Below are 45,679 nucleotides of genomic sequence, written 5' to 3'. Positions count from 1 at the left end.
TCGTCGTGCGGTATCGCGTCGGCTGCGGCTTGCTCATCTCGCCCAGCTACCAGAATGGATTCACCCCGTGAATCCCTCGCCACTATTTGCGCAACAAAGCCAACAAAATGCACAAATTCTATTTCCGTCTAGAATGACTAAGGGTATAGTCCATGACCATGGTGGGCATTTGTAAGTATTTTCTTGTCACCACTTTAGTGGTGACAATGTGCAAGGCTACTTCCTATAGCGCCCATGCACAAAACAAAGAAAAACTCCCTCAAGATGTTAAACGCTTTTTACACGATGCCGAGATTTGCCAGTATCTTTCTGGGGAATGGGATGAAAGCCTTCCGCGTGAAAGAAAAACCATACTATCCAAGAAAATGGATAAGACGTGCTCAGAGATATCCCTCCGGCAAAACCGGATAAAGAAAAAATATTACGATAATAAAATTATTATGGAACAAATAACCCCTTACGATTTTTGAAATTTTTTCATGCGCTCGTGATGATTTGTATATAAGAAATATAGTTGATATCAAAAACTCATACCCCATGAAATTCCACAATAAATCAATATCTCGTTAACTTTGTTCGGGACTATAAACTATAAACTATAATTAAATATAAATTTTATGTGCATTTTGTATAATTAGGCACATAAAGATATTTTATGAAAATACGCTATTGAAAGCAGTCTATATTTTATTGCTAATAAGCATTCCTACCGACACGAATACGTAGAGGAAGTGCCATGCCTTTTAAAATTCATGCAAAATCGATTTCTGGCGCTGTATGTGCCGGGCTGTTGCTGCTGAGTAGCTGCGCAACCAGCGCGCAGCGTATTGAAAGCAAGGAAGACCATCTGGCTGCGGCAGGTTTTGCCTTCCATCTGGCGGATACATCACAAAGGCAGACAATGCTGAACAAGCTGCCTGCTCATCGGTTTGTACGCCGTATTCATGACGGTAAGGTATTCTATGTCTATGCCGATCCCACCGTTTGTGATTGCCTGTATGTAGGCGATCAGAAAGCCTTTAGTGCCTACCAGCAGTACCGCCAGCAAAAAACATTGGCGAACGAGCAGCAGGAAACGGCTATTGATTATGACGATGCCGCATGGAACTGGGGTGATTGGGGCATGGGGCCAGGATGGGTCGGCTGGGATCCCGCATGGGGTAACTGGAACCCAGGCATGGGGCCTTACGGCTGGTAATAACGTTAAGTTAAGGTCAATATGAAACGCTTTTATTTTCTTCTGCTGGCCATTCTGTGGGCCACCCCTCTGATGAATCAGGCCTTTGCTGAAGGACATCAGGGAGAGAAAATCATTGCGGATGCCGGGGCGGTTGTATGGCAACCAGCCCCGGCCATTTTCCCCTCTGGAATCAAGATAGCCTATTTATATGGCGATCTTGCCAAGCACGAGCCATTCACCCTTCGGGTGATGATGCCGCCACACAGCTTTATTCCCCTGCACACCCATAATCTTGATGAAATGCTGACAGTCATATCTGGCGAGCTTGATCACTATACAGGCACCAGCATGAAAAACGCGACCATACATCATATGGCGTCTGGTGGCTTCGTACATCTCCCTGTCAATATGGCGCATGCTCTCAAAGCAGGCGATCATCCGGTTATTTTGCAGGTTTCGGGAGTTGGCCCGTTTGAAATGACCTATGTCGCCCCCAGAGATGACCCCAGGCATCAGCATTAATCCCCCGGATTGCACCCGACTTTGAGCCCGCAGCAGTCCAGCAAGGCAGAGTACTGAATTGCTCATGGACTGCGCGGGGCAGCCCCTCGGCAAAGGCGCAGACCTTGCCAGAAAGGACTGAAACAGGAGAAATCACCTATGCAGCCACGCTTTCAACTGTCTCGCCGTGCTCTTGTTCTGGGCGCTGTTGCCGTAACCACAGGTATCAACATACGCACAGCCATAGCGGCGGATGACCCGGCCACCCCGCGCCATATCGGTATTATCGGAGCAGGACAGGTTGGCGGCACACTCGGGCGGCTTTGGGCGCGAGCTGGTTATCCGGTCATGTTTTCTTCCCGCCATCCTGACCAGTTACAGATAACTCTGGCGGAAGCGGGGCCAAATGCCCATGCAGGCAGCGTGGCACAAGCCATTGCCTTCGCAAATGTGATCGTGCTTGCCGTACCTTACAAAGCCGAGCCAGAAATTGCCGCACAATACGGAGCCGCACTGTCTGGAAAAATCCTGATCGATGCAGATAATGCCTATGCCTTCCGCGATGGCGCGCTCGCGAACGAAGCCCATGCTGAAGGTGTAGCCCGCTACTCCGCCCATCTTTTTCCGCAGACACATTTTGTGCGGGCGTTTAATTCCGTCAATGCCAGCAGTCTGGCCAATGGGGGTGGCGGCAATACCCAGATTCTCTACAGCTACACGGACAACGCTGCCGGGGCTGTTGCATCCGAGCTTATCAAAGCCACTGGCAGCGTGCCTGTTCGGGGTCATGAACTCTGAACAGGCACGTTTTCAAAAAAATCCGTCATGTTGCACAGCAGGCGACTCATGCGCGCGCAGATGAATTTGGTGCAACATTGTGGGGTTTCGGGCTCTTTTTCTTTCTTTTCACCAGCTATGCAATCCTGCGGCCCGTGCGTGACTCCATGGGCATTGCCAGTGGCGTCCATCATCTCCAGTGGCTATTCAGCGCGACGTTCATCACCATGCTGGTCGCGGTTCCTATTCATGGCTGGCTGAACGCCCATGTTCCACGAACGCGTTTTGTCGACTGGATTTACGGTTTTTTCGCCCTCAATATGCTGTCTTTCGCGCTCGGCATGTTTTTCTGGCCAAGCAGCCCATGGCTTGCGCGTGTCTTTTTTGTCTGGCTATCCGTTTTCAACCTGTTTGTAGTCTCCGTATCATGGAGCCTGATGGCAGATGTGTTTGATCTGGCGCAGGCGCGCCGTCTCTTCGGATTTATTGCAGGTGGCGCCAGCGCTGGAGGCATAGCCGGGCCGGTTTTTGGCGCGCTGATGGTTAATATCCTGTCGGTGTCTGGCCTGCTCGTTGCATCCGCGTTGATGCTGGGCTGTGCGGCATTTGCCAAATCCCGCCTGATGCGCTGGCGCCTTACACGCGATACCGCCGCGGAACAGGAATCCCGCCAACAGCCGGTTTCAGGTAATCCTTTCTCAGGGTTTACGCTGGTCATCGGCTCACCTTACCTGCTTTGTCTTGCAGGGTTTGTTATGCTGCTGACCACCGCCTCCACTTTTCTTTATTTTGAACAGGCGCGCCTGGTTGCGGAAAATTTCCCCACGCGCGGTGCTCAGATCCGTGTTTTTTCGGCGATAGACGGAATCGTTCAGGCGCTATCGCTCATCTGCCAGCTTTTTATAACCGGCTCTTTTGCTCGCCGGTTTGGGTTGCTGGGCCTTTTGACCGTCGTTCCGCTCTTGATTGTAGCAGGGTTTCTGGTTCTGGCTGCATGCCCGACTTTTGGTGTGGTTGCTGTGGTCATGGGAATTCGGCGGATAGGGGAATATGCCTTTATCCGCCCCGGCCGGGAGATGCTGTTCACACGCATGCCGGTTGCTGTGAAGTATCGCGCCAAGAATTTTTTGGATACGGTGGTATACAGGGCAGGGGATGCCGTCAGCGGCTGGGTTAGTTCAACCCTGATGCTGCTGGCACATAGTCCGCTTTATATTTCTTTTGCAGGCGCGTTTCTGGCTCTCATATGGGCAGGCTGTGGCTATCTGCTCGCACAGCATAAAAATGAAGCTCCTGAACGCGCCTGATTCACCTGAACGTGGAAAGTAGTGTCTTTTGTCGAGAGCAGAGTATTCATCCGGTTTCGCCTTATTGTCTCTGGCCTGTGGTGCATTTGCCATCGGGGTAACGGAATTTACGCCCATGGGCTTGCTGCCCGTGCTGGCCGATGGCGTGCATGTCAGCGTTCCCAAGGCAGGCAGCCTGATCAGCGCCTACGCTTTTGGGGTGATGGGGGGAGCGCCCGTCATTACGCTGTTTCTGGCGCGCTATCCGCGCAAATACGCGCTGATCGGCCTGATGATCCTTTACACGATCGGCAATCTGACATCGGCTGCCAGCAGCAGTTACCAGCAACTGCTGCTAGCCCGGATTCTAACCAGTCTGGCCCATGGAGCCTTCTTTGGTCTGGGGGCAGTGGAAGCGGCCAGCCTTGTAGCGGCCAACCGCCGGGCCAGTGCGGTGGCCAGCATGTTCATGGGCCTAACTGTCGCTAATATCTTTGGTGTGCCCGCAGCAACATGGCTGGGCGACACGCTAGGCTGGCGTAGCGCTTTTGCCTGTATTTCCCTGCTCGGTCTTGTTGCCGTTGCCGCCCTGTCCTTTGCCCTGCCACTGGCCGAAGCCGGGCCAAGACCGGATGCAGCGGCAGAACTCAAAGCCATTCTGAGGCCCAACGCACTGATGGCGCTGGGTGTGACGGTTATCGGCGCGGGCGCCATGTTTGAGTTGTATACGTATATCGTACCGATGCTTGAACATATTACCAAAGCAAGCCCGACCCTGACGACAATTGCCTTGATGCTCATTGGTGTTGGCTTCAGCATCGGCAATGCCATTGGTGGGCGGGCGGCAGATCGCTCCACGGCCGGAACGCTGCTGATCTGTTTCCCGCTTCTCGGCCTGATCATGCTGCTCTTTCCCTTTGCTGCCACGGCACCCGCAGGGGCTCTGGTTGGCGTGCTGCTCTGGGGTATTGCCAGTTTTTCCATCATGCCCGCCTTGCAGATGCGCACCATGCAGGCTGCTCATGCTGCACCGGGCCTTGCCTCATCCGTTAATATAGGTGCGTTCAACCTCGGCAATGCATTAGGAGCGGCTCTTGGTGGCGCCGTGCTTTCGCTTGGGTTCGGGTATTCCATGGTGTCTATCGCAGGGCTGGCTATCAGCCTACTGGGCGTTCTGCTCGTTCTGCTGTCCCGCACTGGCGCGCTGTCTCCGCAGGCTGAGTAAGGAACCCGTCTCAACGGGGCTGCTTGTTCAGTCGTGTGGAAATCCATGAACATTCTGTTTGTATGGAGTATTGTCCTCTCCAGACAGACAGAATGTATGGAATTTCGATCATGGCTGATTACGCCTATCTGGCGCAGTGGAAAGAAGAAATAAACCGCAGCCCAAATGCCATTTACCTGACACTGGCCGATGCCCTTGCCCTGTCCATTCGCAAAGGGGTGTTGCAGGAAGGGGATAAACTGCCTCCGCAGAGAACAATAGCGGAGTATCTCGAAACCAACCTGACAACCGTCACCAGGGCCTTTACCGAGGCCCGGCGGCGAGGGCTGATTGATGCCACGGTCGGGCGGGGAACGTTTATCCGCATCGGTGCGGGGGAAAGCCACTGGCGGCATACCGGCCCAGCCGTGGTGGACCTGACTATGAATCTGCCACCCATTCCGCAGGACCCACCGCTCCAGCGTATTATTCAGAACGACCTTGCCACCATTCTGAAGCAGCAGGACCTCAACAGCCTGATGTCCTACCGGGTGACGGGGGGCACCGTTGCGGAGCGGCAGCTTGGAGCAAAGTGGATCGAACCGGTTATCGGTCAGAGACGGACGGACGAAATCCTTGTCTCTCCGGGAGCGCAGAGTGCGCTGGCCGCGATTGTCAGCACGCATACCCAGCCGGGAGATATCATCGTAACCGACCGTATTGCCTATCCCGGCATACGGACAATAGCAGCTCAGTTCGGCCTTATGCTGGTGGGGGTGGACAGTGATGCGGAAGGCATGATGCCCGACCAGCTTGACCGGGTCTGCTCGGAACACCACCCCCGGCTACTTTATTGTATCCCGACCATTCACAACCCCACAACAGCCACCATGTCGCTCCAGCGCCGCAAGGATATTCTGGCGGTTGCCCAGCACCATCACCTCACCATTGCCGAGGATGATCCTTACAGCCTGCTGATGGAAAACCCACTTCCTGCACTGGCCGCTCTTGATCATGGCCGGGTAAGCTATATCGCCACTCTGGCCAAGACCTTAAGTCCCGGTCTGCGCACGGCCTATGTCGCTCTGCCCAACCCGGACATGACCCGGCGGGTTACGGCGGCAATCCGGGCTCTGGCCCTTACGAATGCGGGTCTGCTCAGCGCGCTGGCTGCACGCTGGATGCAGACAGGGCAAGCACAGGCCATACTACATGGAATTCAGAAAGAATTACGCCTGAGACAATCGGTCGCCCGCCGGATTCTGGGCGATGGACATTGCCAGAACCCCGATGGCCCGCATGTATGGCTGAAGCTGCCAGACTGGTGGGGGAGTGCGGATTTTGTGGCTTATGCCCGCCGCCGGGGTCTGGCGCTTGTGCCCAGTACGGTTTTTACCATCAGCGGAGAACCACCACAAAGAGCGCGTATCGCGCTCGGTAGCGCACCAGATGTAGCCAGTCTGGAGGAATCTCTGCATGGCGTCCTGTCCGTGCTGCGACACAAACGCTCACCCGGCTTTACCGATATTGTCTGACGACTTGCCCCACCTGGAATCGGCCACACATGCCGATTTCAGGCACTGCTTCTGGCGGGCAGAAAAACAAGACAGCATGATATTCACGAATACGTGATAATAAAACCATTTTAAAACAATGTGTTAGCTATGAGAACTCTGATTGTATGAGTGATTGAGAATTTTTGTATGCTCCTGTCTTTTTCCGATGGGAGCTTTTTCATTTATTTGTTCGTTTTTGTACCCACAAAGTAAGTCATACAAAATTTTACGCGTCTCCCATCCCGTGCCACGGTCGCCACAGCACCACGGTCCGTTGCGGCCTTCCGCCGCAACCCGTGGCACACGGGAGAGATGCACATGCCCAAAATTGAACATGCGCCCCATCAGGATGGCGACTGCTTCGTTGATTACGAAAACAAGGTCTTTGAAGACGTACAGGCCAAACCGGGCGAGAAAGCCCTGATTACCTTCCATACGGTTGCGTTTGAAGGCTCCATCGGTTTTGTCAATCTGCTGCAGGCCACGCGTCTGATCCGCAAGGGGTTCGAGACATCGGTGCTGCTCTATGGCCCCGGTGTAACCCTTGGCGTGCAGCGCGGTTTCCCCCGCCTTGGCGATGAAGCTTTCCCCGGCCACATGAACTGCAACAAGCAGATCATGAAAATCCTTGAAGAAGGCGGCAAGGTTTATGCCTGTCGTTTTGCGTTGCAGGCTCTTTACGGCCACGGCGAAAAATCCCTGATCCCGGGCATTACCCCCATCAACCCGCAGGATGTGCTGGACCTGATCCTGCTCGCCCGCCGGGATAATGCCTTTATCCTCGATACCTGGACCGTCTGAAAAACCTTCGGGAAGGACCGCCCGCATGTCCCGTATAGTCCGCGCCGCAGCCATCCAGATCAGCCCTGTCCTTGGTGACGATGGTCTGGGTACTGCCCGGAAAGTCTGCCAGACCATCCGTGACGCCGCTGAAAAAGGCGTGCAACTGGCGGTCTTTCCTGAAACCTTTGTGCCGTATTACCCATATTTTTCATTCATCCAGCCTGCTTTTCGCTTCGGTGGTGAACATCTCGAGCTTTACGAACGTGCCGTTGTCATACCCGGTCCGGTTACGGATATGGTGGCAGAGGCCGCACGTGAGACCGGAATGGTTGTTGTGCTGGGAGTGAACGAACGGGATTTCGGAACTCTCTACAATACACAGATCATTTTCGACGCTACGGGAGACATTCTGCTCCGCCGCCGCAAGATTACACCCACCTATCATGAACGCATGGTCTGGGGGCAGGGCGATGGGGCAGGGCTGCGGGTAGTCGATAGCGCCGCAGGCCGTATCGGGGCGTTAGCCTGCTGGGAGCACTACAATCCGCTCGCCCGCTATGCACTGATGACCCAGCATGAGGAAATTCATTGCGCGCAGTTTCCCGGCTCACTGGTTGGGCAGATTTTTGCCGATCAGATGGAAGTCACAATCCGCCATCATGCGCTGGAATCCGGTTGCTTTGTCGTGAACGCAACCGGTTGGCTTACGGAAGAGCAGATTAGCGAAATCGCGCGTGACCCGGCTCTTGAAGGCCCCCTGCGTGGCGGCTGCTTTACGGCCATTGTCTCGCCCGAAGGCAAGCTGCTCGGCACACCGCTTACTGAAGGTGAGGGCATGGTGATTGCGGATCTCGATTTCGCGCTCATTACCAAACGCAAGCGCATGATGGATTCCGTGGGGCACTATGCACGCCCTGAACTCCTGAGCCTGCTGCATGACCGACGTCCGGCCCGCACCGTGCGTTATGAGGGTGAAGCGGTGCTCAACACGGATGAGGCCGGGTCATGACCATTCCAACGCTTGGCACCTATACAGGCCGTAAGCTCGTAACCGACCTCCAATCGTTCGGGCTCCAGCTTGGCGACGATACCAGCGGTATTGGCCGCAAAGGCGGCGCAGGCCCATCGGACCATAAGACCATCACCATCGCAGGTCATACGGTTATGGTGCCAGTCTATACATCCGGGGCACGGCATTCGCCCTTTCAGGCTAGCCCGCCGGATCAGAGTGGTGCCAGCACGCTGCTGCGTGACGGGCAGAGGCTTGGCACCATCCATTTCCCCGCCGCGCCGCGCTTTTATGGGCGGAGCACGGCAGATGGCATTCCTTACTGGAAAATTGCCCTGCTGCATGGCCGCGATACGCTGGCTACCACGGTTCACCAGACCTGTATCCGCTATGCCGACCGCCGGACATCCTGCCAGTTCTGCGCCATTGGCCAGTCGCTTGAAGCCGAGCGCACCATTGCCTACAAAACCCCAGCACAACTTGCCGAGGTCGCAAAGGCCGCAGTGGAACTCGACGGCGTGCGTGACATGGTGCTGACAACCGGCACTCCCAACGTCATTGACCGTGGTGCCGCCGTGCTGGCGGAATCAGCCCGCGCCATCAAGGCAGCGATAGACCTGCCATTACAGGTGCAGTGCGAGCCTCCGCGTGACCATAACTGGTTCGAGCGCCTACGTGACTCCGGGGCCGATAGTCTTGGCATGCACCTTGAGGCCGCCACACAGGCCGTGCGCGAAAAAATCATGCCCGGCAAAGCAACCGTCAGTGTTGAGCGGTATATGCAGGCCTTTGCCAGCGCGGTACCGGTTTTCGGTCGTGGGCAGGTCAATACCTACATTCTGGCGGGGCTAGGCGACAGTGCCGAGGAAATCCTGAATCTGGCCGAGCGACTGATTACACTGGGCGTTTATCCCTTTGTGGTGCCGTTCGTGCCTATTTCCGGCACCCCGCTTGAGCAGCACACCCCGCCTTCAGCCGATTTCATGAAATCCGTTCTGGCCCCTCTGGGGCAGATGCTACGCAACGCAAACATGAAATCCACCGATATCCGTGCTGGATGCGGCCGGTGCGGCGCCTGTTCCTCCCTCTCGGCCTATGAGGCCTGAGCCATGATGTTTGAAGGCGTGGAAAACCGGTCGTTCATTCCCATGGAATATGTCATCCGCCTCGCGCGCACTCCGTGGGAACGCGCAGGCTATCATGCCCTGCGGCGTGAGGTCTTCTGCACGGAGCAGGGGGTGTTTTCCGGCCATGACCGTGATGTGATTGACGAAACCGCCATCCCCATCATCGCAGCATGCTGCGTAGCCGGCATGCCGGACAGGGTTGTAGGGGCCGTGCGTATTCATGAACCCGAGCCGGGGCTATGGCGCGGCTCCCGTCTGGCGGTTCATGCCGAACACCGCAAACTCGGGCGAATTGGAGCGGAACTGATCCGCATGGCGGTCTGCACGGCGCATGGGCTAGGGGCAACCCGGTTTCTTGCGCAGGTGCAGGAGCAGAACGTGCTGTTCTTCCGCCGCCTTTACTGGACAAGCCTTGGAGCCATTACCCTGCATGGTCGCCCCCACCATGACATGCAGGCCGACCTGTCACGCTATCCAGCCCATGGACGTGACCAGACATGGCTGCTCCGGCCACAGCCGCGCAACCGGGAGGCAGCATAATGGCCAGCACTCTGGCAAACCTGCTCCACACCCTGCGCGAAGGGCGAGCGCTGGCGGCCAAGCAGGATATTGCAAAGGCCATGAGCATTCTTGGCTCTGACGTGCGCGGTCCCGCCCGACTGGGAGATGACTGCGCCGCCATTCCCGATGGCGATGGCTACCTGCTTTTTGCCAGCGAAGGCTTTCAGGACAGTTTCGTGCGCGCCATGCCGTGGTTTGCCGGGTATTGCGGCGTTATGGTCAATGCCAGCGATATTGCTGCCATGGGGGGCAGGCCCGTTGCCGTAACTGATGCCCTGTGGAGCGATGAGAGCGATATCGCCGCCGCCATTCTCACCGGCCTGCATGATGGCGCACGCGCCTATAACGTGCCGGTGGTGGGTGGGCACACCAATATGCGCAGCACCCATAACTCGCTTTCCGTAGCCATTCTCGGGCGGGCAAATGCCCTACTGAGTAGCTTTGATGCCCGTGCGGGTGAGGTGCTGATTGCCGCTATTGACCTGCGGGGCCGGTGGCATGACCCGCATCCTTTCTGGGATGCCAGTTCGGCTCTTTACACCGCCGGAGAAGCCGAACGGCTAAGGGATGATCTGGAACTGCTGCCAGATATTGCCGAAGCAGGACTAAGCCGCGCCGCCAAAGATATCAGCATGGCGGGGTTACTGGGCACGGCCCTCATGCTGGCAGAATGTTCTGCAATCGGCATGCGCATCACGCTTGAGGACATTCCCCGGCCGGATAACGCCCCCATGGAGCGCTGGCTCTCGGCTTTTCCCAGCTATGGCTATCTGCTGACCGCCCGACCGGACGATGCACAGGCCATACTCACCCGTTTTCAGGCCCGTGGCATAGCAGCATCCATAATCGGCCAGTGCGATGATACAAAACGGCTCGATGTCCTCTGGAACGGAACACAGGAAACCTTCTGGGACCTCGCTACAACACCGCTCATGGGATGTGCGCCATGAGTATATCCATTGGCATTCTGACGCATTCCACCAATCCGCGCGGTGGGGTGGTGCATGCCATGGCACTGGCCGAAACCCTGTGTGCAGAAGGGTACAACGCAACCCTGATTGCCCCGGATGAAACCGGGGCGGGGTTTTTCCGCACACCACGCTGCCCGGTATGGTGCATTCCAGCGCGTGGCGCGCAGAGCCTGCCGGCTCTGGTTACGCAGCGTGTGGGCGAGATACAGCAGGCCCTGCGCTCCCATTCCTTTGATGTGCTCCACGCACAGGACCCCATCAGCGCCAATGCCCTGGCAGATCTGGTGCAAGAAGGCAGGATAACGGGCTTTGCCCGTACTGTGCACCATCTCGACAGCTTTGATCACCCCGAACTGGCGGCAAGGCAGGAACGTGGCTTCATGACCGCCACCGAACTGCTGAGCGTCAGTTCCCTGTGGAAAAACATTCTACAGGACAGGCATGGGCGGACGGCCCCGGTTGTCGGCAATGGCGTCGATCCGGCAAAGTTTTCTCCCCACCCCGATAAGCAGGATTCCGCCTTACGGGCGCGCTATCATCTGCCCGCTGACAGACGCCTGATCCTGTCCGTAGGGGGGATCGAGCACCGCAAGAATACCCTGCTGCTGCTGGAGATGTTTCTGGCTCTCTGTCAGGAGCAGCCGGACCTTCATCTGGTCGTGGCGGGTGGGGCCTCGCTTCTCGATCATTCCGCTTGCCGGACCGCATTCGATGCCCGCCTGCGGGCCAGCGGGCTGGCTGATCATGTGAGCGTAACCGGCCCCGTAGCGGATGAGGACATGCCGGCTTTTTACCGGCAGGCAGCCGTACTGGCCTATCCATCCGCCGTTGAAGGGTTCGGATTATGCCCGCTGGAGGCTCTGGCCTGTGGTACGCCCGTTATCGTACCCAATGCGCCGCCTTTCACCGAGCATCTGTCCGGCTCTGATGTGCTGTGGTGCAACCCGGATCAGCCGCACAGCCTGTTGCAGGCACTCCGTGAAGCCCTGAGCCCGGAAAGCCGCACACATTTTCTGGCGGCAGGCCCCATTACGGCCCGCCGCTTCGACTGGCGCAGTGTCGCCCGTCGCCACCTTCCTGCTTACCGGCGTCTGGCGGCCCTGTCCGGCATTGACGCCCGTGCTTTCGGAGATTTGCACTCATGCCCGAAATGATCTTTCGCGTGCGCTGGCCAGACGGCACGGAGGCGGATTGTTACTCCCCCTCGCTGGTTATTCAGGAGCACTTTGTTCCGGGGCAGGCTTACCCGGTCAGCACCTTCCTGAATAAAGCGGAAACCGCCCTGAACGAAGCCAGCGAGCGGGTGCGTGCCCGTTACGGCTTCCCCTGCAGTCGGGCTCTTGGCCAGTTACAGAGCATACGCCAGAGCTGCGCCCCCTTTCTTGAGCGACCCGACGCCACAGTAAGCGTCCTGTCTTTCAGATCCTGAAAAACGGAATAGTACCATGACATCGAACGAAAAAAGCATTCCCGTTATTATCGTCGGCGGTGGTCAGGCTGGCCTTTCCATGAGCTGGTATCTCTGCCGCGAAAATATCGAGCATATTGTTTTTGAAGCCAGCACAGCCTGCCATTCATGGGATGATGAACGCTGGGACAATTTCTGCCTTGTTACCCCTAACTGGCAATGCGCACTGCCCGGGCACCCCTATAAGGGCAAAGACCCGCACGGCTTTATGGTGAAGCAGGAAATCATTGATTATGTAAAAGGCTTTGTGGATTCCTTTACTCCCCCCTTGCGCGAGCACACACCGGTTACATCCATTACACGGCATGAAAACGGTGGGTATCGGGTGGTAGCCAATAATGAAATCTGGCATGCGCGCCATGTGGTTATCGCATCTGGTGCATATCATGACGCTGTCATTCCCGGTTACGCCAGCGCAATCGATCCCTCCATTATGCAGGTGCATTCGCAGGATTACCGTAACGCAGCACAGTTGCCTGAAGGCGCCGTTCTGGTCGTGGGAAGCGGCCAGTCAGGCGCCCAGATTGTCGAAGACCTGTTTATTGAAAAGCGTCAAACCCATCTATGCGTTGGCTCAGCCCCCCGTGTTTCGCGCTTCTACCGTGGGCGGGATGTTGTGGACTGGCTGGCGGACATGCATTTCTATGATCTCACAGTCGATAATCACCCGCTACGCGATGGTGCACGTGACAAAACCAACCATTACGTCACAGGCCGTAATGGCGGGCATGACCTTGACCTGCGCCTTTTCGCCAGTGAAGGCGTCGGGCTGCACGGCACGCTTGAGACCATCCGCGATGACGTGGCGCATTTCCTGCCCGATTTAAAAGAAAACCTTGATGATGCGGACAAAACCAATGCCGACATCAAGCAGTCTATCGATGCCTATATCGCCCGAGAAGGAATCAGCGCGCCTACGGAAGCCCCTTACACACCCGTATGGACACCTGATGGACAGAACACACCGCTCGACCTGAAAGCCGCCGGTATTACCTCCATTGTCTGGTGCATTGGGTTCCGGCCCAATTATCGCTGGATTGACGTGCCGGTTTTCAACGGTGCGGGCAAACCGCTGTGGCAGCGTGGCGTTACGAATGCGCCGGGCTTTTACTTCCTTGGCCTGCCATGGCTGCACACATGGGGGTCTGGTCGGTTTTCCGGCATCTCGCGTGATGCCGCGTGGCTGACCAGCCAGATCACAGGCCACAATATCCCTGTAGCCTGAAACCAGACGGAGCAAAAACCATGCTTCCATGGACAACATACGAGGCAATGACCGCGGCAGCCCTAACCCAGCCTGAGACATTCTGGCTGGAAGCCGCACAGCGCATTACATGGAAGCAGCCCCCCGCCACGGCGTGCCGCGTGCGGGAGGATGGATGGTACGACTGGTTTGCCGGCGCCACTCTCAACACCTGTCATAATGCGCTAGACCGCCATGTTGAAAATGGCCGCGCAGACCAGACCGCTCTTGTCTGGCATTCCTGCGCCACAAAGGAACAGCAAAGCATAACTTACGAGGCGTTGCAGGGCAGGGTGGCCGGATTTGCCGGGGGCCTGCGCGCTCTGGGGGTAGGGAAGGGAGATCGTGTCCTGATTTCCATGCCCACAATGATTGAAACCGCCATAGCCATGCTGGCCTGCGCCCGGCTGGGTGCTGTGCATGTCGTAGTTTTTGCCGGATATGCCGGACCTGAACTGGCCGCACGGATTGACGATGTAGCGCCCAAAGTCATCATCACCGCCAGTTGCAGCTTTCAGGGCCGCACAGCCATTTCGTCCACACCCGCTCTGCAGGAGGCTCTTGCAAGGGCTACGCATACAGCACAGGCCTGCATCATTGTGCAGCGGGCGGCATGCCCGACCAGACTGATGGCCGGACGCGACTACGATTTCCATACGCTGGAACTGGCTGCCCCTGTGCCACCTGTTCCCGTACTGGCAGAAGACCCGCTCTATATTCTCCACACATCCGGCACGACCGGAAAAGCCAAAGGCATTGTAAGAGACAATGGAGGGCATGCTGTAGCACTCGCCCTGTCCATGGAACTTATTTACGGCTGCCAGCCGGGTGATACGTTTTTCACGACATCGGATCTCGGCTGGGTTGTCGGCCATTCCTATGGTGTTTACGCCCCCCTCATTAGTGGCTGCACCAGTGTCATAGTGGAAGGCTCGGCCTCGGCCTCCACCATCCGCACACTCTGTGCGGAGCATGCCGTAACATGCCTGTTTACCACCCCCACACAAATGCGCCTGATACGGCAGGAAAGCCGCCATATCTGCCCACCAGCACCGCCCACACTAGCCCGTATTTTTGTGGCCGGGGAATATGCAGACCCGACATTGCTCGACTGGGCGCGTTCATATTTTCAGCGGCCCGTTGTCAATCACTGGTGGCAGACGGAAACCGGGTGGAGCATCACCGCTCATTTTTTCGGCCTGCACGAGCCTGAGCCAACCAACCTTGCAAACGAGATCGGCCGTCCCGCACCGGGTTTTCGTCCCGTTATTGCACCAGCACTACCGGGCGAACCCTGTGGCGAGATCATGCTCGCACTCCCGCTACCACCTGGCTGTCTGGCTGGGGTGTGGCGTGAGCACTCAATCCATGCACCGGACCTGTATCTGGACGACACCGGGCAATACTATCGCAGCTTTGACGAAGGCATGATCGATACAGATCACGCCGTGCGGATGCTTGGGCGCTCTGACGATGTCATCAAGGTTTCAGGCAGACGGATTTCGGGCATCCAGATCGAAAAAATCATCGCGATTCATCTGGCAGTTCATAGCTGCGCCGTTGTAGCCGTTGCCGATACACTTAGGGGGCAACGCCCGGTGGCCTATGTCGTGATCGACAAGGGTGCAGACACGCCCCCCACAGCGGATGACCTCATAACAGAGGTCAATAAAACGCTCGGTCGATGGACTGGCCTACGCGACATTCATTTTGTCGAAGCACTGCCCACCACCAAGTCAGGCAAAATAACCCGTAAGGCCCTTGCCTCCGCACAGAGTCTCTGACTGCTCACGTTTACTACCGAAAAACGCTATCGCCGAGCCTTCTTCTGCTTTTCGTGTTTGCGCATCCCCTAGTCGGATCGACAAAAGCGGGAAGGTAGAGCCTATGCTAGCGTGAAGTGTTCAAATCAGAACTGAGGCAGCAACATGGCCAGTGGCTGGGCACCGGATAGTGCGGTGCAGGATCAGATTGACGATACGGTTGCCGATGCGGTCAAGCGGGCTCGGGCTCATATCCCACAGGGTGAAAGCGAAACCCATTGCCGTGAATGTGGTGAAGATATTCCCCCTGCACGGGCCAAGGCGCTACCCGGCGTCAAGCTGTGTATAGACTGCCAGACAGAGCGGGATAAACAGCCACGTTTCTCGGCCATCAACCGGCGAGGCAGCAAGGATAGTCAGCTTCGTTAAATGGGTATCACCCGTCTTTTACAAGCGGGTGATACCATTAGTTGAGGTTTGCCCCCTCAGGCGCGTGAAAACACGACATCAGCCTTAAGGCGTGACTTCGGCAGCTTAGCGTTGAAATCGCTCTCCGCATGATAACCAAGCGAGACCAGCACCACCGGCGTCAGGTTCTGAGCTTTGAGGTTGAATTCTTCCGACAGAGCTGCAGCATCAAACCCTTCCATCGGCGTTGCATCCACACCTAACAGACCGGCAGCCAGAAGCAGGAAGCCCTGCGCAATATAGGTCTGTTTTTCCGCCCACTGGGCGACATCTCCAGCCTGCTCATGCAGATTGACATAGCCTGAACGGGTCTTGCCCTGCGCATCACGCGCCTGCTCATTGGCGAAACGGCCATCGGCATCTTCCTGCGCTAGCAGGGTATCCAGATAGGCGGGTTCAAGCGTGTCACGCGCACACAGCACCACAACATGAGAGGCATCGCGCACTTTGGGCGCATTATAGCTGAACGGCCCGGTGAGTGCCTTGGCCAGGCGTTCCTTACCTTCTGCCGTATCCGCCACGATAAAATGCCATGGCTGCGAATTGACTGAGGAAGGACTGTAACGCAACGAAGCCAGTAGCTGGGTTACGGTTTCATCCGACAGCGTGCGGCTCGGATCATAGGCCTTGGTTGTATACCGCGTTTCGAGAACTTTGATCAGATCCATTGTTCTGCCCCGTAAAAACATAACGAAAAACTGCACGGCAGGATGGGAAGTTTCAGCCTCCCGGTCAAGCGTCTGGCAGCCTCCCGACTTTAACGGGGCAGGGCGGTCAGGCTATTTTAAAAAACCCACAAGCTTTTCCGCTTCGCTGACAATCGGTTCCGCAATGGCCTGAGCCCGCTGCGCACCCAGACGCAGAGTGTTCAGCAGATGCGTTTCATCACCAAGCAGGCGGGTCGTTTCCTTACCGATAGGAGCAATGGCCTGCACCACAACCTCTGTCAGCGCCGCTTTAAACGGACCAAAACCCTGCCCCTGATGCTGGTCGAGTACCTGCTGAGCACTCATATCTGCCAGCGCTGCATAGATAGCGACAAGGTTGCGGGCTTCAGGTCTATCTGCAAGGCCTTCCGGTTCCGCTGGCAGCACTTCCGTATCGGTTTTGGCACGGCGGATTTTCAGGGCGATGGTATCTGCATCATCCGTCAGCTCGATACGGCTCTGGGCAGATGGGTCCGACTTGGACATTTTCTTGGTGCCATCTCGCAGGCTCATGACCCGGGCAGCGGCTGTCGGGATAAGGGCCTCAACCTGCGGGAAAAACTCAACCCCGTAATCGTGGTTAAACTTCTGCGCGATATCGTTCGCCAGTTCCAGATGCTGTTTCTGGTCTTCCCCCACGGGGACACGGGTTGCCTTGTAGGCAAGAATGTCAGCAGCCATCAAGTTAGGATACACGTACAGCCCGGATGAATGATTTTCCCGGTCCTTGCCAGCCTTGTCCTTGAACTGGGTCATACGGTTGAGCCAGCCAAGACGGGTAACGCAGTTAAAAATCCACGCCAGCCGGGCATGAGCCGACACAGCAGACTGGTTGAACAGGATATGCCTGGAGGCATCAATGCCTGAAGCGAGCAGAATGGCAGCCTGTGTCAGCGTATGGCGACGCAGTTCTTCCGGTGCCTGCCATGTCGTAATGGCGTGCATGTCCACAAGGCAGAAAATGCACTCGTGATCTGCCTGCAGGCTTACCCAGTTACGAATGGCCCCGAGATAGTTGCCTAGCTGGGGCACGCCTGAAGGCTGGATACCGGAAAAAATACGCTGCATGAGAGTAACTGCTATCCGTAGTGACGTTATACAAAATTTCAGGGAATGGGGTGCTGACGGTTCAGAGCATCGCGTTCATCCGCCACCTGTCCTGCGGACTTGGCAGCGGCACGCGCCGCAGCAATATCCGATGGGCTGATAGCAGGGGCATTCTCTCGCCCACCCCGGGCGGAAAGCCATGTCAGGATGCTGGCTACATCCTCATCCTTCAGGTAGCGAAAAGGGGGCATTTCGGCATTATAGGGCTGGCCATTGGCCATGATCCTGCCGCTCACACCATGCATGAGCACATCCGCCAGATAATGCCGTCCTTCAGGCGTTGCGGCTATCTTGTCTATACGCCCGACAAGAGGCGGCACGGAACCCGGCATGCCATCACCACCATGGTGGCAGATGCCGCAATTATTGCCGTAAAGTGATTTGGGACTTTTAGGAGAGCAGCCCGCGAGCAGCAGAACTGCCGCCACCGCCATAACTCCCCGACGCATCATGCGCATCTCTGCACCATCAAACGCATAATGGGAGCCTTTTCTGAAAAAAGGGCCCCCATACGCGCCTGTGCCTGATCAGGGCATTGCATGGGTATGTTCAACACCCAGCAACTGGATACGGAAAATAAGCGGGCTATCGGAAGGAATAACCCCCATGGCCTTATGGCCATAACCCAGCTCCGGCGGCACATACAGCATCCAGCTATCACCCACATGCATGAGCGGCAGCGCCTCCATCCAGCCTTTGACCAGACCATTCAGCGGCATCTGCATATAAGCGCCGTTACCGTGCTGTTCGGAGCTGTCAAAAATGGACCCATCAGGCAGTCGGCCTTCATAAATCAGCATCATGACATCGCCCAGCTTGGGCTGCTCGCCATTTTTGGGGCCTGATTCCAGAACCTTGTAAGCCAGTCCGTCTTTCAGCTTCACCACACCCGGCTCGGCTACAAGCTTGGCCATCTGCTGGGTAGGTGTCAGATCTTCATCTGAATCCTTGTGCGCCCCGCAGCCTGTCAGCGCGAGAGAGGCCGCCATGACAGCGGCGAAAGTTCCAGATTTTGACAGAAAATGACGGACCATGTTCGTTCAGGCTCCTTTTAAAAGGTCTGGTCGGGTAAAACGCTGGCTTACAGCGTTCCACCCTTGCGGCCGATCTGGGCACCCAGGCGCAGGCGCAGGGCGTTGAGCTTGATAAAGCCCTGTGCATCTTCCTGATTATACGCGCCTTCATCGTCCTCAAAGGTCACGACACGCGTATCATACAGGCTGTTGGGGCTTTCGCGGCCAACGCAGATCACATTACCCTTGTACAGCTTCAGCCGCACACGGCCAGTCACGGAGTGCTGAGAAGCATCGATCAGTGCCTGAAGCATCCGCCGTTCCGGCGAGAACCACAGCCCGTTATAGATGATGGACGCATAACGCGGCATCAGGCTGTCTTTGAGGTGCATGGCTTCACGGTCAAGCGTAATGGACTCGATGCTACGATGCGCCGTCAGCAGGATGGTGCCACCGGGTGTTTCGTAAATGCCGCGTGACTTCATGCCTACAAAGCGGTTTTCCACCAGATCAAGGCGGCCAATACCGTTTTCCTTGCCCAGCCTGTTCAGCTCGGTCAGCAGGGTTGCAGGAGACATGGCCACGCCATTGATGGCCACCGGATCACCGCTGACGAAATCAATGGTGATTTCCGTTGCCTTATCGGGGGCAGATTCAGGAGAGATCGTGCGCTGGAACACGATTTCTTCCGGGCCGATCGCCGGGTCTTCCAGCATTTTGCCTTCGGAGGACGAATGCAGCAGATTGGCATCAACCGAGAACGGGGCTTCGCCGCGCTTGTCCTTGGCAATCGGAATCTGGTTTTCCTCGGCAAAGGACAGCAGGCGGGTGCGCGATGTCAGATCCCATTCACGCCACGGAGCCACAACGGTGATATCGGGCTTGAGAGCATAGTAAGCCAGTTCGAAACGAACCTGATCATTGCCCTTACCGGTGGCACCATGGGCCACGGCATCGGCCCCAACCGCCTCGGCAATCTCGATCTGCCTCTGGGCGATCAGCGGACGGGCAATAGAAGTGCCCAGCAGATACTGCCCTTCATAAAGCGTATTGGCGCGGAACATCGGGAAAACGAAGTCCTTGACGAAGGTCTCGCGCAGGTCTTCGACAAAAATTTCTTTTACGCCGAACAGCTCCGCCTTTTTGCGTGCGGGTTCCAGTTCTTCGCCCTGGCCAAGGTCGGCAGTAAATGTCACGACTTCGCACTGGTAGGTCTTCTGCAGCCAGCGCAGGATAACAGACGTATCAAGCCCGCCTGAATAGGCAAGTACAACTTTCTTGACGTCTTTTTTGGCGGAAGTCATGCCCATACAACTGTGCTCCTGAAACACGCTCAACAACTGGTTGCCTCTCTCCTATCACCGAGGCAACCATCAAACCAGTCTGCTTTGTGCGCATATGGTCTGTATCGATGCAAAAATTACTCGTCAGCCGGTGCCTGTCCCGCCCGGGCGCGTTCGCTGGCGGTTTTGAGCTGCCCGCAGGCCGCCAGAATATCGCGGCCCCTGGGCGTGCGAATGGGGGATGCAAATCCCGCATTCATCACAATTTCCGCAAATCTGGCCTGCCGCTCCCGGGTGGAGGGACGATAGTCGCTGCCCGGCCATGGGTTAAAGGGAATAAGGTTAACCTTTGCGGGAATACCCGAAATCAGCCGAACTAGTTCCCGCGCATCCGCATCGCTGTCATTAACATCGCGCAGCATGATGTATTCAAACGTGATGCGTCGCGCGTTGCTCGCCGCCGGGTAGCGGCGGCAGGCGGCCAGAACTTCTTCAATCGGGTATTTACGGTTAAGGGGCACAATCTGGTCTCGCAGGTCGTTCCGCACAGCGTGGAGCGAAACCGCCAGATTAATGCCAAGCTCTTCCCCGCACCGATCCATCAGCGGCACGACACCGGATGTCGAAAGGGTAATACGGCGGCGTGAAAGCCCGATACCCTCGCCATCCATAATGATTTTCATGGCCTTGGCCACATTCTCATAATTATAGAGCGGCTCACCCATGCCCATCAGCACGATGGTGGACAGCAGGCGCGGAGTTTCCCCTCTGGGGCTAGGCCATTCCGCATAAGAATCACGGGCTGCCATGAACTGGCTGACAATTTCCGCAGCCCCAAGGTTCCGCACCAGCTTCTGGGTACCTGTATGGCAGAAGGTGCATGAAAGGGTGCAACCCACCTGCGATGAAATACAGACAGCGCCCCGGTCCTCCCTGCGGTCAGGAATATAGACGGTTTCCGCCTCCTGTCCGTCACGGAAGCGGAAAAGAAATTTCCGGGTTTCATCTGATGAGGTCTGCACCGTAGCCGGTTCGGGCCGTCCGATAATGAAACGCTCGGCCAGCTTTTGCTGCAACGGCTTGGCGATCGAACTCATTAGGGAAAAATCCGTTACGCCCTGATGGTAAATCCAGTGCCATAACTGTTTGGTTCGAAAAGGTTTTTCACCAATTTCGACCAGAATATCCGTGATCTCTTCGCGCGAGAGACCAACAAGATCACGACGGCCATCCGGCAATGTCGCAGATGGCGGACTGAAAAGCGCAGCCTTGGCCAGAATACGCGCGCGTTCACGCTCATCCATGAGCGCTACGGCATGCGCATCCGCCGTGAGGGAAGGGGAGGACGAAGTAAAAGAGGACATAAGACAGGCTGCGTTGCTGGAGAAGAAGGCCGTTCTTATAACAAAAAAAGAGGCTGGCAGATACCAGCCTCTTTCAATAATCGGTTTTTATGGGCTTTTTCCTGCTCCCTGCGTCGCCGGCCTGTCATTTTACTGACGTGGCAGCGCTGCCTGTTTTTTCAGAGCTGAACGCAACCACGGCGCCATGCTCACCTTGCCCGTGTCAATCTGGTCAAGGATCATGCCAATGGTCTGGGCCGAATAGGCATCAGGCCGGGAATCAGCCGAAATAGGGAAAGACGGGCGGGCAATTTCCATGGTCAGCGCCGGGCCTACATTGTCTTGTGCACCGGCAGAAGCGCTAGCATGGCTGAAACCGTCACGCTGGACATCTGCCGTAACAACAAGAGTCGCTTTTTCGGGATGCTGACCAAAATACAGATAGGCATATGTCGCGGCGGCGGAAAGAATATCCTTCAACGCCAGACGATAGCGGTTGCTTTCCTCGCCGGACATGACCTGAATGGCCGCCGGGTCAGCCTGAATGGTCAGCGAACCAGCCTGAACGTTATCCGCCAGCACCAGACCGTCATGTTCGTAACGGCTAAGAAGGCCAACGCCGGACTCATGCAGGCGTGGCTGGCTGATCGCGGGTGAGGAAGCAACGGGACCCGCATGCGCGATACCGGCCGCACCAATAAGACAGGCTGTGCCAAACAAGGCTGCGAGTTTGCGCATGATGCGTTGCTCCCTTTCAAGTGTTACAGGTTTGTGACCTCTCAGGAGTTTGACACAAAAAAACAGGTGGCTGCCATGCAAAAGACGCGCGCAAACCTGAAATAATAATTTAATGCTTGAAACGCTATCGAAACGCTCGCGCGTCAGACCCGGCGCGCGGCAATCAGAAACTCACGGTTTCCTTCCGGTCCCGTGATCGGGCTTGCCTCAACCCCCAGAACAGTCCAGCCGGGCAGGGCGCTCCACCATTCTGTTATCATGGCGCACACCGCGTCATGCACGGCGGGATCACGCACCACGCCCTTGGCGCCCACATGCTCACGCCCTGCTTCAAACTGGGGTTTGATAAGGGCCACCGCCCATGCATCCGGCGCTGCCAGAGCAAGTGCAGCCGGAAGCACGGTTCTCAGCCCAATAAAACTAGCATCACAGACAATAGCCTGTGGCGGCTGCGGAATGAGTGTTTCGTCGAGATGTCGTGCATTGCACTTTTCCAGAACGACCACCCGTGGGTCCGCCCGGAGTTTCCATGCAAGCTGCCCATGCCCCACATCCACGGCGTAAACCTTTTCCGCGCCGTGGGTCAAAAGCACATCGGTAAATCCGCCCGTAGACGCTCCGACATCAAGCCCTGTCAGACCCTGCGGGGAGAGGTTAAAATGGGCAAGAGCGTGATCAAGCTTGCAACCGCCGCGTGAGACCCATGGATGCGGCTGCCCACGAACTTCAAGCGGAGTTTCCTCGGCAATCTGATCGCCCGCCTTGGCAATCCGCTTTTCACCCGAGAACACAAGCCCTGCCATAATCAGGGCCTGTGCCTTGCTGCGGCTTTCGACCAGCCCCCGGTCAACCAGGAGCTGATCCGCCCGACGCCGCGCCATATCTTAGGCCGTCTGTTCGGTCATGCTGACGCCGAGCGCTGCGAGAGCGGTAGCGACGATATGGGGTGCGTCGAGGCCGGCCTCGGCATACTGGGCTGGCTGTGTGTTGTGGTCGATAAAGCGGTCTGGCAGGGTCATGGGGCGGAAGCGCACCTGATCCAGCAGGCCGGTGCGCGCCAGATGGTGGCACACCAGCGAGCCAAAACCGCCTTCAGACCCTTCCTCGATCGTAATCAGCACCGCATGGTTGCGGGCGAGGTTTTCCAGCAGCGCCGTGTCCAGCGGCTTGGCAAAGCGTGCATCCGCAACCGTGGGGGCAAGGCCCTGAGCAGCAAGAATATCCGCCGCCTGCAGGCAGTCCGCAAGCCTTGGCCCGAGCGAGAGAATGGCAACGCCACCCTTTTCCGCACCGGACTGGCGGCCCATCTCGCGCACGATCCGCCCACGCCCGATTTCCAGCACCGTGCCAGCAGCAGGCAGATCCAGACCCAAACCATTGCCACGCGGGTAGCGCAGCGCCAGCGGGCCTTCGTCAAACGCAACGGCCGTGGCCGTCATGTGCAGCAGTTCAAGCTCGTCAGACGGCGCCATGATGGTCATGCCCGGCAGGCAGCCCAGATAGGCAATGTCGAACGACCCCGCATGCGTGGCTCCATCCGCCCCCACCAGACCGGCACGGTCGATGGCAAAGCGCACGGGCAGGTTCTGCAGCACCACATCATGCATCACCTGATCATAGGCGCGCTGCAGGAAGGTGGAGTAAATGGCGCAGAACGGCCGCAGCCCTTCGGAGGCCATGCCCGCCGCAAAGGTGACGGCATGCTGCTCGGCAATACCCACATCGAAAAAGCGCTCGGGGTAGTTCTTGGCAAAGGCGTCCAGCCCCGTGCCCGAAGGCATGGCGGCGGTAATGGCGGCAACCCGCTCATCCTGCCCGGCAAGGCGCACCAGCTCACGCGCAAACACAGATGTATAGCTGGGCGGGCCAGCAGGTCCCTTGCTCTGCTCGCCTGTGACCACATTGAACTTGGCAACCGCGTGATACTTATCGCCCGCGTTTTCAGCGGGGCGGTAGCCATGGCCTTTTTCCGTGATCACATGCAGCAGGATCGGGCCGTTATCCGTATCGCGCAGGTTGCGCAGGATGGAAATGAGCTGCGGCAGGTCATGCCCGTCCACCGGGCCGACATAATACATGCCCAGTTCTTCAAACAGCGTGCCGCCGGTGATCATGCCGCGGGCATATTCATCCGCCTTGCGGGCCGTGCGCTCTACCGGGGCAGGCAGCTTCTTGACGAAACGCCCGGCCAGTTCACGCAGGCCCATGAACTTGCGCGAGGACATCAGCCGCGACAGGTAGTTGGACATCGCCCCCACAGGCGGGGCGATGGACATCTCGTTATCGTTCAGGATCACGATCAGCCGTTCCGCACCCGGCCCGGCAACGGAGGCGTTGTTCATCGCCTCATACGCCATGCCAGCCGAAATCGAGCCGTCGCCGATCACCGCGATCACGTTGCGCTCACGGTAGGAGGCATCGTCCTTGGCGCGCAGGTGGTGCGCCACGGCCATGCCCAGACCGGCCGAAATGGAGGTGGAGGAATGGGCCGCGCCAAACGGGTCGTATTCACTCTCGGAGCGGCGGGTAAAGCCCGACAGCCCGCCGGGCTGGCGCAGGGTGCGGATGCGCTCGCGCCGGCCGGTCAGAATCTTGTGCGGGTAGGCCTGATGGCCCACATCCCAGATTACCCGGTCATCGGGCGTATCGAACACCGCGTGCAGGGCTACCGTCAGCTCGACAACACCCAGCGATGCACCAAGATGCCCGCCCGTGGTCGAAACCGCGTCAATCGTCTCCGCACGCAGCTCGTCCGCTACCTGAACAAGCTGGTCAACCGAGAGGTTCCTCAGGTCAGACGGATACCGAACGCGATCCAGACCAGAAAAACGGCCAAACGTCGGAATCCGCTCAAACGCGTCTTGATCGGCCATAATTCTAGTTTCTCCGTTCGATCACATAATAGGCCAGATCCCGCAGGCGATCCGCACGAGCACCAAAGGGAGCCAGATCGGCAATGGCCTGCTCCGTCAGGCGTGCGGCTTCCTTACGGGCGCCATCAATACCAAGCAGCGCAACAAAGGTGGACTTGCCTGCGGCCTCGTCCTTACCTGCCGTCTTGCCCAGTTCTTCCGCCGTGGCGGTTGTATCGAGAATATCGTCCGCAATCTGGAAGGCAGCCCCGATGGCGGTGCCGTAAGACCGCAGGCGCGCCCTCAGGTCGGGCGTTGCCTGACCAAGAATGGCACCACTTTCTGCGGAATACCGAATCAGGCAGCCGGTTTTAAGCGCATGCAGATGGCTGACTTCAGCCAGCGGCAGGGCGCGGCCTTCACCTTCCATATCGATCATCTGCCCGCCGACCATGCCAGCAGCCCCAGAGGCTTCGGCAAACGCGGCAATCAGGTCGATGCGAACTTCCGCGCTAGCATGGGTCTTGTCGGACGCCAGAATATCGAACGCCTTGGTCTGAAGGGCATCACCGGCGAGAATAGCGGTCGCCTCGTCAAACTTGCGGTGCGTGGAAGGCTGGCCACGGCGCATGTCATCATCGTCCATGGCGGGCAGGTCGTCATGCACCAGCGAATAGGCATGCAGCATTTCAACAGACGCCGCGACACGCGCCGCCTGCGCCTCGGGCACATCGAAGAGCGAAGCTACCGTGATGGCCAGATAACCACGCAGGCGCTTGCCGCCGCCCAGCGTTGCGTAACGCATGGCGTCCCACAGGCGGGCATCGCCCCCTGTTGTCGGGGGCAGCAGGTGGTCGATCGCGCTTTCCATGACGGCAGCGCGCGCGGCCATGTCCTGCTTGAGCAACGCGCCGCCTTCAGCCACGCGGGAAGAGAGGGTGTGAGTCGTGTTGGTCATTCGACTTCAGTCCAAAGGTTTCATGTCCAACACCCCGTCGGACCGTTGCACAATTGCCTGCACGCGGGCTTCCGCCTCGCTCAGTTTCGCTTCACAATGATGGCGTAAAGCCGCACCACGTTCATACGCCGCTATGGCGTCTTCCAGCTTCATCTGCCCTCCTTCGAGGTCGCGTACGATTTTCTCCAGTTCGGAGAGAGCGTCCTCGAATGACAGCGATGCGACATGATCCGACATGGGGCTGGCGTTCCTATCCATCTTGAAGGGGATGCCAATACCCCGATATGCAGGCATCTGCCAAGCCTTGCCTGCCAAACGAAATCATGAACGGTCTGTGGTGGGGGTATTAGGGCTTTCCGCACGGCGCTTTATGGTAAAGGCGTAGATGCCATTCTGATCTGTAAAAGCGACCAGAGCATGGCCCGTTTCGCGGCAGAATACCTGGAAATCGGCAATCGAAGCCCTGTCCGTTGCCAGCACGCGCAGCCGTGCGCCTTCAGGCATGGCACGCAGCGCCCGGTTAGCCTTGAGAACGGGCAGGGGGCAGTTCAGCCCCCGTGCGTCCAGCGTTGTATCGGTCATGATCGGATATCCCGCGTGTTTTCAGGCCTGATTGCGGGTAGCAGCCGCCTCAAGCCGTTGCGGGCGATAGCCCGTTGCCACCACATAGAGTTCGGCTGAATCCTTGCGGCTGGCTGGTGGCTTGGCATGCCGAACCTGAGAAAACGCCTGCTTAAGCGTATCCAGCATGGCTTTTTCGGCACCACCCTGAAAAACTTTGGCAACAAAGGTGCCGCCTTCGGCCAGAATTTCAAAACTGAAATGCAGCGCTTCTTCAGCAAGGCCGATAATGCGTATATGATCGGTCGGGGCATGCCCTGTAGTGTTAGGAGCCATGTCGGACACAACCATGTCCGCCCGCCCACCCAGCATAGCTGTTAGGCGTCCAGCCATCTCGGGGTCGGTAAAATCCCCTTCGATGATTTCAGCCCCCGCCACCGGCTCTACCGGCAGCAGGTCTACCCCTACGACCTGCATGGCACCACGTTTAACCAGCACTTGGCTCCACCCGCCGGGAGCGGCACCAAGATCCACCACTTTCATACCCGGACGGATCAGGTGGAAACGCTCGTCCAGTTCGATAAGCTTGAAAGCAGCGCGGGAGCGCCAGCCCTGTTTCTGGGCGGCCTGCACGTATGGATCATTCAACTGTCGGGCCAGCCAACGCTGCTGGGCCGTTGTGCGGCCACGGCTGGTACGCAGCGTTACTGACTGCGTACGGATTTTCTGGGCCGCCTGTGAATCGTCCTGACTATGCTCTGCACCGGGAGCGGCGCGGCTTTTTCGTGCACGCCCGGGGACGCGGAGTGTTGAAGAAGAACCGGGCGAGCGGTTTTTCCTGTCGTTCATGAACCTGTAGCCTGCATGGAATGCTGAAACGAAATGCCGCGCCGGGACGGAGCAGCACGAGCGGAGCGGCGGGGCATAGCAGGCAGGCCTTCCTTGCGGATCATCCGCAGAATCATGCCATCCCGCAGACCACGATCCGCGACAATAATATCCTCTATGGGCCACATATCATGAATGGCTTCAAAAATCGCGCATCCGGGCAACACAAAAGGCGCGCGGTCAGGGCCAATGCAGCCATGCTGCTCAATACCGGCAAAACCCATCTTTTGCAGGGTTCGCACTGCCAGACGCGCACTCGCTGCGGGCAGGAGCGAGCCATCGACCGCGGCACGGGCATAACGGGGCAGATTGAGAATCAGACTGGCCAGAGTCGTGACCGTGCCGCTTGTGCCGATCAGGCGCGCCTGCTCACGCCGGATTTCCGAACCGATGCGGTGCACGCTTTCGAAATCGCGCAGGAGTTCGCGCGTATGGGCAACCATACGCCGGTAGACCTGATCATCCAGCGCATGAACGGGCCCAAACTGCTCGGATAACGTGATGACGCCTACAGGCAGACTGAGATAACCAATAAGCGATTCTGTCTTGCGGCTGGTATCCGTGCGCACCCATGCGATTTCTGTAGACCCGCCGCCGATGTCAAAAAGCAGGGCACGGCTGCGCGCTGGTCCAAAGCGTGGATCATGCAGCAGGTTGGCGCAGCTTTCCACCGCTAGACTGGCTTCCTCACGGCCCGAGATAATGTCAATTTCAACGCCGGTCTGCTCCCGCACGCGGCGCAGAAAGCTCTGCCCGTTGGCCGCGCGGCGGCAGGCCTCTGTTGCAACCGCACGCAGGGCATGAACGGGCTTACGCTCCAGCCTGTCCGCGCAAGCCTGCAATGCGTCAAGCGTGCGCGCCATGGCGTCCGCACTGAGCTGGCCTGTTCGGTGCAGGCCTTCTCCCAGCCGAACCATCCGACTGTAGCTGTCAACGACCCTGAAGCCACCCGGGGTCTGGGCCGCAATCATCAAGCGGCAATTATTGGTTCCAAGATCCAGAGCCGCAAAAAGTCGATCATCCCCATTGCGAGGTGCAGCGGGAATATCAGGAGGGTGCCTGCCCATGAGGCCGGGCCAGGGCGTTATGCGATCCATAGTCCGGTCCTTGTTGTTTTAGGGTTGAGGGGCATCTGTTGGCATTCTGGGTCTCCAGAGCCCGTCGGACAAGACAAATGTATGATTTTTTGAAAATTCTTTTGCCGCAGGGCTTGCAAGCCCCCAGAGCGGGTGATACTAGAGCGCCAACAGAACGGAACACGGTCTAACAACCTACACCACACTGTTACCGCTGGGGGATAGTTTAGCGGTAGAACTACCGGCTCTGACCCGGTCAGCCCTGGTTCGAATCCAGGTCCCCCAGCCAATTTTTCCTTATGAAATAATAAAGTCTTCAAGACTTTCAGGTGGCTGGATATCCTTGCCTTTCTACCATTACCTGTGATCGGGCAGTATCAACCCTGCATGTGTACGCGATTAAGGTATTATTCTTGAAGCCAAGAAGATATTCCAAACAAACCATTGAAATAAAATGAGTCTTTACATCTCTCCTTCACCACATTCCGTCTATGACGGTTTTACTCAAACTTGTACATTTAAAATACGACCCCAAAAACGTACATTCATTCAAATATAGATTCAGGAAACAGGCTTTTTAATTCATCAATTTAGATTTTTTATTAATCTATAACGGTTTGTCCTGCGTTTTTCATTGAGGTAGAAGAGGCTATGGATTCAAAAACACTCTTTTCAGGCATGCTGCTCGCTTTAGGCAGCTACGCGGCCTTCTCTATCAGTGATGCGTTTTCCAAACTGCTGGCTGGTCAACTCAATCCTTTCGAGGTTGCGTTCTCCGGTGGCGTGTTTGGCCTGCTGATTCTGCCGTTTATCCGGCAGCCTCATGAATCCTATCTTGATATCATTCGCCCTCAGCAAAAGGGCATGTGGATATTGCGGGCTGTATGCGTATTTGCCGCAACCGCATGCAGCGTTGAAGCCTTCATGCTGCTTTCCATGCCGGAAGCGCTTGCGCTGATGTTTCTCATGCCGCTGTTCGTCACCATTCTTTCTGTCGTGCTGCTGAAAGAAAAAGTCAGCGGCTGGGCATGGCTGGCAGTTGTTCTGGGCTTTGTGGGGGTTTTGATCGTCCTGCGCCCCGGCGTACGCCCCCTCAATCTCGGCCATTTATGTGCTCTGCTGGCTGCATTCGCCAATGCAGGCAGCGTGATTGCTTATCGGCTGGCCAGCACGGAAAATGTTCGCCTTTCGCTATTTGGCTCCAGCCTGATCGGCCCTCTGGTTGGCAACGGGGTGCTTATGGGCATGCACGTTACTTGGCCTGCGGACATACGTGCGTGGATTTTTCTATTCGGCTACGGCTTTCTCGCCGCTCTGGGGCAATTGCTGATGATGCTGGCAACTGCACGCGCACCAGCCAACCGGGTGGCATTGCCGCAATATACGCAAATGGTATGGGCCGTCTTTCTCAGCTATCTTGTCTTTCACGAGCCACTCGACCGCTGGATGTTTATCGGAATTTCCGTACTGACTTTCTCCGGCATGCTGAACTGGCTGCGCCAGCGTATCCGCTATGAACGCATGGCCATGAAAGAACGTAAGGCCGCACGAAAATCCGCCAAAGCCATGACAGGAGCAATTCAATAAAAGTGTCATGATTTAACATATTGGCAATGTGCAACCCCCACTCGTAGAATACGCGCGCCGGAGCACGGCACTGTCGCGCCAAAAGTATTCAACCTGTCATACCTCTTAAAGGTATGAATAAAAGAGTGGGTGACCCTTGCCGACTGTCAGTATCAAGGCCTCCATGGGGCTCATTCAGGTTTTTATTCTTATATCCTGTATTTTTGCAGGATTTTATTCCATTAGCGGATTACAGCATGTTAATCTCGAAATCGACCAGATTAACCAGAAATCTCTAGCCAGCATCAAGGCTATTGGCGTCATTGACGAGCAGCTACGTGCGTTTCGATCTACTGAAAGCGATGAAATTGGTGCGGCCTCGCCCGAGGCTCTGACATCGCTTGAAGCCATGATTGAGCCGATTGAGGAAAGTGTTGCCGCCGCGATCAAGGTTTATGAGCCGCTGGTCAGCTCCAAGCAGGAAAAAGCCCTTTTCCGCCAACTGCAGGCCGAATGGACCCGATATGCCGGCACGCATAAGAAAACATTCCAATCCACATTTTCTTCAGGCAACAGAAGCCAAATCAACGAAGCGGATTCACAACTGCTCCAACTCCAGCAGGCCATGTCCGGCACTCTGGCCTCGTTGCGAACAATCAATACGGCCCATGCCGTTTCCTACGCAAAAGATGCCGTAAAAATTTACGACCAGACACGCACCCGCGTGCAAATTGTCTATCTGTTTCTTTTCGCAATTCTGATCGCATCGGCCCTGACCGTACATTACAATATTTTGCGGCCCCTGAAGAACATCAACGGCCGGATCAAGGATCTGGCAGGGGGGAATACGAATATCAATGTGCCCTATGGTGATCGTAAGGATGAAATAGGCGAAATTTCCCGCTCGCTTGATGTCTTCCGGGCAGCGGCAATCGAAAATACGAAACTACAGCACGCTGCCGAGCAGCAGAGGCAAAAAGCCGATGCCGAACGCCTGATCATACAGGAACGTGCCGAGCGTATGGCTCAGGAGCGTCTACGTCAGGCAACTGGTGGTTTGGCCACAGCTTTACGCCGTATGGCTACGGGTGACCTGTCTTTTCAGATCGATACTGTGTTTTCGCCTGAATTTGAGCCTCTTCGACAAGATTTCAACCATTCGCTTGTAGAACTGGCCAATACGTTTGCTTCCATTTCCGGCACTGTGGAGGTCATGAACCACAGCACACGAGAAATGGTTATGGGGGCTGAAAACCTTGCCACCCGCACAGAGCGGCAGGCCGCCTCTCTGGAAGAAGCCGCTGCTGCCGTTGCTGATATTTCGCAAAAGGTTCTACAGGCAGCAGGGAGCGCGCATGAGGCACGGGAAGTCAGCCATAACGCGCGCAATTCCGTTACGACTTCTGCCCATATTACGCATGAAATCGAAGATGCCATGCAGCGGATCGAAACCAATGCCGAGCATATTGTGCGTGTCATTGACGTAATTGACGCCATTGCTTTTCAGACGAATGTTCTGGCCCTCAACGCCAGTGTGGAAGCAGCAAGGGCAGGGGAGGTTGGCAGGGGCTTTGCCGTAGTCGCCAGTGAAGTGCGTGCACTCGCCCAGAAAAGCTCTGAAGCCGCAAAGGATATCCGCGCGCTGGTGATCAGAAGCAACTCGGATATAAAGGTAGGGTCTGGCAAGGTGCGGGATGGCAGCGTTACCATGCGCCTGACAGCCGATTTTATTCAAAGCATGGGCATGAATTTTGACCTGATTGCCCAAGAGTCCAAGGATCAGTCCGCCAGACTGGCCGAGATCAACACCGTTGTTGGTTCTCTGGATAAAACAACACAGCAGAACGCGGCGGCTGCCCAGCAGTTCAATGCAGCCTCACACATGCTGGCAGAAGAGGGGCAGAAGCTGAACCATTTGATCAAGCGCTTCCATCTGCCTGACAATACTGATTATAGCGGGCAGGATGGATACGCTTTTGAACAGCATAGTCATGAGATGCTGCTGGCCTGAAGCAGAATAAAAAATACCCCGGCGGGGCAGGCATACCCAGCCGGGGCCGTAAAGATCACAGGATCTTTCTTACGGCGGGGCGCTTTACAGGTGCCCCGCCGTAACCGTTTTCAGAACGGTGCGTCGATATCAACCACGTCGATCAGCTTGTGGTTGACGAACTCCTTGATACCAAGACCGATGAGTTCACGCCCGAAGCCAGAGCGCAGCACACCACCGAAAGGCAGGTCTGCCTTAACCATGGTGGGGTGGTTGATATAAACCATGCCGGTTTCAATCTGCTCAGCAACCCGCACACCGCGCGCTTCGTCTTTGGTAAAGACAGAACCACCCAGACCGTAGGGACTGTCATTGGCAATGGCGATGGCGTCTGCCTCGTCCTTGGCACGGAACAGCAGCGTTACGGGACCAAAGAACTCCTCACGACGGGCCGGATTGTCCTTACCGACATCCGTGAGAATGACCGGGCGGAAGAAGGAACCTGCATTGGGCATTTCCAACGGGATTTCTTCCATTTTGGCACCGGCGGCAACAGCACCCTGAACCTGCTGCTTCAGGCTATCGACCGCACCCTGAGAAGACAGCGGGGCCAACGTGGTTGAGGGATCCATGGGATCGCCCATTTTCAGCTTGCTGACCCCTTCGCGGTAGCCCTTCAGAAAGCGGTCATAAACCGCATCCACAACGATCATGCGCTTGGCGGACACACAAACCTGCCCGGCATTCCAGTGACGCCCAAACACGGCCCACTTGATTGCTTTTTCCAGATCGGCATCTTCCAGCACGATAAAGGAATCAGCCCCACCAAGCTCCATGGTGCATTTTTTCAGAGCCGTACCGGCCTCGGCGGCTACTTTGGCCCCAGCCCCTTCAGAGCCAGTCAGGGCGACACCCCGCACACGATGATCCGCAATAATGCGCGAGACCTGAGCGTGAGTGGGAAAGAGGTTCTGGAACGCTCCGGCAGGAAGACCGGCCTCGATCATCAGCCGATCCATTGCCTCGGCAGACTGCGGCACGTTGGAAGCGTGCTTGAGAACGATCGTGTTACCTGCGGAAAGCTGCGGCGCGATAATGCGTGCGACCTGATAGAACGGAAAATTCCACGGTTCCACGGCCAGCAGAATACCCAGCGGCTGATGAATGACCTTGGCGCGGCCTTCATCCTTGCTGGCTACGGGCAGGTCTTCCGGCACCAGAAGCGCTTCGGCATTTTTGGCGTAATATTCAAAAATAGCCGCGGATAGTTCGGTTTCCGCCTTGGCTTCTGAAAACAGCTTGCCCATTTCGAGTGTGAGCAGCTTGGAATAGCTATCGCTGTCACGACGCAGAATATCAGCGGCTTTCTGGAGGATTTTCGCCCGCTCAGCGAAAGATGTCTGCCGCCATGACAGATAGGCTGCCTGTGCCTTGTCCAGTGCTGCGTCAATTTCCGCATCGGTAGCGTTCGGATAGACTTTTACCTGCTCCGCGGTAAACGGATTGGTTGTAGCGTAGGCCATGTGATGGCTCCTTACTGGTTTGGCAGATCAGTTCCTGAAATCAATGACAATGCGGCCAGCAACCCGGCCGTTCTGAAGATCATCAAAAATCTGGTTGATGTTTTCCAGCTTGTCAGCCTTGACGACGGAACGGATCTTTCCCTGTCCATAGAAAGACAATGCTTCGATCATATCAAGCCGGGTACCGACAATAGACCCCCGAACGGTTGTTCCAGCCATGACCATATCGAAGATCGATATAGGAAACTCACCCGGCGGCAGGCCATTGAGCACTATGGTGCCGCCCCGGCGGGCATACCCCATGGCCTGCGAAAAGGCCGTGCGGGATACGGCTGTTACCAGTGCGCCATGCGCACCGCCCACCTGCTTTTGTATAAAGGCCGCCGGGTCAGCCTCCCGGGCGTTAACGGTCAGCGCCGCGCCGAGTTCCTTGGCCTGAGCCAGTTTGGTGTCGTCAATATCAACACCAATCATGTTCAGCCCCATGGCCACACCATACTGAATAGCCATCTGCCCGAGACCACCAACACCGGACACCGCCACCCAGTCCCCAGCTTTGGTATCTGTCATTTTCAGGCCTTTGTAGACCGTCAGCCCGGCACATAGAACCGGAGCAATATGCAGTGGGTCCACGCCAGCAGGAATACGTGCAACATAGTTCGGGTCGGCCACCACGTATTCGGCAAAGCAGCCATTGACGGTATAACCGGTGTCATCTTGCTTTTCGCACAGGGTTTCCCACCCGCCGTAACAGTGCTCGCAATGGCCGCAGGCTGAATACAGCCACGGCACGCCCACGATATCCCCCTTGGCGATCCAGTCGACATTACTGCCGACTTCAACCACATGCCCGACCCCTTCATGCCCGGGGATAAAAGGCGGCGTGGGCTTGGCCGGCCAATCCCCCCGGACTGCGTGCAGGTCAGTATGGCAGACGCCGCAGGTATCAACCTTTACGAGTATCTGGTTCTGGTTGATCGTTGGAATATCGAGTTCCTCGATCGTCAGCGGCTTTCCAAACTCGTGGCAGACCGCGGCTTTCATTTTTCCGGCCATTTTCATTTCCTCGACTGGGTTCTGGGGCATTACGGGGTCAGTTACTGCCCAGCCCTTTAAGGGTTTCGACCATCTTGCTCAGAACTGCCTGAGCATCGCCATAAACCATGGCAGTGTTTTTGAGGAAGAACAGGGGATTCTGCACACCGGAATACCCGGTGCCCTGCCCACGTTTGATCACAAAAACCTGCCGTGCCTGATCCGCATTGAGAATGGGCATGCCGTAAATGGGGGAGGTCTTGTCCGTGCGGGCAGACGGGTTCACCACGTCATTGGCACCGATGATCAGCGCCACATCCGTTGAGGCAAAGCTGTCATTGATGTCTTCCATATCGTAAATCATGTCATACGGCACACCGGCCTCGGCCAGCAGCACGTTCATATGGCCCGGCATACGCCCGGCCACGGGATGGATGGCAAATTTGACATCCACCCCCGCCGCCTGAAGCTGTTTGACAAACTCGTACAGCTTCTGCTGGGCCTGAGCCACCGCCAGCCCATAACCGGGAATAATGATGACCGACGATGCATAACGCATGCTGGTAGCGGCATCGTCCGGCCCAACGGATTTCATTTCCCCCTCAGGCCCTTTGGCCTGCTCCGATGTCGCGCCGAAATTACTGAACAGCACATTGGACAGGGAACGGTTCATGGCCTTGGCCATCAGCACAGTCAGCAAAGTGCCTGCCGAACCGACAATCATACCCGCCACCATAAGGGCGGGGTTAGACATCACATACCCATCCAGCCCGACCGCAAGACCGGTAAAAGCATTATAGAGCGAAATAACAACCGGCATATCCGCACCACCAATCGGCACTGTCATGCAGATACCGAACGCCAGCGCACCAATGAAAAAGAGCGTGGCATAAGGCCCGCTTACCGGTGCCGGGTCCAGTTGTGAACAGACAGTCAGCCCAGCCAGAAGCAGCGTGCCGGCAAAAACAAAGGCATTGAACGCCTGCTGACCACCAAAGCGCAGCGGCTTGTTCATCCGCCCATCCAGCTTGGCCCATGCAATGATAGACCCGCTGAAAGACATACAGCCGATAAGCCCGCCCAGTGCTGTCACGCCCAGAGGCAGGGGGGCACTGCTTTCATGCTTGAGAAATGCCACTGCCGCCACAGCGGCAGCCGCACCGCCACCCATGGCGTTGAACAGGGCCACCATCTGCGGCATGGCGGTCATTTCAACCGTGCGGCCCTTGCGCCCGGCCCAGAGCCCACCGAGCAGCAGAGCGAGCACGGCCAACGCGATATTGACGGGCAGGTAAGGGCGCGCCTCTTCCGGAACATTAAAAATCTCAAGGAAGCAGACCGCAACCACGCACACCATGCCCCAGCCCGCAGCGACAATACCGCGCACCGCAGTTGTGGGGGAAGACATGTCCTTGAGGCCATAGATAAACAGTGCGGACGCAACAAGGCCGCTCAGGCCAACGATATACTCGATAGCACTCATGACTGCGCCTTCTTTTCATCCGAAGTGGCCGCGGGTTTGACGCTGGGGCGGAACATGGCCAGCATGCGGTCGGTTACGACATACCCGCCCATGACATTGCCTGCCCCAAGCAGAACGCCGAAAAAGCCGATAACCTGCTCCGTGACACTGGTGGCTGAAAACAGCACACTCAACGCCCCGACAACAACAATACCGTGAATGAAGTTTGAGCCGGACATCAGCGGCGTGTGCAGGATGGACGGCACGCGGCTGATCACGATGTAACCGGTAAAACCGGCCAGTACAAAGATATAGAGAGCAATGATGAACGTCATGCACGTAATCATGGCGGGTTATCCTTTCGGGGTCGGGCTGACGGGGGCTGCTTCCGGTACAACCGGCTGGCCTGCGGGCGGGCCTTCCACGGCTTCGCGCACAGGTTCCGCCGTGATTGCGCCGTCATGAGTCGCCAGTGTTTTGGCGATAACCTCATCCGTCATATCCAGCGTAACCTTGCCGTCTTTTATAATCTGTTCGAGCAGGTTCAGAATGTTTTTGGAGTAAAGCTCGCTGGCCTGTTCCGCCAGACTGGAAGGCAGATTGACCGGGCCTATCAGCGTTGTCGGGCCGACCTTGACCGTTTCTCCCGCTTTGGTTCCTTCGCAGTTACCGCCGCCTTCCGCTCCCATATCCACGATCACCGCGCCCGGTTTCATTCTGGCAATCTGCTCAGCGTCAATCAGGCGGGGTGCCTTGCGGCCGGGAACAGCCGCCGTGGTAACGATCAGATCCGCCTTGGCGATATGGTCTGTCAGCACGGCCCGCACCTTGGCTTTTTCTTCTGCCGTCAGTTCACGCGCATAACCACCCTGACCGGTGGCATCTACCCCGGTCTCGACAAACTTCGCACCGAGGGAGTGCGCCTCATCGCGCGTTTCGGGCCGCACGTCATAGCCTTCGGTTATAGCCCCCAGACGCCGCGCGGTTGCCAGAGCCTGCAATCCGGCCACGCCAAGCCCCATGACCAACACCTGTGCCGCCCGCAGGGAGCCTACGGCCGTTGTCATCATGGGCAGGATTTTGGGCATGCTGACCGAGCCCAGCAGCACGGCATAATACCCCGCCAGTGTCGCCTGACTGGACAGGGCATCCATGGCCTGTGCGCGGCTGATACGCGGAATCTGCTCCATGGCAAAAGCCGTGATCTTGCCATCACGCAGCGCCTTGACTAGTTCGATATTGTTGCGCCCATACAGGAACGAAACCAGAATAGAACCGGGCTTCATCGCACGCACAACGTCAAGCTCTGGCGGCTCAACCGCCAGCACAACGTCAGCCGCATTCAGCATGGCCGTTCTGTCTGGCTGGATACTCACATTCTGGTAGCTGGCATCAGGGTAGGAAGAAGCCTCTCCGGCACTGGCCTCCAGCAGCAGATCACATCCCAGCTTGGCAATGCGCGGAACGACTGATGGCACCAAGGCGACACGGCGTTCCTGCGCTCCGCTTTCCTTGATAACGGCAACTTTTATACCCATGACGGTTTTCCTGTAGCAAATACATCGAAATCTGGCGGGCCAATGCCATGCGACAGGTTTTTTCTCTGGTTGCAGGCCACACTTTATTGATCACCCTGTCGCCCGGAGGCCTGCAGACACTGACAAAATATCCGCAAGGCGGCCTTGATATAAATCAACGGATAGGACCGCATAACGGTTGCCCACCCGCAGGCTGAGGGCAACCAACGCAAAATCACGGGACTTTGCAGTTTACGGTTTTACGTAAACCCAACATGGTTCAGCCCGTTATGGCTACCGGCCATCTTGCGTGACATGAAGCACGGTGCCAGAGTTCAGAGCAGAGCTGTCAGGCGTCCAAGAATCTCAAGAACAACGCCGCAGCAAAAACCGTTCTTTAAGGAATGAACCATGTCCAGGCACATAAAAACTGTGTGCATTATCCTGGCTGCCCTGATCGTGGTCGGGCTGGGAATGTGGGGCGCTGAAATTCTGCTGGATAATTACAAGAACCAGCAATGGGACCAGTTCATTGAACAGGCTCACTGTCAGGTTATCGGCGAAAAGCCAAAAGAAGGCTTCTTTTCTTCAGCCCAGACCATTTACAGGTGCGATAACACGGGCATCTATTATCGTAAGAAATAAGTACTAGACTGCTCTTCCATTGGTGGAAGAGCAGGATCGACACTCACGCACAGCCTATGGCCCAGTTTTTGCCGTCCAGATAACGGCGGCACAGACGCACTGTGTGCTCAAGCCAGTCAGGCCCCAGACTACGCACCATATCCGTTTGTGCATGGGACCCTGTCCATGCCGTCAGCTGCACACGACGCTGCACGAAAAGGGCAGGGAGGATGGCCCGGTCTTCCGCCGATAACGGAACAACCTGCTCGTATCCCTCAAGCCAGTTTTCAACCCATGCCGGGGCGGATGGGTGATGTTCCTCAAAGCTGATGGCTGCGGCAAGATCATGCATGAACCAGCCAAACCCGCAATCATCAAAATCGATCACCCGTGTGCCCGATGGATGCAGGATCAGATTGGTCAGCCGCAGGTCAGAGTGAATCAGGCCGTATCGTTCGGCGTCTCCGCCATAAACCGAAAGTTCCTGCCCGACCTGCCTCATAGCCTGCGCAATAGACTGGGAATCAGCCGCGGACAGCCCGGGCGTATCGCGCCAGTCTCCCCAATGGGCTTCTGGCCCCACCATGGTTTCGTGATTCCACACGATCCGCCTGAATGGCGTGGGCCGGCCCCAGTTCCGGCTATGCTGATGGAGTTTAGCCGTAATCTCCCCCAACTGCCGGAATGCAAGCGGATCAAGACATGCGGTGGGCATTTCGCCTTCCAGCCAGTGAAACAGCACGGCATACCGATAACCACCACCCGGCACAGCCAGTGTTAATACGTGCTCGCCATCACAATCAGCCAAAGCCAGAGGAACGGGAATATCCGTTTCCTCATGCAGGGCTTTGAGCCATGCTAGTTCGCTCTCGATATCGACCTGCTCGTGGTAACCGGGGCGATGGATACGCAGCGCATAACGCCCGGAAGTGGTTTCAACCAGAAACGTCGCATTTTCAGAGCGTGTCACCAGAGAAACCCGCGCCAGATGGCAAAACGGGTATCGCGCCACAGCCTGATGGGCCATGTGGTTCAGGAGCGTGTCATCCAGCGGGTCTGCATGCGAAGAGGCCATGGCGTCACCATCGGCTCCGTAGTCTCAGGGTCTACCGTCGGAACAAAATAATTTGCTGTCGGGCGGCATTTTCAGCACAGTAAGTCAGGGTATGTGCCGATGACAAGGGATGTTATTCCGACACCAAAATGAAATAATCTACCCCATGCCTCTGCAAATCCGGCTTACCTGATCATTCCATACCTCCGTTTGCGCGTATCCGGCACAAGAGGAACAAGACCATAATGCTCCCTCGCTCGACCATCATGGACACCAACAGTTTCCAGCCGGGTGACGCCGCCACACTGGACAAGAAAACACGCCGCCTGACCGACAGACGCGCCGTTCTGGGCGGAGCCTACCGGTTGTTTTACCGTCATCCGGTGCATCTGGTACGCGGGCAGGGACAATATCTGTGGGATGCCGAGGGCACAAAATATCTCGATGTTTACAATAACGTCGCCAGCATCGGGCATTGCCACCCTGCCGTAGTGGCGGCCGTGCATGAGCAGATGCAGGCCCTCAACACCCATACCCGCTACCTGCACGAACGTATTCTGGATTATTCAGACGCTATTCTGGCCACCATGCCCGCCCCGATCGACCGGGTCATGTATATGTGTAGCGGGTCTGAAGCCAATGATCTGGCAATCCGCATTGCCCGTGCACATACAGGTGGGACAGGGCTTATTGTCACGCGTGAGGCCTATCATGGCACCAGCGCCCTGACATCTGGAGCCTCTCCCGCGCTGGGTGGCGCTCAGCCTGTGGATGCCACAACATGGCTGGTACCCGCCCCAGATACCTACCGTGTTGAGGCACCCGATCCGGGTCTGTGGTTTGCAGCACAAATCCAGTCCTGCGTTGATGACATGGCCGCTAAAGGCGTGAAATTTGCCGGTTTCATAGCCGACAGTATTTTTTCATCCGATGGGGTTCTGCCCGGCTCACCCGGCTTCATGCAGGCGGCCATACAAACCGTGCACCGTAATGGCGGTGTTTTCATCGCAGATGAAGTGCAGCCCGGTTTTGCCAGAACGGGTGAAAGTTTCTGGGGTTTTGGCCGCCACGGATTGGTGCCTGACATCATCACCACGGGCAAACCCATGGGTAACGGCATGCCTGTTTCGGGGCTGATGGCCAAAGCCCCGGTTCTGACCTCGTTCAGTGAGGCCACACCTTATTTCAATACGTTTGGTGGCAACCCGGTTTCCATGGCCGCAGCTCAGGCAGTGCTGAATGTCATACAAACTGAAAACCTGCTGGAGCACAGCCGCTCAGTAGGCGAACGGCTCCTGTCAGAGCTCCGTGCTTTACAAAACAAACATCACTGCATTGGCAATGTGCGCGGAGCCGGTCTGTTTATCGGCCTTGAACTGGTCAGAAATCGTCAGACCAAGGAACCCGACCGAGCATTGGCACTTGATCTGATCGAAGCCCTGCGCGACGCCCATGTGCTGACATCCGTGGCAGGGCCTTATGGCAATGTGCTCAAACTTCGCCCACCGCTCGCCTTCCAGCATCATGATATAGACTGGCTTGTGGGCGCTCTGGATCAGTGCCTGAGCCGCCTGACAGGATAACCGTTTCTGAAAGTCCAAACCGCCGCAATGCTTGAATGGCAGATACAGCCCTGTCTCCCAAAACCCGACCAGACGGGAAGGGACCCCGGTGTTTCCTGCACAGCTTATAGGGAGATCGTGCAGGAATAAAATGTATCAAGGCCGGGCAGATATTGGACTCCGCCCGACCTGCCCCCCTGAAAAGACAGTTTATTTGGTGTAAATCTGGTCGAAAATACCGCCATCAGAGAAATGGCGCTTCTGAACGCTCTGCCAACCACCAAGGCTGGCAATATCGAAGGTGTCTGTATGCGGAAAGGCCGAGGCCGTTTCTGCCTTGATGGCAGGGTCGACCGGCCTGAAGTAATGACGCGCCCCGATACGCTGCCCTTCAGGTGAGAACAGGAACTCCAGATAAGCCTGCGCCACATCGGTCGTGCCATGCGCCTGAGCATTTTTGTCTACAACCGCAACGGGTGGTTCGGTCAGGATGGTTTTGAGGGGAACAACAATGTCGAACTTATCCGGCCCCAGTTCGTGGGTTGCCAGCAGGGCTTCGTTTTCCCATGCCAGCAGAACATCCCCAAGCCCACGCTGCACGAAGCTGTTGGTAGCCCCGCGCGCACCGGTATCGAGCACCGGCACATGAGCATAGAGCGATTTCAGATATTCGCGCGCTGTCTCTTCCGAACCACCGGGCTGCTGCAAGGCCCAGCCCCACGCGGCCAGATAGTTCCAGCGCGCCCCACCGGACGTTTTGGGGTTGGGCGTTATAACCTGCACATCGTCCCGGATCAGGTCGGGCCAGTCATGAATACCCTTGGGGTTACCCTTGCGCACCAGAAAAACAATGGTGCTGTTATAGGGTGTCGAATTATGGGGCAGGCGCTTCTGCCAGTCTGCCGCCAGCAGGCCTTTTTGCGCCAGAATATCGATATCATAAGCTAGACCCAGCGTTACGACATCGGCCGGAGCACCGTCCAGAACAGAGCGTGCCTGTGCACCAGAACCACCATGAGATGAACGCACACGCACCGCATCGCCCGCGTGATCATGCGCCCAATCGGCACTGAATGCCTTGCCAATGTCGGCATACAGTTCACGCGTGGGGTCATAAGAAACATTCAGCAGTGAGTAGGAGGCCGCGTTTGCCTGCCGCCCCACCAGACCGCCAGCAACCAGCCCCGCCCCCAAGGCCAGACCACTCTTGAAGACGGAACGACGCGTAAGACCAGAAAACCGTGTCATGGATTATGCTCCGCAATGGTATGATCAATAGAAAAACTGTTTTTGGAATAACGGGTTAGAAAGCAGCCTGCACACGCCCAACCACAGCGTTACCAGTGGTGCCGAAGTAGTTAAGCTGCGTGGGTTTGGTGGAAGTCGGCGTGCGGGAAACGATGAAGCGCTCATAGTCCAGCATGAAGCGGAAATAACGGTTGGGATACCAGTTCAGCCCGCCTTCCCATGCGGTCTGCTGGTTGCCGCCACCATCATCATGCAGGTTGGTAACACTCCACCTGCCGGAGAGTTCAACTGCCCCCCAGTGGTTACGGCTCGGGTCGAAATCATAATCGACACCGGGTGCCGTAAACGCGCCGATTTTTTCGTTATAGGCCCGCGGTTTGCCTAGCAGAGTATAGTTGGCCGCCACGTACCAGCCATCAAACCCGAGAGAAGGCAGGTTTTGCGGGTTATCAGCACCGGAATTCCGCTGCACGCCAATATGATAATACTCGCTCTTGATCAGGAACCGCTTGTAGCGCAGGGCCAACTGCGGCCCTGCAGCCCAGATCTGCGCCACATTGGACAGTGCCCCGGAAGAAAGCAGCGAGGCTTCACCCAACGGAATTTCCATGTTGTTGGATGCCGTATACTGGCGGCCATTCGCAGTCTGGTTAACCTTGAAAGCTGCCGTTGCACCAGCCCCGACATGCACATCTATATCCTTGCTGACATAGGGCCTGCCCACAGCACGGAAAACGGCACCTGTCTGGCTGTCCGATACCGTGGTGGAGGAACGGTCACCAAACTTGTGCCCGGTGAAATAGCCCGCGACCAGCCAGCGTTTTTCGTAATGTTCGCCACCGATACTGAAGCGCCCGACACCCCCGGCAATATTACGCACGATATCGACAATCGCCGGACGTTCAAGAAACTCAAAAGCCCCGGAGCGCTCCGCGCTTTCTTCTTCCATTCTGGGCTGAAAATAGCCGATTGTCAGCGTCGTATGGTGCAGGCCAGTGTAGTTCACGTTGGCCTCGAACAGCCCCGCCGAGCCATCGACTGAACTGGAGCCGAAATCAGGCGTGACATTCACCACCCAGTCCTTGTAACGCCACGAGAAATACAGCCGCAGCCTGCGGGCATTCTGTGTGAAGTTATTGAAATTTCCGCCTGCCTTTGAAGGCCCGACCCCCATGAAACCGCCAAAATCTTCCTGCGCCAAAAGCCCTACGGAGAAAGCATAGGCTTTGTCATCAGAAGCAATGGTGGGGCGTCCGTTCGGAAAACCGATCTGGATACCACCAACATGAACACTTTCTTCCTTGGATGTCGCGGCCTTGAAGTCTTTCCAGGACATTGTGGGGCTTTCCGGCAGCGCAACACGGCTCTCCGCCGTGGTGCGCTGCCCGGTACGCACCGGAGCTGGTTCATTGAAAATCGGCTGAGGTTCTCCTGCTCCGGCGGTAATCAGATGCCGCGGCACATGTTTGTGCGGAGTTTCACTAACCGGGCTAGTATTTTCGTATTTAGCAACCCGCGATTGCAGACGATGAATTTCGCCTCTCATGCTTTCCATTTCACGGCGCAATGCAACCAGTTCAGGATCGCTCGAAGCCTGCACCGAAACCGGAGACAGAAAAATAGCAGATGCGGCGCTGCCCAAAAGCACACTGGAACGGGATAAAAAACGCATGGCTGGTTCTTTATGAATAATGGTTTTCAGCCTGATCCCTCAGGCATCACAAACCGTATTATCTGACAATTTCTTTCGCGGAGAGTAATCTTCCGCTTTATAAAGCAACATATACGCTTAGCGACAACACATGATCCCGAACAAAACCCGGGCAGTGTCGCGGCGAATAGTCTGTAATAACAGAGTCCCCATTCCCAGAATACTTCCTTAACATTATCGCGCGAACTCGAATGCGTTCGCCAGCTCGTCCTGTGGCAATTTCAATCACCCGAGGCCGTGCAAGTCAAGAATTTACGATAAAAATATGTGCCATTAATAATGCGCGTTAATGATGTGTATATAAAAAGACACACCTTGCGCACAGGCAGCAATGGAAAACGCCTATCCCCACCCCAATCGGCAGCGATGGACATGATCCAACATTAAAAACGATTGTAAAATGTACAATACAACGCCCACTCAACCCATCGTCAGTTTATCACTCCGCGATCAGGCTAACCTTGCCGGTTGCAACCAGCAGATCATGGGGAAGGGGCCTGCTAAGCAGAAAACCCTGTATTTCGTCACAGCCTTCATCCGCCAGAAAGGCAAACTGTTCTTCCGTTTCCACACCTTCAGCCAGAACGGTCGTTTGCAGACTGCGCCCCAGAAAAATAACCGCGCGGATAATAGCCTTGTCGGTTTCATTCCCCAGAGCGTTCTGCACAAACAGCTTATCCAGCTTGATCCTGTCGAACACGATATCGCGGATCAGCCCCAGAGAAGAATGGCCGGTACCATAATCATCCACCGCAATGGAAACGCCCATTGCCTTGAGCTCATTCAGAATGGCTGTTGCACGAGCCATATCCGTGAAAATGGCGGTTTCCGTCAGCTCAAGCTCCAGCCTTGAGGGGGAAAGACCGGTAGTTTCCAGCACATCACGCACCAGCCCCGGAAGATCATGATGGTGAAACTGCTCGGCGGAAACATTAACACTGATACGATAGGGCTGCTCCCACTGACTGGCAGCATGGCAGGCCGTGCGCAAAACCCACTCGCCAATTTCCTGTATTAACCCGCTTTCTTCCGCAACGGGTATGAACACCACAGGCGAAACCGCGCCAAGCATTGGGTGCTCCCAGCGCAGCAGCGCTTCAAACCCTACAATTTTCTTGTCGCTAATCCGTTTTTGCGCCTGATAGCACAGGCTAAATTGTTGCCGGGCTACGGCATAGCGCAGTTCGTCCACAATGTTGAGCCTATGCCGAATAACCTGATCCATGGCGGGATCGTAGTAGCAGATATCCTGCTGGCCTGAATTTCTTGCGCAGTTCATAGCCAGTTCAGCCCGAACAAGCAGGGTCTCGCCACTCGGCACGCCATCAGCCCAGAATGCCACACCAAAATTGGCACGAATAGTCACACGCCCGCCCTGTAGTCGAACAGGCCGGCTCAGCGCCCGGCGCAGGCGCGCAAGAAAATCGGGCACAATACTATGATTGGAAAAGGAGCAGAATGCGAAAAACTTGTCGCCACCAGCATGGGCAATGAATTCACCCCGTTTGGCATCCACACTGTGCCGCAGCCGTCGCCCGAGCACACGCAGGATTTCATCTCCCGTCGAGTGGCCTCTTTCGTCGTTGATTTCCTTAAAACGATCCAGATCAATCATGAACAGGGCGATGCGCCCCACGTGCTGGCGGCGGGCAGAAAGGTTTTTGTCCATCCAGTTAGATAAAGCCTGCCTGTTGGGCAGGCCCGTCAGTGCATCGGTCAGGCAATCGGAACGAGGGGCAAGCACAGCCCTACGGCGGGTACGATGATGCAATCCAAAATAGGCTGCTCCGGACACACAGGGCGAAAGCACAAGCCCTGCTATCGACAGCGCCTCAACTGGGTACACCATGCTTGCCATACTTTCTGTCGGGGCCGCATCGCTGCATTACGACCCGATTACAAATGAATCATGACTATACATAATACGGAAAATATTAAAATGGGATTTCCATTCAAGATAAAAA

General features: G+C 56.5%; 44 protein-coding genes and 1 tRNA gene. 22 read left to right on the top strand and 23 right to left on the bottom strand.

Features of this window, described 5'->3' with window-relative positions; translation table 11 throughout:
* Window positions 1-152: 152 nt before the first annotated feature.
* The 17 genes from ABF757_RS07560 (at window position 153) to ABF757_RS07480 (ending at window position 15,858) form a co-directional block, all read left to right on the top strand.
* Entirely contained in the window at window positions 153-470 is a 318-nt protein-coding gene (locus ABF757_RS07560) for a hypothetical protein (protein ID WP_415481616.1), read from the top strand.
* 266 nt (window positions 471-736) lie between these two features.
* Window positions 737-1,198: a hypothetical protein gene (locus ABF757_RS07555; protein ID WP_025859959.1), complete on the top strand. Its 462-nt coding sequence runs from the start codon at window positions 737-739 to the stop codon at window positions 1,196-1,198.
* 21 nt (window positions 1,199-1,219) lie between these two features.
* Window positions 1,220-1,702: a cupin domain-containing protein gene (locus ABF757_RS07550; protein ID WP_415481615.1), complete on the top strand. Its 483-nt coding sequence runs from the start codon at window positions 1,220-1,222 to the stop codon at window positions 1,700-1,702.
* A gap of 138 nt (window positions 1,703-1,840) precedes the next feature.
* Window positions 1,841-2,479 (top strand): NADPH-dependent F420 reductase, encoded by a 639-nt coding sequence (locus ABF757_RS07545; protein ID WP_415481614.1) that lies wholly within the window; start codon window positions 1,841-1,843, stop codon window positions 2,477-2,479.
* Between the two features lie 77 nt (window positions 2,480-2,556).
* Window positions 2,557-3,765 carry an NTP/NDP exchange transporter gene (locus ABF757_RS07540; protein WP_415481613.1) on the top strand — a complete coding sequence of 403 codons (1,209 nt, stop codon included), beginning with the start codon at window positions 2,557-2,559 and terminating at the stop codon, window positions 3,763-3,765.
* Window positions 3,766-3,793: 28 nt separating this feature from the next.
* Window positions 3,794-4,969 (top strand): MFS transporter, encoded by a 1,176-nt coding sequence (locus ABF757_RS07535; protein WP_415481612.1) that lies wholly within the window; start codon window positions 3,794-3,796, stop codon window positions 4,967-4,969.
* Between the two features lie 110 nt (window positions 4,970-5,079).
* Window positions 5,080-6,483 carry an aminotransferase-like domain-containing protein gene (locus ABF757_RS07530; protein WP_415481611.1) on the top strand — a complete coding sequence of 468 codons (1,404 nt, stop codon included), beginning with the start codon at window positions 5,080-5,082 and terminating at the stop codon, window positions 6,481-6,483.
* A gap of 339 nt (window positions 6,484-6,822) precedes the next feature.
* Window positions 6,823-7,305, top strand: a complete 483-nt coding sequence (locus tag ABF757_RS07525) for an MSMEG_0572/Sll0783 family nitrogen starvation response protein (protein ID WP_207854209.1) — start codon at window positions 6,823-6,825, stop codon at window positions 7,303-7,305.
* Window positions 7,306-7,330: 25 nt separating this feature from the next.
* Window positions 7,331-8,296, top strand: a complete 966-nt coding sequence (locus ABF757_RS07520; RefSeq protein WP_415481609.1) for a Nit6803 family nitrilase — start codon at window positions 7,331-7,333, stop codon at window positions 8,294-8,296.
* Window positions 8,293-9,402, top strand: a complete 1,110-nt coding sequence (locus tag ABF757_RS07515; protein ID WP_415481608.1) for an MSMEG_0568 family radical SAM protein — start codon at window positions 8,293-8,295, stop codon at window positions 9,400-9,402. Before ABF757_RS07520 ends, ABF757_RS07515 begins: the two co-directional genes overlap by 4 nt.
* 6 nt (window positions 9,403-9,408) lie before the next feature.
* Window positions 9,409-9,963: an MSMEG_0567/Sll0786 family nitrogen starvation N-acetyltransferase gene (locus tag ABF757_RS07510; RefSeq protein WP_415481619.1), complete on the top strand. Its 555-nt coding sequence runs from the start codon at window positions 9,409-9,411 to the stop codon at window positions 9,961-9,963.
* Complete coding sequence (locus ABF757_RS07505; RefSeq protein WP_415481618.1) at window positions 9,960-10,934, top strand: sll0787 family AIR synthase-like protein; 975 nt, start codon at window positions 9,960-9,962, stop codon at window positions 10,932-10,934. The genes ABF757_RS07510 and ABF757_RS07505 overlap by 4 nt, the downstream gene beginning before the upstream one ends.
* Window positions 10,931-12,109 carry an MSMEG_0565 family glycosyltransferase gene (locus tag ABF757_RS07500; protein ID WP_415481607.1) on the top strand — a complete coding sequence of 393 codons (1,179 nt, stop codon included), beginning with the start codon at window positions 10,931-10,933 and terminating at the stop codon, window positions 12,107-12,109. The genes ABF757_RS07505 and ABF757_RS07500 overlap by 4 nt, the downstream gene beginning before the upstream one ends.
* Window positions 12,097-12,384, top strand: coding sequence for an MSMEG_0570 family nitrogen starvation response protein (locus ABF757_RS07495; RefSeq protein WP_025859952.1), 288 nt, complete (start codon window positions 12,097-12,099; stop codon window positions 12,382-12,384). The genes ABF757_RS07500 and ABF757_RS07495 overlap by 13 nt, the downstream gene beginning before the upstream one ends.
* 16 nt (window positions 12,385-12,400) lie before the next feature.
* Window positions 12,401-13,648 carry an MSMEG_0569 family flavin-dependent oxidoreductase gene (locus tag ABF757_RS07490; protein WP_415481606.1) on the top strand — a complete coding sequence of 416 codons (1,248 nt, stop codon included), beginning with the start codon at window positions 12,401-12,403 and terminating at the stop codon, window positions 13,646-13,648.
* Between the two features lie 20 nt (window positions 13,649-13,668).
* A complete protein-coding gene (locus tag ABF757_RS07485; RefSeq protein WP_415481605.1) occupies window positions 13,669-15,450 on the top strand; it encodes an AMP-binding protein in 1,782 nt (593 codons plus the stop codon).
* A gap of 144 nt (window positions 15,451-15,594) precedes the next feature.
* Window positions 15,595-15,858 carry a DksA/TraR family C4-type zinc finger protein gene (locus ABF757_RS07480; RefSeq protein WP_415481604.1) on the top strand — a complete coding sequence of 88 codons (264 nt, stop codon included), beginning with the start codon at window positions 15,595-15,597 and terminating at the stop codon, window positions 15,856-15,858.
* A 56-nt stretch (window positions 15,859-15,914) separates the two neighbouring features.
* Here ABF757_RS07480 and nfsB read toward each other — a convergent pair whose 3' ends face one another.
* The 14 genes from nfsB to ABF757_RS07410 form a co-directional block, all read right to left on the bottom strand.
* Window positions 15,915-16,565 carry an oxygen-insensitive NAD(P)H nitroreductase gene (gene nfsB, locus ABF757_RS07475; protein WP_415481603.1) on the bottom strand — a complete coding sequence of 217 codons (651 nt, stop codon included), beginning with the start codon at window positions 16,563-16,565 and terminating at the stop codon, window positions 15,915-15,917.
* Window positions 16,566-16,676: 111 nt separating this feature from the next.
* Window positions 16,677-17,672 (bottom strand): tryptophan--tRNA ligase, encoded by a 996-nt coding sequence (trpS, locus tag ABF757_RS07470; RefSeq protein ID WP_415481602.1) that lies wholly within the window; start codon window positions 17,670-17,672, stop codon window positions 16,677-16,679.
* A 38-nt stretch (window positions 17,673-17,710) separates the two neighbouring features.
* Window positions 17,711-18,163 (bottom strand): c-type cytochrome, encoded by a 453-nt coding sequence (locus ABF757_RS07465; protein WP_415481601.1) that lies wholly within the window; start codon window positions 18,161-18,163, stop codon window positions 17,711-17,713.
* A gap of 75 nt (window positions 18,164-18,238) precedes the next feature.
* A complete protein-coding gene (locus ABF757_RS07460; protein ID WP_415481600.1) occupies window positions 18,239-18,745 on the bottom strand; it encodes an FKBP-type peptidyl-prolyl cis-trans isomerase in 507 nt (168 codons plus the stop codon).
* A 47-nt stretch (window positions 18,746-18,792) separates the two neighbouring features.
* Window positions 18,793-20,034, bottom strand: coding sequence for an argininosuccinate synthase (locus tag ABF757_RS07455; protein WP_025859945.1), 1,242 nt, complete (start codon window positions 20,032-20,034; stop codon window positions 18,793-18,795).
* A 110-nt stretch (window positions 20,035-20,144) separates the two neighbouring features.
* Window positions 20,145-21,371 carry a dual-specificity RNA methyltransferase RlmN gene (gene rlmN / locus ABF757_RS07450; protein WP_025859944.1) on the bottom strand — a complete coding sequence of 409 codons (1,227 nt, stop codon included), beginning with the start codon at window positions 21,369-21,371 and terminating at the stop codon, window positions 20,145-20,147.
* A gap of 129 nt (window positions 21,372-21,500) precedes the next feature.
* Window positions 21,501-22,088, bottom strand: coding sequence for a hypothetical protein (locus ABF757_RS07445; RefSeq protein ID WP_415481599.1), 588 nt, complete (start codon window positions 22,086-22,088; stop codon window positions 21,501-21,503).
* Window positions 22,089-22,231: 143 nt separating this feature from the next.
* On the bottom strand, window positions 22,232-22,969 hold the full coding sequence (locus tag ABF757_RS07440; protein WP_415481598.1) for a TlyA family RNA methyltransferase: 738 nt from the start codon (window positions 22,967-22,969) through the stop codon (window positions 22,232-22,234).
* A gap of 3 nt (window positions 22,970-22,972) precedes the next feature.
* Window positions 22,973-24,961 (bottom strand): 1-deoxy-D-xylulose-5-phosphate synthase, encoded by a 1,989-nt coding sequence (gene dxs, locus ABF757_RS07435; protein WP_415481597.1) that lies wholly within the window; start codon window positions 24,959-24,961, stop codon window positions 22,973-22,975.
* Window positions 24,962-24,965: 4 nt separating this feature from the next.
* Window positions 24,966-25,898: a polyprenyl synthetase family protein gene (locus ABF757_RS07430; RefSeq protein ID WP_415481596.1), complete on the bottom strand. Its 933-nt coding sequence runs from the start codon at window positions 25,896-25,898 to the stop codon at window positions 24,966-24,968.
* Window positions 25,899-25,904: 6 nt separating this feature from the next.
* Window positions 25,905-26,135 carry an exodeoxyribonuclease VII small subunit gene (locus ABF757_RS07425; protein ID WP_141374587.1) on the bottom strand — a complete coding sequence of 77 codons (231 nt, stop codon included), beginning with the start codon at window positions 26,133-26,135 and terminating at the stop codon, window positions 25,905-25,907.
* Between the two features lie 84 nt (window positions 26,136-26,219).
* Window positions 26,220-26,480 (bottom strand): sulfurtransferase TusA family protein, encoded by a 261-nt coding sequence (locus ABF757_RS07420; protein ID WP_025861109.1) that lies wholly within the window; start codon window positions 26,478-26,480, stop codon window positions 26,220-26,222.
* Between the two features lie 21 nt (window positions 26,481-26,501).
* The gene (locus ABF757_RS07415; RefSeq protein WP_415481595.1) at window positions 26,502-27,308 is read right to left on the bottom strand and encodes an RlmE family RNA methyltransferase; all 807 of its coding nucleotides are present in this window, start codon (window positions 27,306-27,308) and stop codon (window positions 26,502-26,504) included.
* The gene (locus ABF757_RS07410) at window positions 27,305-28,444 is read right to left on the bottom strand and encodes a Ppx/GppA phosphatase family protein (protein ID WP_415481594.1); all 1,140 of its coding nucleotides are present in this window, start codon (window positions 28,442-28,444) and stop codon (window positions 27,305-27,307) included. Before ABF757_RS07410 ends, ABF757_RS07415 begins: the two co-directional genes overlap by 4 nt.
* A 194-nt stretch (window positions 28,445-28,638) precedes the next feature.
* On the opposite strand from ABF757_RS07410, the gene ABF757_RS07405 reads away from it, so the two are divergent.
* The 3 genes from ABF757_RS07405 to ABF757_RS07395 all read left to right on the top strand — a co-directional run bounded on the left by ABF757_RS07405 (window position 28,639) and on the right by ABF757_RS07395 (window position 32,000).
* A tRNA-Gln gene (locus ABF757_RS07405) sits at window positions 28,639-28,712 on the top strand.
* A gap of 362 nt (window positions 28,713-29,074) precedes the next feature.
* Complete coding sequence (locus ABF757_RS07400; RefSeq protein ID WP_415481593.1) at window positions 29,075-30,010, top strand: DMT family transporter; 936 nt, start codon at window positions 29,075-29,077, stop codon at window positions 30,008-30,010.
* 136 nt (window positions 30,011-30,146) lie between these two features.
* Window positions 30,147-32,000: a methyl-accepting chemotaxis protein gene (locus tag ABF757_RS07395; protein WP_415481592.1), complete on the top strand. Its 1,854-nt coding sequence runs from the start codon at window positions 30,147-30,149 to the stop codon at window positions 31,998-32,000.
* A gap of 110 nt (window positions 32,001-32,110) precedes the next feature.
* On the opposite strand, the gene ABF757_RS07390 is transcribed toward ABF757_RS07395, so the two are convergent.
* The 5 genes from ABF757_RS07390 to ABF757_RS07370 are packed head-to-tail and all read right to left on the bottom strand — an operon-like array spanning window position 32,111 to window position 37,537.
* Window positions 32,111-33,502 carry an NAD-dependent succinate-semialdehyde dehydrogenase gene (locus ABF757_RS07390; RefSeq protein ID WP_415481591.1) on the bottom strand — a complete coding sequence of 464 codons (1,392 nt, stop codon included), beginning with the start codon at window positions 33,500-33,502 and terminating at the stop codon, window positions 32,111-32,113.
* Window positions 33,503-33,529: 27 nt separating this feature from the next.
* A complete protein-coding gene (adhP, locus tag ABF757_RS07385) occupies window positions 33,530-34,558 on the bottom strand; it encodes an alcohol dehydrogenase AdhP (protein WP_415481617.1) in 1,029 nt (342 codons plus the stop codon).
* A 37-nt stretch (window positions 34,559-34,595) separates the two neighbouring features.
* On the bottom strand, window positions 34,596-36,020 hold the full coding sequence (locus tag ABF757_RS07380; RefSeq protein ID WP_415481589.1) for an NAD(P)(+) transhydrogenase (Re/Si-specific) subunit beta: 1,425 nt from the start codon (window positions 36,018-36,020) through the stop codon (window positions 34,596-34,598).
* Entirely contained in the window at window positions 36,017-36,346 is a 330-nt protein-coding gene (locus tag ABF757_RS07375; protein WP_415481588.1) for an NAD(P) transhydrogenase subunit alpha part 2, read from the bottom strand. Before ABF757_RS07375 ends, ABF757_RS07380 begins: the two co-directional genes overlap by 4 nt.
* A gap of 6 nt (window positions 36,347-36,352) precedes the next feature.
* Complete coding sequence (locus ABF757_RS07370) at window positions 36,353-37,537, bottom strand: NAD(P) transhydrogenase subunit alpha (RefSeq protein WP_415481586.1); 1,185 nt, start codon at window positions 37,535-37,537, stop codon at window positions 36,353-36,355.
* 390 nt (window positions 37,538-37,927) lie between these two features.
* Here ABF757_RS07370 and ABF757_RS07365 point away from each other — a divergent pair, with 390 nt between their 5' ends.
* Window positions 37,928-38,161, top strand: coding sequence for a hypothetical protein (locus tag ABF757_RS07365; protein ID WP_415481585.1), 234 nt, complete (start codon window positions 37,928-37,930; stop codon window positions 38,159-38,161).
* Window positions 38,162-38,204: 43 nt separating this feature from the next.
* On the opposite strand, the gene ABF757_RS07360 is transcribed toward ABF757_RS07365, so the two are convergent.
* On the bottom strand, window positions 38,205-39,215 hold the full coding sequence (locus ABF757_RS07360; protein WP_415481584.1) for a phosphotransferase enzyme family protein: 1,011 nt from the start codon (window positions 39,213-39,215) through the stop codon (window positions 38,205-38,207).
* 224 nt (window positions 39,216-39,439) lie between these two features.
* On the opposite strand from ABF757_RS07360, the gene ABF757_RS07355 reads away from it, so the two are divergent.
* A complete protein-coding gene (locus ABF757_RS07355) occupies window positions 39,440-40,777 on the top strand; it encodes an aspartate aminotransferase family protein (protein WP_415481582.1) in 1,338 nt (445 codons plus the stop codon).
* 189 nt (window positions 40,778-40,966) lie between these two features.
* Here the strand turns inward: ABF757_RS07355 and ABF757_RS07350 are convergent, their stop codons facing one another.
* The 3 genes from ABF757_RS07350 to ABF757_RS07340 all read right to left on the bottom strand — a co-directional run bounded on the left by ABF757_RS07350 (window position 40,967) and on the right by ABF757_RS07340 (window position 45,564).
* Entirely contained in the window at window positions 40,967-42,004 is a 1,038-nt protein-coding gene (locus ABF757_RS07350; protein ID WP_415481581.1) for a sulfate ABC transporter substrate-binding protein, read from the bottom strand.
* A 55-nt stretch (window positions 42,005-42,059) separates the two neighbouring features.
* Window positions 42,060-43,676 carry an OprO/OprP family phosphate-selective porin gene (locus ABF757_RS07345; RefSeq protein WP_415481580.1) on the bottom strand — a complete coding sequence of 539 codons (1,617 nt, stop codon included), beginning with the start codon at window positions 43,674-43,676 and terminating at the stop codon, window positions 42,060-42,062.
* Between the two features lie 478 nt (window positions 43,677-44,154).
* Complete coding sequence (locus ABF757_RS07340) at window positions 44,155-45,564, bottom strand: putative bifunctional diguanylate cyclase/phosphodiesterase (protein ID WP_415481579.1); 1,410 nt, start codon at window positions 45,562-45,564, stop codon at window positions 44,155-44,157.
* Window positions 45,565-45,679 lie beyond the last annotated feature (115 nt).

This window comes from Acetobacter papayae, assembly GCF_047721125.1.
Classification (GTDB): Bacteria; Pseudomonadota; Alphaproteobacteria; order Acetobacterales; family Acetobacteraceae; genus Acetobacter; species Acetobacter papayae.
Note: the sequence above shows the minus strand (reverse complement) of the source record. Positions and strands in the feature narration are given on the sequence as shown.

Bases quoted from the DNA above. Each gene is read 5' to 3' on its own strand.
- ABF757_RS07380 (WP_415481589.1), bottom strand. From the start codon at position 36,020: ATGAGTGCTATCGAGTATATCGTTGGCCTGAGCGGCCTTGTTGCGTCC.
- rlmN (WP_025859944.1), bottom strand. From the start codon at position 21,371: ATGTCCTCTTTTACTTCGTCCTCCCCTTCCCTCACGGCGGATGCGCAT.
- ABF757_RS07410 (WP_415481594.1), bottom strand. From the start codon at position 28,444: ATGGATCGCATAACGCCCTGGCCCGGCCTCATGGGCAGGCACCCTCCT.
- ABF757_RS07465 (WP_415481601.1), bottom strand. From the start codon at position 18,163: ATGATGCGTCGGGGAGTTATGGCGGTGGCGGCAGTTCTGCTGCTCGCG.
- ABF757_RS07390 (WP_415481591.1), bottom strand. From the start codon at position 33,502: ATGGCCTACGCTACAACCAATCCGTTTACCGCGGAGCAGGTAAAAGTC.
- ABF757_RS07530 (WP_415481611.1), top strand. From the start codon at position 5,080: ATGGCTGATTACGCCTATCTGGCGCAGTGGAAAGAAGAAATAAACCGC.
- ABF757_RS07510 (WP_415481619.1), top strand. From the start codon at position 9,409: ATGTTTGAAGGCGTGGAAAACCGGTCGTTCATTCCCATGGAATATGTC.
- ABF757_RS07480 (WP_415481604.1), top strand. From the start codon at position 15,595: ATGGCCAGTGGCTGGGCACCGGATAGTGCGGTGCAGGATCAGATTGAC.
- ABF757_RS07515 (WP_415481608.1), top strand. From the start codon at position 8,293: ATGACCATTCCAACGCTTGGCACCTATACAGGCCGTAAGCTCGTAACC.
- ABF757_RS07355 (WP_415481582.1), top strand. From the start codon at position 39,440: ATGCTCCCTCGCTCGACCATCATGGACACCAACAGTTTCCAGCCGGGT.
- ABF757_RS07520 (WP_415481609.1), top strand. From the start codon at position 7,331: ATGTCCCGTATAGTCCGCGCCGCAGCCATCCAGATCAGCCCTGTCCTT.
- ABF757_RS07560 (WP_415481616.1), top strand. From the start codon at position 153: ATGACCATGGTGGGCATTTGTAAGTATTTTCTTGTCACCACTTTAGTG.
- ABF757_RS07360 (WP_415481584.1), bottom strand. From the start codon at position 39,215: ATGGCCTCTTCGCATGCAGACCCGCTGGATGACACGCTCCTGAACCAC.
- adhP (WP_415481617.1), bottom strand. From the start codon at position 34,558: ATGGCCGGAAAAATGAAAGCCGCGGTCTGCCACGAGTTTGGAAAGCCG.
- ABF757_RS07400 (WP_415481593.1), top strand. From the start codon at position 29,075: ATGGATTCAAAAACACTCTTTTCAGGCATGCTGCTCGCTTTAGGCAGC.
- ABF757_RS07350 (WP_415481581.1), bottom strand. From the start codon at position 42,004: ATGACACGGTTTTCTGGTCTTACGCGTCGTTCCGTCTTCAAGAGTGGT.
- ABF757_RS07440 (WP_415481598.1), bottom strand. From the start codon at position 22,969: ATGGCGCGGCGTCGGGCGGATCAGCTCCTGGTTGACCGGGGGCTGGTC.
- ABF757_RS07365 (WP_415481585.1), top strand. From the start codon at position 37,928: ATGTCCAGGCACATAAAAACTGTGTGCATTATCCTGGCTGCCCTGATC.
- ABF757_RS07445 (WP_415481599.1), bottom strand. From the start codon at position 22,088: ATGCGCAAACTCGCAGCCTTGTTTGGCACAGCCTGTCTTATTGGTGCG.
- ABF757_RS07415 (WP_415481595.1), bottom strand. From the start codon at position 27,308: ATGAACGACAGGAAAAACCGCTCGCCCGGTTCTTCTTCAACACTCCGC.
- ABF757_RS07420 (WP_025861109.1), bottom strand. From the start codon at position 26,480: ATGACCGATACAACGCTGGACGCACGGGGGCTGAACTGCCCCCTGCCC.
- nfsB (WP_415481603.1), bottom strand. From the start codon at position 16,565: ATGGATCTGATCAAAGTTCTCGAAACGCGGTATACAACCAAGGCCTAT.
- dxs (WP_415481597.1), bottom strand. From the start codon at position 24,961: ATGGCCGATCAAGACGCGTTTGAGCGGATTCCGACGTTTGGCCGTTTT.
- ABF757_RS07500 (WP_415481607.1), top strand. From the start codon at position 10,931: ATGAGTATATCCATTGGCATTCTGACGCATTCCACCAATCCGCGCGGT.
- ABF757_RS07425 (WP_141374587.1), bottom strand. From the start codon at position 26,135: ATGTCGGATCATGTCGCATCGCTGTCATTCGAGGACGCTCTCTCCGAA.
- ABF757_RS07485 (WP_415481605.1), top strand. From the start codon at position 13,669: ATGCTTCCATGGACAACATACGAGGCAATGACCGCGGCAGCCCTAACC.
- ABF757_RS07370 (WP_415481586.1), bottom strand. From the start codon at position 37,537: ATGGGTATAAAAGTTGCCGTTATCAAGGAAAGCGGAGCGCAGGAACGC.
- ABF757_RS07430 (WP_415481596.1), bottom strand. From the start codon at position 25,898: ATGACCAACACGACTCACACCCTCTCTTCCCGCGTGGCTGAAGGCGGC.
- ABF757_RS07340 (WP_415481579.1), bottom strand. From the start codon at position 45,564: ATGGTGTACCCAGTTGAGGCGCTGTCGATAGCAGGGCTTGTGCTTTCG.
- ABF757_RS07555 (WP_025859959.1), top strand. From the start codon at position 737: ATGCCTTTTAAAATTCATGCAAAATCGATTTCTGGCGCTGTATGTGCC.
- ABF757_RS07525 (WP_207854209.1), top strand. From the start codon at position 6,823: ATGCCCAAAATTGAACATGCGCCCCATCAGGATGGCGACTGCTTCGTT.
- ABF757_RS07345 (WP_415481580.1), bottom strand. From the start codon at position 43,676: ATGCGTTTTTTATCCCGTTCCAGTGTGCTTTTGGGCAGCGCCGCATCT.
- ABF757_RS07545 (WP_415481614.1), top strand. From the start codon at position 1,841: ATGCAGCCACGCTTTCAACTGTCTCGCCGTGCTCTTGTTCTGGGCGCT.
- ABF757_RS07455 (WP_025859945.1), bottom strand. From the start codon at position 20,034: ATGGGCATGACTTCCGCCAAAAAAGACGTCAAGAAAGTTGTACTTGCC.
- ABF757_RS07375 (WP_415481588.1), bottom strand. From the start codon at position 36,346: ATGATTACGTGCATGACGTTCATCATTGCTCTCTATATCTTTGTACTG.
- trpS (WP_415481602.1), bottom strand. From the start codon at position 17,672: ATGCAGCGTATTTTTTCCGGTATCCAGCCTTCAGGCGTGCCCCAGCTA.
- ABF757_RS07495 (WP_025859952.1), top strand. From the start codon at position 12,097: ATGCCCGAAATGATCTTTCGCGTGCGCTGGCCAGACGGCACGGAGGCG.
- ABF757_RS07550 (WP_415481615.1), top strand. From the start codon at position 1,220: ATGAAACGCTTTTATTTTCTTCTGCTGGCCATTCTGTGGGCCACCCCT.
- ABF757_RS07490 (WP_415481606.1), top strand. From the start codon at position 12,401: ATGACATCGAACGAAAAAAGCATTCCCGTTATTATCGTCGGCGGTGGT.
- ABF757_RS07460 (WP_415481600.1), bottom strand. From the start codon at position 18,745: ATGGTCCGTCATTTTCTGTCAAAATCTGGAACTTTCGCCGCTGTCATG.